This window comes from Companilactobacillus zhongbaensis (genome assembly GCF_003946515.1).
GTDB classification, from domain to species: domain Bacteria; phylum Bacillota; class Bacilli; order Lactobacillales; family Lactobacillaceae; genus Companilactobacillus; species Companilactobacillus zhongbaensis.
Genome location: NZ_RHOM01000009.1, coordinates 1 through 57,671, shown reverse-complemented (window position 1 = coordinate 57,671; position 57,671 = coordinate 1). Strand labels below are relative to the sequence as shown.

Annotated in this window: 54 protein-coding genes (1 of these 54 running past the window's edge); 35 read left to right on the top strand and 19 right to left on the bottom strand. The window is 39.9% G+C overall.

Annotation, left to right across the window (positions count from 1 at the left end; translation table 11 throughout):
* From nhaC to EKM69_RS05830, 4 genes are all read left to right on the top strand, one after another.
* A protein-coding gene (gene nhaC / locus EKM69_RS05845; protein ID WP_125709086.1) for a Na+/H+ antiporter NhaC crosses the window boundary here: on the top strand, nt 1-1,291 show its 3' portion. It extends 86 nt beyond the left edge of the window; 1,291 of the gene's 1,377 nt are visible here — the last part of the coding sequence; its start codon lies off the left edge, out of view; the stop codon is at nt 1,289-1,291.
* A gap of 214 nt (nt 1,292-1,505) precedes the next feature.
* Nucleotides 1,506-2,444 carry an Abi family protein gene (locus EKM69_RS05840; protein WP_225423850.1) on the top strand — a complete coding sequence of 313 codons (939 nt, stop codon included), beginning with the start codon at nt 1,506-1,508 and terminating at the stop codon, nt 2,442-2,444.
* Between the two features lie 900 nt (nt 2,445-3,344).
* Complete coding sequence (locus EKM69_RS05835) at nt 3,345-4,367, top strand: hypothetical protein (RefSeq protein ID WP_125709082.1); 1,023 nt, start codon at nt 3,345-3,347, stop codon at nt 4,365-4,367.
* A 23-nt stretch (nt 4,368-4,390) separates the two neighbouring features.
* Nucleotides 4,391-7,267, top strand: coding sequence for a glycoside hydrolase family 3 protein (locus EKM69_RS05830; RefSeq protein WP_125709080.1), 2,877 nt, complete (start codon nt 4,391-4,393; stop codon nt 7,265-7,267).
* Nucleotides 7,268-8,170: 903 nt separating this feature from the next.
* Here EKM69_RS05830 and EKM69_RS05825 read toward each other — a convergent pair.
* Nucleotides 8,171-8,710 carry a hypothetical protein gene (locus EKM69_RS05825; RefSeq protein WP_125709078.1) on the bottom strand — a complete coding sequence of 180 codons (540 nt, stop codon included), beginning with the start codon at nt 8,708-8,710 and terminating at the stop codon, nt 8,171-8,173.
* Nucleotides 8,711-8,918: 208 nt separating this feature from the next.
* Entirely contained in the window at nt 8,919-9,968 is a 1,050-nt protein-coding gene (locus EKM69_RS05820) for a RodZ family helix-turn-helix domain-containing protein (RefSeq protein WP_125709076.1), read from the bottom strand.
* Between the two features lie 727 nt (nt 9,969-10,695).
* Between EKM69_RS05820 and EKM69_RS05815 the strand changes: the two genes are divergently transcribed.
* From EKM69_RS05815 to EKM69_RS05795, 5 genes are all read left to right on the top strand, one after another.
* Nucleotides 10,696-12,102: a hypothetical protein gene (locus EKM69_RS05815; protein ID WP_125709074.1), complete on the top strand. Its 1,407-nt coding sequence runs from the start codon at nt 10,696-10,698 to the stop codon at nt 12,100-12,102.
* A gap of 46 nt (nt 12,103-12,148) precedes the next feature.
* A complete protein-coding gene (locus EKM69_RS05810) occupies nt 12,149-13,285 on the top strand; it encodes an acyltransferase family protein (protein ID WP_125709072.1) in 1,137 nt (378 codons plus the stop codon).
* A gap of 45 nt (nt 13,286-13,330) precedes the next feature.
* Nucleotides 13,331-13,945 carry a hypothetical protein gene (locus EKM69_RS05805; protein WP_125709069.1) on the top strand — a complete coding sequence of 205 codons (615 nt, stop codon included), beginning with the start codon at nt 13,331-13,333 and terminating at the stop codon, nt 13,943-13,945.
* 129 nt (nt 13,946-14,074) lie between these two features.
* Nucleotides 14,075-14,428: a hypothetical protein gene (locus EKM69_RS05800; protein WP_125709067.1), complete on the top strand. Its 354-nt coding sequence runs from the start codon at nt 14,075-14,077 to the stop codon at nt 14,426-14,428.
* Between the two features lie 359 nt (nt 14,429-14,787).
* On the top strand, nt 14,788-16,053 hold the full coding sequence (locus tag EKM69_RS05795; protein WP_225423849.1) for a hypothetical protein: 1,266 nt from the start codon (nt 14,788-14,790) through the stop codon (nt 16,051-16,053).
* A 332-nt stretch (nt 16,054-16,385) separates the two neighbouring features.
* On the opposite strand, the gene EKM69_RS05790 is transcribed toward EKM69_RS05795, so the two are convergent.
* The 4 genes from EKM69_RS05790 to EKM69_RS05775 all read right to left on the bottom strand — a co-directional run bounded on the left by EKM69_RS05790 (nt 16,386) and on the right by EKM69_RS05775 (nt 21,541).
* Nucleotides 16,386-17,174 (bottom strand): alpha/beta hydrolase, encoded by a 789-nt coding sequence (locus EKM69_RS05790; protein ID WP_164505867.1) that lies wholly within the window; start codon nt 17,172-17,174, stop codon nt 16,386-16,388.
* A gap of 636 nt (nt 17,175-17,810) precedes the next feature.
* Nucleotides 17,811-19,502: a phosphoenolpyruvate carboxykinase (ATP) gene (locus EKM69_RS05785; protein WP_125709061.1), complete on the bottom strand. Its 1,692-nt coding sequence runs from the start codon at nt 19,500-19,502 to the stop codon at nt 17,811-17,813.
* Nucleotides 19,503-20,156: 654 nt separating this feature from the next.
* Complete coding sequence (locus tag EKM69_RS05780; RefSeq protein WP_125709059.1) at nt 20,157-20,816, bottom strand: histidine phosphatase family protein; 660 nt, start codon at nt 20,814-20,816, stop codon at nt 20,157-20,159.
* A gap of 71 nt (nt 20,817-20,887) precedes the next feature.
* Complete coding sequence (locus EKM69_RS05775) at nt 20,888-21,541, bottom strand: histidine phosphatase family protein (RefSeq protein ID WP_125709057.1); 654 nt, start codon at nt 21,539-21,541, stop codon at nt 20,888-20,890.
* A 221-nt stretch (nt 21,542-21,762) separates the two neighbouring features.
* Between EKM69_RS05775 and folB the strand changes: the two genes are divergently transcribed.
* The 10 genes from folB (at nt 21,763) to EKM69_RS05725 (ending at nt 28,979) form a co-directional block, all read left to right on the top strand.
* A complete protein-coding gene (folB, locus tag EKM69_RS05770) occupies nt 21,763-22,128 on the top strand; it encodes a dihydroneopterin aldolase (protein WP_125709055.1) in 366 nt (121 codons plus the stop codon).
* Nucleotides 22,128-22,613, top strand: a complete 486-nt coding sequence (folK, locus tag EKM69_RS05765) for a 2-amino-4-hydroxy-6-hydroxymethyldihydropteridine diphosphokinase (RefSeq protein WP_225423848.1) — start codon at nt 22,128-22,130, stop codon at nt 22,611-22,613. The genes folB and folK overlap by 1 nt, the downstream gene beginning before the upstream one ends.
* A gap of 12 nt (nt 22,614-22,625) precedes the next feature.
* Nucleotides 22,626-23,198: a GTP cyclohydrolase I FolE gene (gene folE / locus EKM69_RS05760; protein WP_125709053.1), complete on the top strand. Its 573-nt coding sequence runs from the start codon at nt 22,626-22,628 to the stop codon at nt 23,196-23,198.
* A gap of 11 nt (nt 23,199-23,209) precedes the next feature.
* Nucleotides 23,210-24,535, top strand: a complete 1,326-nt coding sequence (locus EKM69_RS05755) for a bifunctional folylpolyglutamate synthase/dihydrofolate synthase (RefSeq protein WP_125709051.1) — start codon at nt 23,210-23,212, stop codon at nt 24,533-24,535.
* A gap of 12 nt (nt 24,536-24,547) precedes the next feature.
* The gene (locus EKM69_RS05750; RefSeq protein ID WP_125709049.1) at nt 24,548-25,144 is read left to right on the top strand and encodes a non-canonical purine NTP pyrophosphatase; all 597 of its coding nucleotides are present in this window, start codon (nt 24,548-24,550) and stop codon (nt 25,142-25,144) included.
* A gap of 1 nt (nt 25,145) precedes the next feature.
* A complete protein-coding gene (gene folP / locus EKM69_RS05745) occupies nt 25,146-26,300 on the top strand; it encodes a dihydropteroate synthase (protein WP_125709047.1) in 1,155 nt (384 codons plus the stop codon).
* Between the two features lie 62 nt (nt 26,301-26,362).
* Nucleotides 26,363-26,983 carry an NAD(P)-dependent oxidoreductase gene (locus EKM69_RS05740; protein WP_125709045.1) on the top strand — a complete coding sequence of 207 codons (621 nt, stop codon included), beginning with the start codon at nt 26,363-26,365 and terminating at the stop codon, nt 26,981-26,983.
* A gap of 8 nt (nt 26,984-26,991) precedes the next feature.
* On the top strand, nt 26,992-27,435 hold the full coding sequence (locus tag EKM69_RS05735; protein WP_191988684.1) for a flavodoxin domain-containing protein: 444 nt from the start codon (nt 26,992-26,994) through the stop codon (nt 27,433-27,435).
* A 123-nt stretch (nt 27,436-27,558) separates the two neighbouring features.
* Entirely contained in the window at nt 27,559-28,140 is a 582-nt protein-coding gene (locus EKM69_RS05730) for a sunset domain-containing protein (protein WP_125709043.1), read from the top strand.
* Nucleotides 28,140-28,979, top strand: coding sequence for a DNA/RNA non-specific endonuclease (locus EKM69_RS05725; protein ID WP_125709041.1), 840 nt, complete (start codon nt 28,140-28,142; stop codon nt 28,977-28,979). The genes EKM69_RS05730 and EKM69_RS05725 overlap by 1 nt, the downstream gene beginning before the upstream one ends.
* A gap of 664 nt (nt 28,980-29,643) precedes the next feature.
* On the opposite strand, the gene EKM69_RS05720 is transcribed toward EKM69_RS05725, so the two are convergent.
* Nucleotides 29,644-30,549, bottom strand: coding sequence for a proline iminopeptidase-family hydrolase (locus tag EKM69_RS05720; protein ID WP_125709039.1), 906 nt, complete (start codon nt 30,547-30,549; stop codon nt 29,644-29,646).
* 176 nt (nt 30,550-30,725) lie between these two features.
* Here EKM69_RS05720 and EKM69_RS05715 point away from each other — a divergent pair, with 176 nt between their 5' ends.
* The 5 genes from EKM69_RS05715 (at nt 30,726) to EKM69_RS05700 (ending at nt 35,342) form a co-directional block, all read left to right on the top strand.
* A complete protein-coding gene (locus EKM69_RS05715; protein WP_125709037.1) occupies nt 30,726-33,218 on the top strand; it encodes an NEAT domain-containing protein in 2,493 nt (830 codons plus the stop codon).
* A gap of 111 nt (nt 33,219-33,329) precedes the next feature.
* Nucleotides 33,330-33,476 (top strand): hypothetical protein, encoded by a 147-nt coding sequence (locus EKM69_RS12285; RefSeq protein WP_164505866.1) that lies wholly within the window; start codon nt 33,330-33,332, stop codon nt 33,474-33,476.
* Nucleotides 33,477-33,503: 27 nt separating this feature from the next.
* Complete coding sequence (locus EKM69_RS05710) at nt 33,504-33,959, top strand: hypothetical protein (RefSeq protein ID WP_125709035.1); 456 nt, start codon at nt 33,504-33,506, stop codon at nt 33,957-33,959.
* A gap of 48 nt (nt 33,960-34,007) precedes the next feature.
* Entirely contained in the window at nt 34,008-34,919 is a 912-nt protein-coding gene (locus EKM69_RS05705) for a hypothetical protein (RefSeq protein ID WP_125709033.1), read from the top strand.
* Nucleotides 34,920-35,036: 117 nt separating this feature from the next.
* Nucleotides 35,037-35,342 carry a type II toxin-antitoxin system HicB family antitoxin gene (locus EKM69_RS05700; protein ID WP_125709031.1) on the top strand — a complete coding sequence of 102 codons (306 nt, stop codon included), beginning with the start codon at nt 35,037-35,039 and terminating at the stop codon, nt 35,340-35,342.
* A gap of 74 nt (nt 35,343-35,416) precedes the next feature.
* Here the strand turns inward: EKM69_RS05700 and EKM69_RS05695 are convergent, their stop codons facing one another.
* On the bottom strand, nt 35,417-36,169 hold the full coding sequence (locus tag EKM69_RS05695; RefSeq protein ID WP_125709029.1) for a winged helix-turn-helix transcriptional regulator: 753 nt from the start codon (nt 36,167-36,169) through the stop codon (nt 35,417-35,419).
* A gap of 290 nt (nt 36,170-36,459) precedes the next feature.
* Between EKM69_RS05695 and EKM69_RS05690 the strand changes: the two genes are divergently transcribed.
* From EKM69_RS05690 to phoU, 5 genes are all read left to right on the top strand, one after another.
* On the top strand, nt 36,460-37,359 hold the full coding sequence (locus tag EKM69_RS05690) for a phosphate ABC transporter substrate-binding protein (protein ID WP_125709027.1): 900 nt from the start codon (nt 36,460-36,462) through the stop codon (nt 37,357-37,359).
* 95 nt (nt 37,360-37,454) lie between these two features.
* The gene (gene pstC, locus EKM69_RS05685; protein ID WP_125709025.1) at nt 37,455-38,378 is read left to right on the top strand and encodes a phosphate ABC transporter permease subunit PstC; all 924 of its coding nucleotides are present in this window, start codon (nt 37,455-37,457) and stop codon (nt 38,376-38,378) included.
* Nucleotides 38,375-39,262, top strand: coding sequence for a phosphate ABC transporter permease PstA (gene pstA, locus EKM69_RS05680; RefSeq protein WP_125709023.1), 888 nt, complete (start codon nt 38,375-38,377; stop codon nt 39,260-39,262). The genes pstC and pstA overlap by 4 nt, the downstream gene beginning before the upstream one ends.
* A gap of 4 nt (nt 39,263-39,266) precedes the next feature.
* Nucleotides 39,267-40,061: a phosphate ABC transporter ATP-binding protein PstB gene (gene pstB, locus EKM69_RS05675; RefSeq protein WP_125709021.1), complete on the top strand. Its 795-nt coding sequence runs from the start codon at nt 39,267-39,269 to the stop codon at nt 40,059-40,061.
* A gap of 45 nt (nt 40,062-40,106) precedes the next feature.
* The gene (gene phoU, locus EKM69_RS05670; protein WP_125709019.1) at nt 40,107-40,820 is read left to right on the top strand and encodes a phosphate signaling complex protein PhoU; all 714 of its coding nucleotides are present in this window, start codon (nt 40,107-40,109) and stop codon (nt 40,818-40,820) included.
* Nucleotides 40,821-41,334: 514 nt separating this feature from the next.
* On the opposite strand, the gene EKM69_RS05665 is transcribed toward phoU, so the two are convergent.
* On the bottom strand, nt 41,335-41,763 hold the full coding sequence (locus tag EKM69_RS05665; protein ID WP_125709017.1) for a MarR family winged helix-turn-helix transcriptional regulator: 429 nt from the start codon (nt 41,761-41,763) through the stop codon (nt 41,335-41,337).
* Nucleotides 41,764-41,923: 160 nt separating this feature from the next.
* Between EKM69_RS05665 and EKM69_RS05660 the strand changes: the two genes are divergently transcribed.
* Complete coding sequence (locus EKM69_RS05660) at nt 41,924-42,364, top strand: OsmC family protein (RefSeq protein WP_125709015.1); 441 nt, start codon at nt 41,924-41,926, stop codon at nt 42,362-42,364.
* Between the two features lie 62 nt (nt 42,365-42,426).
* Here the strand turns inward: EKM69_RS05660 and EKM69_RS12280 are convergent, their stop codons facing one another.
* The 10 genes from EKM69_RS12280 to aroC form a co-directional block, all read right to left on the bottom strand.
* Nucleotides 42,427-42,582 (bottom strand): hypothetical protein, encoded by a 156-nt coding sequence (locus EKM69_RS12280; RefSeq protein ID WP_164505865.1) that lies wholly within the window; start codon nt 42,580-42,582, stop codon nt 42,427-42,429.
* An 18-nt stretch (nt 42,583-42,600) separates the two neighbouring features.
* Nucleotides 42,601-43,167, bottom strand: a complete 567-nt coding sequence (locus EKM69_RS05655) for a helix-turn-helix domain-containing protein (protein WP_164505864.1) — start codon at nt 43,165-43,167, stop codon at nt 42,601-42,603.
* A gap of 905 nt (nt 43,168-44,072) precedes the next feature.
* The gene (locus tag EKM69_RS05650) at nt 44,073-44,855 is read right to left on the bottom strand and encodes a shikimate kinase (RefSeq protein ID WP_125709011.1); all 783 of its coding nucleotides are present in this window, start codon (nt 44,853-44,855) and stop codon (nt 44,073-44,075) included.
* Nucleotides 44,848-45,690 carry a prephenate dehydrogenase gene (locus EKM69_RS05645; protein ID WP_125709008.1) on the bottom strand — a complete coding sequence of 281 codons (843 nt, stop codon included), beginning with the start codon at nt 45,688-45,690 and terminating at the stop codon, nt 44,848-44,850. The genes EKM69_RS05650 and EKM69_RS05645 overlap by 8 nt, the downstream gene beginning before the upstream one ends.
* Nucleotides 45,691-45,692: 2 nt before the next feature.
* Nucleotides 45,693-46,976, bottom strand: coding sequence for a 3-phosphoshikimate 1-carboxyvinyltransferase (aroA, locus tag EKM69_RS05640; protein WP_125709006.1), 1,284 nt, complete (start codon nt 46,974-46,976; stop codon nt 45,693-45,695).
* A 13-nt stretch (nt 46,977-46,989) separates the two neighbouring features.
* Nucleotides 46,990-48,060 (bottom strand): 3-dehydroquinate synthase, encoded by a 1,071-nt coding sequence (gene aroB / locus EKM69_RS05635; RefSeq protein WP_125709004.1) that lies wholly within the window; start codon nt 48,058-48,060, stop codon nt 46,990-46,992.
* Nucleotides 48,060-49,052 carry a 3-deoxy-7-phosphoheptulonate synthase gene (gene aroF / locus EKM69_RS05630; RefSeq protein ID WP_125709002.1) on the bottom strand — a complete coding sequence of 331 codons (993 nt, stop codon included), beginning with the start codon at nt 49,050-49,052 and terminating at the stop codon, nt 48,060-48,062. Before aroF ends, aroB begins: the two co-directional genes overlap by 1 nt.
* Nucleotides 49,053-49,081: 29 nt before the next feature.
* Complete coding sequence (gene aroE, locus EKM69_RS05625; protein WP_125709000.1) at nt 49,082-49,885, bottom strand: shikimate dehydrogenase; 804 nt, start codon at nt 49,883-49,885, stop codon at nt 49,082-49,084.
* 1 nt (nt 49,886) lies between these two features.
* Complete coding sequence (tkt, locus tag EKM69_RS05620; protein WP_125708998.1) at nt 49,887-51,857, bottom strand: transketolase; 1,971 nt, start codon at nt 51,855-51,857, stop codon at nt 49,887-49,889.
* Between the two features lie 14 nt (nt 51,858-51,871).
* Nucleotides 51,872-53,050: a chorismate synthase gene (gene aroC, locus EKM69_RS05615; RefSeq protein ID WP_125708997.1), complete on the bottom strand. Its 1,179-nt coding sequence runs from the start codon at nt 53,048-53,050 to the stop codon at nt 51,872-51,874.
* Nucleotides 53,051-53,688: 638 nt separating this feature from the next.
* Between aroC and EKM69_RS05610 the strand changes: the two genes are divergently transcribed.
* The 5 genes from EKM69_RS05610 to EKM69_RS12275 all read left to right on the top strand — a co-directional run bounded on the left by EKM69_RS05610 (nt 53,689) and on the right by EKM69_RS12275 (nt 57,452).
* Complete coding sequence (locus EKM69_RS05610; RefSeq protein WP_125709133.1) at nt 53,689-55,539, top strand: heavy metal translocating P-type ATPase; 1,851 nt, start codon at nt 53,689-53,691, stop codon at nt 55,537-55,539.
* Nucleotides 55,540-55,671: 132 nt separating this feature from the next.
* On the top strand, nt 55,672-55,902 hold the full coding sequence (locus EKM69_RS05605) for a heavy-metal-associated domain-containing protein (RefSeq protein WP_125708995.1): 231 nt from the start codon (nt 55,672-55,674) through the stop codon (nt 55,900-55,902).
* Nucleotides 55,902-56,462, top strand: coding sequence for a ferritin-like domain-containing protein (locus EKM69_RS05600; RefSeq protein ID WP_125708993.1), 561 nt, complete (start codon nt 55,902-55,904; stop codon nt 56,460-56,462). The genes EKM69_RS05605 and EKM69_RS05600 overlap by 1 nt, the downstream gene beginning before the upstream one ends.
* An 85-nt stretch (nt 56,463-56,547) precedes the next feature.
* Nucleotides 56,548-57,231: a Crp/Fnr family transcriptional regulator gene (locus tag EKM69_RS05595; protein ID WP_125708991.1), complete on the top strand. Its 684-nt coding sequence runs from the start codon at nt 56,548-56,550 to the stop codon at nt 57,229-57,231.
* A 62-nt stretch (nt 57,232-57,293) separates the two neighbouring features.
* On the top strand, nt 57,294-57,452 hold the full coding sequence (locus tag EKM69_RS12275; RefSeq protein WP_164505863.1) for a hypothetical protein: 159 nt from the start codon (nt 57,294-57,296) through the stop codon (nt 57,450-57,452).
* Nucleotides 57,453-57,671: the final 219 nt, after the last annotated feature.

Sequence of the window (57,671 nt, the reverse complement as noted above, 5' to 3'; positions counted from 1 at the left end):
TTTGTCGCCACAAACGCCAGTGTTAGTAGTTATCGCTCTTTTGATCTTGTGGGCTAAGATCCGCCACAGCAGTTGGGATGAGATCCACGATGGGATCATGGACGGAGTAAAAAACGGGATCGTGCCGATCTTTATTTTTATCTTGATCGGTGCTCTGATCGGTACTTGGATCGCAGCTGGCGTTATCCCATCAATGATGGTCGCCGGATTCCATATGATTTCGGCTCGTTGGTTCGTTCCATCGGTTTTCTTAGTTTGTGCCTTGATCGGAACTTCCATCGGTTCAGCCTTTACCATCGTTTCAACGATCGGGATTGCCTTGTTCGGAATGGGAACTACGATGGGCGTTGATCCGGCCTTGGTTGCTGGAGCAATTATTTCAGGAGCTATTTTCGGTGATAAATCTTCACCACTTTCTGATTCGACTAATCTAGCTGCTGCTATTGCGGGTTCTGACTTGTTTGCCCATATTAAAAACTTAATGTGGACTACGATCCCAGCTTTCGTGATCTCACTGATCTTGTACTGGATCTTAGGTATCGGTGAATCAGGTGCCAAGTTGACTAATATTCAACCAACTTTGACGACTTTGACTTCACATTTTAGCGTTTCCTGGTGGGCAATTTTACCGATCATCTTGTTATTTGTTTGTGCCATCGCCAAGATCCCAGCTATCGCAACTTTATTACTAAATATTACCGTAGCTATTGTGATGATCTTTGTACAAACTCCTGGTACGACAGTCCAAAAAGTTGCCGGCTACATTGAAAACGGCTTTGTTTCAAAAACTGGTAACGCCAACGTTGATGCTCTGTTGACTCGGGGTGGCATCACGTCGATGATGGGTACAGTTTCCTTGATTTTTCTAACTTTATCTTTAGGTGGCTTGTTGATGAAATACGATATTATCCAAACAGCCATCACACCGTTAGCTAAAAAGTTGAAATCATCTGGCTCGATCGTTACAGCAACTATCTTGTCTGGTATCGGAGTCAATATTTTTGTTGGTGAACAATACTTATCAGTTATTTTACCGGGTAAAGCCTTCAAAGAGACTTACAACAAACGAGGATTGGACAATTTAGCCTTGAGTCGTGTGCTTGAAGATGGTGGTACAGTTATTAACTACTTGATCCCTTGGGGTGTCGCGGGAGCTTTTGCGGCCAACACTTTAGGCGTACCAACCTTGGCCTTTCTACCATTTTGTTTCTTTAGTCTTTTATCACCAGTATTGTCGATCATCAGTGGATTTACTGGGATCGGACTCAAGAAAATGCGTCAACGGGCATAATCTATCAAAAATTTTGTTAATGATGTATAAAAATAGTATTCAAAAAAGCCGAATGAGTTCGGCTTTTTATATTGTCAAAATTGGTTAATTAATTTTTAGAAATTAGCTGTTATTATTAGCTCAAATAGTTCAAAATATGATTGTACGTACGTTATGATATAGTTATACTCAATATTTGATTATATTAAAATTTTTTAGAATGAAGGTGTGCAAGGTGCGTAGTCCCAAACAGCTATCGTATGAGGATCAGCTTAATTTATTTGCTGAGCGCGGGATGACTTTAGATCCGGATATGCGTGATAAAAACCTCAATGCTATTGAAGCAATCGGATATTATACTTTGAAGCAATTTGCTTATCCGTTTGCTTACCGGGATGGCTATAATACCCCGGATTATGACGGACTTTCGTTTGACTTTGTGGTTAAACGTTATTACCAAGATAAGAATTTGCGGATCAACTTGCTACATGCAATCGAAGATATCGAAGTTTCGATGAATAGTTTGATCTCGCATGTGTTAGGTGAAAAATATGGTCCCTTTGGTTATCTAGAATTTACTAATTGGGCCGACAATGATCGGATCTCTAAATATACATTGGAAGAAAAGCAGTTTTATTTTAAAAAGAATTTATTGCGACAAGCATACAATTCCAATATGTTAGATCTTGATTATCGGGAAAATTTGAATGAAGATAATTTCCCAACGGTTTGGTTGATGACTAATTTGTTAACTTTTGAAACGACTTCTAGTTTGATCAGGTTGATGTCAGATGATAATGTTGAATACTTTACTGACTACTTCAACTGTAACCGTGATGAATTAGTTTCTTGGCTTGAGTGTCTTAATTTTGTTCGTAATATTTGTTGCCATAATTCCAATTTGTTAGATATTACTTTGTCTACTAGTGCTTTACCTCCACGCGATTTTAAGGAGTATCTCTGGTTTAAGAATATTAATGGCCGGGTTAGTTATACTAATAAGATTGCTTTGATTATCGTGATTGTGGTTCATATGATGTATGCTATTAATCCTAAGTATCGTTTTGATAATATTAAGAGATCGTTTACTAGTATTACTCGTGATGTTGATGGTTCTATTGAGAAGCTTGGGTTTAAGGATATGGACAGTTTTTATGAGGTTTTTCGTCGGTAGATTTTTTGTTTTTTGTTTTGTTTAGTCGAGGTTGCTCGGCTATTTTTTTGTGCTGGATTTTTGTTGGTGGTGTGATTTTGGGTGGGGGTTCACTGCCGGTCCTGTGGAGGGTTCCGGGAATTGCGCCGTGGAACGCTGCGGACCCACTTTGAGCTATCCAAGGAAGACCGCCTTGGACATCTCAAAGCTGGGTCTTTTCGTAAGCACGGCCCATGCCGTGCAAACGAAAATTTCGCGGCTGACGGCGAATTCCCTCCACCCTCCACAGGACCTAGGGTGGTGCCAATCTAACTTTTTTGGTGGGATACGGTACTTATTCTTATTTGCTTATACTGTTTTGGTTTGTTTTGGATTTCCCTTCCTTTTTTTCTTTTTGATATCCTTGTTTTTTTCTCCCTATCTTGTTTATTTTGCTGCATCTTTTCATCGGTTGCTATTTTGGGTGGGGGGCGACTTCGCTTCGCTGGTCGCTATTTTGGATAAAATATTAAGGACCTCTTATTCCTTTTTTTTTGCAATATCTTGCTTATTTTGTTTACTTAATTTTTAGTTAATCTCGTTTTTGGTTTTAGTAATGTTATTTTCTGGAATTCAGTCATAGAGCCGGTTGTTGGCTCTTTTTTTGTTTGTTTTATCGGTTGAAAGATGTAATTTATGAGTTGTTTATGATTTATATTTTAAAGATTATACCCATATTTTATATGTTGTGATGTATAATTATTTTGACGTGTAAACGATGTCACTAATATATTGACTTTTTATGCTGGCTCATCTTTTTGGGAGGATCAATGGGTTGGTATTTTTGGTTGAGGCTTTTTGGGAGGAGCCGATGTTGGTTTTTTTACATGTTGATTTATCAAAAGGGATCTTTTTTTAATTTTAAAAGGGGATTTTTACGTTATGACATTTAAGAAAATTTTGTTGTCTTCATCTTTAGCTCTTGGTGCTTTGTTGGCCGGATTTGGTTTGGCTGATGGGGCTGTTGAGGCTGATTCTGTTGACTCTGGTTCTAATGCTCGTGTTGAGGCTGTTTCTTCTGCCTCCGCTGAAGATTTGAATTCTGATTCTGTTGAGGTGGCTGGTGTTTCTGGTAATGCTGCTGCTTCTGATAATTCTTCTGCTGATGTTGATGCAGCTTCTTCTGCTGATTCTGGCGAGTATGGGATCGTTTATACTTCTGATAATGATTTAAATAATTCTACAAATAATGTTTCAAATGATTCTACAACTAATGCTTCAAATTCTGTTTCAAATTATACTGTGGATTCTGAAGATGGTGCTGCCGGTCTTAAGGATAAGGTGGTTTCTTCAGTTAAATCTACTGCTAAAAACGCTGCTGCTGACTTTGTTGGTAACGACGTGGTTGCTCCAATCGCTGAAGATGCTTTGGCTAAGGTTAAACCACTTTCAAATGTTTATGCCGGAGCTACTGGTTTTGTAAAACCTACTTCTAATGTTGTAGGTAAGGCTTCTCATGGTTTACAAGACGCCGCTATTGGCGTGGTTGGTGCTTTGCCTGGTGGTAAGATTCCATCATTGTTGATGAAATTAGCTCAACCTTTTGATTTGGTTGATAACACTCTTGGTGGTGTTTATGGCCTTGCTACTGGTCAAAATGATTTGATCCCTAATGCTATTGGAAATAAAGTTTCTTCTGCAATTAAGGGTTCAGATTACACAACTAAGACTACTGCCAAAACTGATTTTTCAGATGGTTATAAAAACACTCGTATCAATGGAACTGTGACAACTTCTGCTCAAGCTCCATTATTCAATGTTATGGAACAACCTGTTAGCCGTTCACTTGGTGCCGGTACTAGCTGGTTTACTGATATTTTGAGACAAAATACTAAATCAGGTGCTCAATATTACCGTGTTTCGACTAACGAATATGTTCGTGCACAAGATGTTCAATTTAGTTAATCAAAAAATAATGAGGTGAGGAAATGAAACATTCTCAGGTGAAACTCATTTCAGTATTGACTAGTTTGATTGCAACATTCATTTTTGGAACGATCGGTTATTCTAGTGATACTGTTAAAGCTGCTGATGTGGAGCAAATGACTACTGAAGTCGAAGCTCCCACAACAACTGATGAAGTTTCCAAGACGACGGATCCTAGTTTGGACGTTGTTTCTGATACAACTGAAGCTGATGTTTCTGACACTTCTGCTGTAGAGCAAATAACGCCTGAGACTAATGTCGTCGCAAATACTCAGGCTGATACTGTTTCCGATGGGCAACCTAATGCTCAAGAAATCGCTAATTCACAATTGTCGACTTCTGCTGCCGAAGACGGTATGGTTTTGCTTCAAAATAAAGATAATTCATTGCCGATCTCGACTGATCAATCGATTGCCCTTTTTGGTGCTGGTGCATACGGTACTGTTAAAGGTGGAACTGGTTCTGGTAATGTTAATCCACGTCAAACAATCAATATTTGGGATGGATTAAAAGATGCTGGTTATACGATCACATCTAATGATTGGTTGAATAATATTGCTGCTGATTACAATCAAAAAGAAGCAGCTTTCAATAAAACTGCCGTTTTATTGAGTACTTTTAATTATTCTGATCCAGCAATTTCTCAAGAAGAATTCGCTGCAGCTCCTGCTGATGTTGGTATTTACGTGGTTTCACGTAATGCTGGTGAAGGCTCGGACCGCAAAAATGCTCAAGGCGATTACTTGTTGTCAGATAATGAAATTGCTAATATCAAAAATATTTCTAACTTATACAACAACAGTGTTTTACTCCTAAATGTCGGTGCTCCGATCGATATGAACTTTTTAAATGAGGTTCCTAACTTGAAGAGTATTTTGCTAGTTTCTCAAGGTGGCCAAAATACAGGCCTTGCTGCAGCTGATTTGATCAGTGGTGCAGTAACTCCTTCTGGTAAATTAGCAGACACTTGGGCCCAAAACTATTCTGACTATCCATCTTCAGCTACCTTTGCTGAGAATGATGGTAATTCAATGACTGAACCTTATTCAGAAGGTATCTATGTAGGTTATCGTTATTTTGATACTTACAATGTGACACCAAAGTATGAATTCGGTTTTGGTGAATCATACACTAACTTCCAAATTCAACCACAACAAGTTTATGTTGATGGCAACAATTTAATTAGTGAAGTTCAAGTTACCAACGTTGGTGACACTTATTCTGGACGTGAAGTAGTTCAAGAATATTACTCTGCACCAGCTGGGACAGTTGATAAAGCTTTCCAAAACTTAGCTGCTTATGCTAAAACTGATAACTTGGCACCAGGCCAAAGTCAAACTTTGACCTTGTCATTCCCACTTTATAATATGGCTAGTTATGACACTAACAGTGCCAGCTATATTATGGATCCAGGTAACTACCTTATCCGGATCGGTAATAGTTCAAGAAATACCCACGTGGCGGCTGTTTTGAACTTACCTAACAAGGTAACGACGGAACAACTTGCTAACGAAATGATGCCTGACGCTGATCCAACACAATTGCACGGCAACGGGAATACTTTTGTTCCTGCAGGCCAAGCGCAAGAAGTAGCTTCAGCACCAGTTATTACCTTAGATCCAGCTAGTTTGAATGGAGCCTTAGGTGATAATGCATCACCATATGATAAAAATACGGTCACAACGATCGTGAACGAAAACAGTAGCCAAATGTTACCTTACAACGGATACAAGCAAAATGTTCAAACAGTAGCACCAGCTGCTCAAAACGCTTCTTTATTCGATGTTTACACAGGCAATATCACGATGGATCAATTCATCGCAAGCCTTTCAACTAAGCAATTGAGTAAGATTGTTAATGGTAACCTCGACTTAAATGCCGAAGGCTTTGAAGCTTTAAAAAATCAGGCCGGTTTAGGTGGCGGAGCTAACGATTCTGTTATCGTTGGTGGTGCTTCAACTATCGTTCCCGGAGCTGCTGGTCAAACAACATCAGCTTTATTAGACCGAGGAGTTCCCGTTTCAGTCAACTCTGATGGTCCTGCTGGTTTAAGATTGACTCCAGTTGGTTCAGTTAACGGTAAGACAGTTTATCAATACGCTACAGCTTGGCCAATCGGAACTTTGATGGCTCAAACTTGGGACCCAATGATGGTCTACAGCGTTGGTAATGCTGTTGGAAAAGAAATGCTCGAACTAGGCATTGATACTTGGTTAGCTCCAGGTATGAACATCCATCGTAATCCATTGAATGGTAGAAACTTCGAATACTATTCTGAAGATCCACTAGTAACCGGAACGATGGCTGCAGCTGAAACAAAAGGTGTCCAATCCAACCCTGGAGTTGGTACGACTATCAAACATTTCGCTGCTAACAATGAAGAAACAAACCGTTTCGTCACAAACTCTGTCATCGGTGAACAAGCCTTAAGAGAAATCTATCTCAAAGGCTTTGAAATCGCCGTAAAAGACGCTCAACCACAATACGTAATGTCATCATACAATCGAGTAAACGGCACTTATTTAGCTGCTAACTACGATCTATTGACGAACATCTTACGTGGCGAGTGGGGCTTCAAAGGTGGAGTCATGACTGATTGGTTCAGTCTCAAGAGTTTAACCGATACAGACGCCGTACTTCACGCTGGTAACGATTTGATCATGCCAGGTGGAACACAAGTACCAATTCAAGTCGGAGCTTCAGTCTTACCAGTAGGTGGCAATAAGCTTGAATTAGGTGACCTACAAAGATCAGCTAAACGTGTATTGACTTCAATCATGAATTCCAATACATTTGCCAAAACTTATAACGTACCTGTTGATTCATACACACCAAACGACGTAGCTTCTACTATGTCGATCAATGGTCAAAATTGGTAAACGGAGGTTTTTGTTATGGGTAATTTTGATATAAAAAGTATTTTTCATACGATAGGCGAGTATGTCTCCAATATGCCGGAGATTTTAAACGCATTATTCGTGGATAATAATTAATTTATTGAGAGAGATCAGATATTATATCTGGTCTTTTTTTGTTTGTGGTTCACTGCCGGTTCTGCGGGAGGGTTCCGGGAATTGCGCCGTGGAACGCTGCGGACCCACTTTGAGCTATCCAAGGAAGAGCGCCTTGGACATCTCAAAGCTGGGTCTTTTCGTAAGCACGGCCCATGCCGTGCAAACGAAAATTTCGCGGCTGACGGCGAATTCCCTCCACCCTCCCGCAGAACCTAAGGTTGTTAATAATACATTTGTTGGTGGGGTGTTACGGTACTTAGTTTTTCTGGATTTAATTGCTGCGGTTTGGGGCGATGTATCTAGTTGTTTTCGGTCCTATGATCTTTACTTGGGTTTCTATCTTTTTGATTTTTGTTAGAGAAGTACACTTATCATTTCGAGCAAAATTATTTTGGTTATTGGTTTTTGGCATTCTGAAGAGCATTGAGATAGACATGTGAAAAATAAGGAAAAGAGTAGTGCCGATTTGAAGATACTTGAGTGGAGCATATAAAAAAGTCAGAGAGTTGTTATGACCTCTATCTAGGTGGAGGGGCGGGGCGCTATATGGGTTCAGCTGTGAGATTTCACTAGGCAATTTATTGCCTAGTGAAAGACTCGTATTTGAAATGCCCAGGCGAACTTCCTGGGTAGTTCAAATCGATGTCCACAGCGTTCCAATCCCATATAGCGCCCCGCCCCGGAACCGGCATTGAACCACCACAAAATCTATCACCACTATCTCCACCAACAAAACAAAAAAGCAGCCATAAAAATGGCTGCTTGGTGTTAACGTATCATTGCTAAATTCGACTGGATGATTTGACGGTTGATAATCCTTAATGCTTGGTAGTTGAAGTTTTGTGGATGTTCAAACCAGTAGATGTATGAATTGATCAGTCCACTAGACAAATACTGCAATACCAGTTGATCGTTGGCTGATGTTTGATTTACTAATAAGGCGGCTTCTAATTCGGTGAATAATTTTCTTTGCAATTTGTCGGTTAGATCGTAGTGCTTTTTGTAGAGGCACAACTGGCAGAAGCCTTTGAAGTTGTTGGCCATTGTTCGGTCGAAGACGTCTAAGATGTTTCCTAAATCGCTATTGGTCAATGATAGGGCTTGTGATACTTCGTTGTACACTTCGCATTTGTATTCTTCAAAGACGTCGTCTAAATCGGAGTAATATACGTAAAAAGTATGGTATTCCAAATCGGCAGCTTCGCAAAGATCTTCAACAGAGATCTCATCTAATTCTTCATCTTCAAGCAGGTCAAACAATGTATCTGCTAGACGTTTTTTATCGAATCTAATTTTTGTTTGATCCATTATTTCACCTGCTTTCTGATTTTTTTAATTGTATACAATATACATTTGGTATAACTTGAAAAGTTACGAATAAGTATATGATAGCATTTTAAGTAAGCGCTAACAATACCGCTGGAACGCATAATAAAAAGAGACCCCGATTTTTTATCAGGGTCTCTTTAAGCGCATGAGATTCGTTAATTTTTAGAATTGAGGAGGATTGGAAAAATTAATTTACTTGTACGTCGTTTGCGTTAACGTATTCGTTAGTTGAAACACGGTAGTAAGTTTGACCCGTGTTGTTATTGATTCTGATGATGTCTGTGAACCAATCAGTATTTGGTGCTAGTGAACGACTTTGTAATTGTTGCACTTGATCGTAAAGAGGTGCGTTATCCAAAGTTGTTACTGTTTTGTTGATTTGGTAGTTAGTGTAGTTTGCGTTGCTTACTACTGGTGTTGTTGTTTCTTCATCCGAGTTGTCTGGATCAGGGATCAAGTCACTCTTTCCAGTAACTAAGCCGTAAGCTCCACCAAGAGCGTTATCAACTAGATCTAATGGTTGAGCAATTTTCATAATTGTTGAAGCAATGCCACCAACTAGTGGAATTTGGCCAACGCCATCGATCACTTTGTTTTGAAGTGAGTGTGCAGCGTTACCTAAGGTATTAGTAGTTGGTTTAACTAAACCAGTTGCTCCAGCGACAACGTTAGCTACGACAGGAATGTCTTCGGCATTCTTGATAGCTGTAGTAACTGAGTCGTTATCATAAGTTGGATTTGATGTTCCAGCAGGGGCTGTAGTTGTGTCACCAGCATTAGTTGAGGCAGCTTGTGTTGCAGGATCAACTGTTGCAGTAGCTTGAGTGTTGGCTGTTTGATCTTCAGTATTAGCTGAAGTAGCTGCAGTTCCGGCTGTAGCAGCGGTACCGGCAGTGGCTGCAGTTCCAGCAGTACCAGCTGTTGCGGCAGTACCTGCAGTAGCGGCAGTATTGCTTTCGTCTTGAGCATCAGTAGTTTGAGCTGGTGTCAAGGTTGCTGCAGGAACAGTTTCGCTTGTACTTGCAGTTGAAGCAGTTTCGCCAACAGGTGCAACTTCAGCGGTTGTTCCTACTTCGGCTGTTTCGCCCACTTCAGCAGTTGGAGCAGTAGTTGCTACAGAAGATGTTGAGTCGGTGTCAACAGTTGCAGCATCAGCTGAACCTTGAACAGCAGCAACTCCTGTCAAAGCCATAGCGATGGCAAAAGTCGATGATAATAAAGCTTTTTTATATGTCATAAAAAATCCCCTTTTCCCTTTAAACTTGATGCGTTTCCCGGAAAAATCTGAGAGCGCTGTCAATTTATATCAATTATACAATAATTTAAGAAAAAATAAATGATATTTTTAAAATATAAAAATTAATAGGTTTATTAATTGAAAATTTATAATGTGAAAAACAAGAATTGGGGTCGATTTGGCGGGAGTGATTGTGAAATTAATTTGTTATCGTCAAAATTGACTAGTTTTGAATACGTTAACTTATTAATTTTCTAATTTATATAAAAAATTTTCAACTAATTATTCATATGTTTTCATGTTGATAACAGTATTAATTACTTTTAATTAAAGAAAAGGTGGATATTATATTTCAAATAAATCAATTGAAACAGCAAAAAATCCATTTATGTATAAATAATAAATATAAATTAACAAAATTAAATTAGAACGAATATAATCGGATTTTCATTTCTGCAATTTTTAGATTATTAAATTTGATAAAAGCACTATGCATTGGCTTATACCACTGATATTGTTAGGTTGTTAAAACAATTATTCATTATAAATTGCACTTATTTTCAGATTTCTTTAGATTGAGAAGATTCTAATATCGATAAGAACTAAAAATGTCCTTGAAGGGAATGAATAATTATTTCTAAATTGCAAAATATCTCAGCTCGATTGATATTACTCTGTTTTTTTATTTTTACTACAATCGTTTCAATGTTTTAGTGTGGTTTTTTTCATGCACAACTACTTGATTCCTGATTCTAAAGTCACCGTTGTTTTATCTGGTGGATTTTCATTGCTGGTATTGTTAGCTATATACGTGGCCTGGAGAGTTCCCACTGATGATACTTTGTTAAATAGGCTTTTTCTGGTTGCCATCATACTTGCTTTTATGGTGGTTGCCTTTAAGTGGATCAGTGTAGTGCCGAATATTCAAGTTAGTGATTTTAAGATGTTTTGGAAGAAATCTCCAGGTGCTCTAATGGGAAATCCTTTGTTTAATTCTCCAAATGATTATTTCGCAAAATATGCTTATCAGAGCGGATTTATGATATACGTCATGACGATAGTTAAACTGTTTGGACATCACATTTTTGTTATGCAGTTATTAAATGTGATTGTTCAAGGATTGATTTTGATTGTCACTTATTGCTTGTCTAACAAACTTTTTAATAATATCAAGCTTTCTCGGATCGCAGTGATCATACTGGCTATTGATTTAGACTGGTTTGCACTCAATAGCCAAGTAAACAATCAATATTTAGCATCATTACTGTTTTTACTGACTTTTTATTTAGTTACGATAAATAAATTGTGGTCATACTGCTTGTCAGGTTTAACTTTGTCTTTAGGATGGATAGTGCGTCCCATTGGCCCAGTAATTTTGATTGCCATTATTTGCTACTCAATTTGGTGGATCTTCAATAACAAACCTAAACCAATCATCATTCGAACTTTTGCTCTGACAGCGATTTGCTTGATGACTATCTTTTCTGCAAATGAACTTATCAAAGCCTCTGGTTTGAATCAATACGGCTTAGCTGATACGGATACTGAATGGAAGTTTATTGCAGGCTTAAATTATGATTCTAATGGGATGTATTCCAAGCAATTAGATGAAATGCTGAATGCATCGTCTTCCAGGGAGACTAATAAGGCCAAAGAGAAACAGGTTTTAACAGAACAAATCGAAAATCTAAACAATAATAACAGTTGGATATCTTTATTTGCCCATAAAATGTCGATACTTTGGTCAAGAAGCTCGGATGTATTCCAATTTACTAGCTTTGATAAAATACATTCTCAAAATTTATTAAGGATAGTAACAATTATAGGATTTCTAGGTAGCTTTACGATAATTATATTTTCCTGGGTAGGATCAATTAGATTGCTAAAGAGCAAGATTGATTCCAGGATTCTACTGTTAACTTTAACGATTTTGGGATTTGCGTTAGTTGAGTTAATTATTGAGGTGCAGGGACGATATCGAATTGAGTTTTTACCAATTTTATCCATATTTGCTGGAGCGGGGGTTGATTACCTGGCCGAAATGGTTGGGGAACGAAAAAAAAGGAGTGAAAGATTGTTCCAAAACAGGACAATTCCTGATTTTAAAATAACTGATGAGAATTTTTTGGATTAGTGGATAGTTTTATTAATGGTTTTAATGGGGTTTTGGGGAGGATAGAGTGAAAAGAATTTTGGAGAGAAATTCCAATATAGAATTGATGAGAATTATTAGTATGTTACTGATAACCTTACATCATTTTAGCCTTTGGGCTCAGGGTCCGAGAGCCGATCAGTTGTTAGCTAAAGGGGATGGGTTCAAAGCATTTGAATCATTGATATTTTTACCCTTAGGAGATATTGGAGTTTATTTATTTGTAATGATAACAGGATTTTATTTAGGAAATAAAAGTATTAAAATTACTGATTCCTACAAAAAATCTATTAAAATTTATCTTCAAATGTATTTCTATGCCATTTTATTTTTGCTTTTAGCAGTACAAAATAGTTGGCAAATGAACAATTTTCCTAACATGATCGATCCACTAATGCCGTTTAATCAAGTTCCTAATGTACCCATGTCAGTCTTACCGTTAACGTTTAATCATTATTGGTTTGTAACTGCATTTATTTTACTCATGCTGTTGCTGCCATATATCAATAAATCCATTGTTGATAGATCTGAATCGGAAATGAGAAACATTATTATTATTCTTTCTATTGCTTGCGGTGTTTTTCCTCTTCTGAATAATCATGTAGCCTCAGAAACTGTTGGTTTAGGAATTGTTATCACATCGTATATGATTGGTTATTATGTAAGGACGTTTATTCAGACCAACACCAAGACAAGAATTCTTAGATCTTGTATAGGATTAATATTATTTCTTAGTAGTGTGGTAATCATTTACGGTATTTCTTTTTATGACATTACTGTCTTGAAGTATAGATACATAAGAATATATACTGGGATTTTTGCTTTACTATCTGCAGCGGGTCTTTTTGTTTTATTCGTAAATCTAAGGCCAATCTACAGTCGTATGATCAACCGATTTGCAATGAATATATTCGCAGTCTATTTAATTACTGAGAATATTTTTGTTAAAAAACAGCTATGGAAACATTTTATATTTCCACAGATGGATGATCTACTGATGGTAAATGTGTATGGATTCATGGCTGTACTGGGTATCATGGTTAGTTGTGTCCTTATTGATAAAATTCGACTTATTTTCATAGTAATGGTGGTCCGAATCAAGTCTGCAATTGTTGAAGTATTTGATAGATTGTATCGACAAACGTTTGGAAAGAAAGTTGATTAGCATGCAGTATGACCCAAAATTGATGAACTACAAAAGGAGAAAATAATGAAAAAATTTCGAGGATTAATTTTGATTACATTGGCATCAGTTTTAGCATTATCTTTGACAGCTTGTGGAGGCAATAAATCTGCTAGCAAATCTTCTGGGGATAATGATTCCAAGAGTGAAGTTTCCTCAAAGAAGAAGACACACAAGAAGCAGAAGAATGAGAAGAAGTCAGAAGCTGACAAAGAAAATTCAGAGGAAGAAACTAGTGATCAACAAAATGCTAGTGGACAAACTTCTGGTCAAAAGACCAATAATAATGCCACGTCATCTAATTCGGCGACTTCTACTGGAACTAATCAAAAGACACAAACATCAAATGGAAATAATAACGTCTCAAGTGCTAATCGAAGTGTCAACACAACTGACGATGCTATTAGCCTATACGCCCATTATTTAGGAATGCAGGGCAATCCTTCAAGTGGGTACACAGCAACTCCAATATCAGGAGGATTTGTTGTGACACCTAAGGAGCCTGCATATGGACACGCTCAAGTGGTTATTAAATATGATGGTAGTGCTTATGGAACAGATGGCAGACTAATTGCTACGGCTGCTCAAATGATGGCACCTAACAATCCAAATACGTCAGAATCAGGATGGCATGGGGCATAAAATAACTTTATTTTTAGTTGATATTAGATTTGTATCCGTGTTTTAAATGATCGAGAAGTTTCTCAATGAGGAATTTCTTGATCACTTTTTTCGTTATGACAAAATAATCTTTCATTATAGGAGAAAGATATGAGAAATCAAAAAGTAGTATTACCGGTTCTATTATTATTAGTTTCATTAGGAACGCTTTTTACTTCTGTTATATTCACATCTCAGGCAACAGCCGTAGTAAGTGAAGGTGCAGAAAAAAATATCGTTATTTCTAGGGATAGTATTGAAGAATCTCTGTCAGTACCGATTTACAAAATTAGTAAGGGTAAGATGGTTCAATCAAAGCAGAAGTTATCTATTTTGGATGCAGACAAATCACGATTAGCCATATATAAGGCTAAAAAAGTACGCATCAACAATAAGGCTTATTGGAAATTAAACAGTAATACTTACATTGATGACCATCGAGTTGAAACTGTACGCTCTAAATAACAATGCATTAAAAATTAAAAATATTTATTTCGTTTGTAGATCGTAATCATTTAGTGGATATGCTCTAAATATGATTGAAATACCAAATGAACTAAAAATGTCCATGAGGGGATTGACCTACTATTTTAAGGCTTCAAAAATTATCATCGCAATTTGTTTTATTTACTTTTTTCATTTTTTCTACGCTCGTTTTCCTTTTGAGCGTTAAGTTCTTTTTACAACATTATTTACTGACGGATTTCAGAGAATCGATTTTCCTTTTTGCTGAATTTATGGTCATTGCTTTCTTTCTGATTTATTTGGTGTGGTTTATTCCCACACACAGTCGGCTTTTGAATAATATTTTTATTAGTGGGATAGTGGCTATTTTTATTATTATCACCTTGAAATGGCTCTATATTGTACCGACTGAGCAGATCAGTGATTTTTGGATTTTCTGGGATAAGGCTCCTAGTGCTTTGGCGGGACAGCCGTTGATGGAAACTCCGCATGATTACTTTGCAAAATTTGCTTACCAAACAGGATTCTTGGTATATATCATGACGATAGTAAAGCTGTTTGGATCAAATATTTTGGCAATGCAGTTGCTGAATGTCTTGTATCAGATAATTATTTTGCTACTGACTTATAGTTTGTCGAATAAATTGTTTGCTAATGTTAGGATCTCTCGGATTGCAGTCATTTTGCTTGCCATCAATATCGATTGGTTTGCGCTTAATAGTCAGGCAGATAATCAGTATTTGGCTTCGATGCTTTATTTGCTGACATTTTATTTGATCTCGAACAACAAGCTCTGGTCGTTTGGTTTAGCCGGCCTGACTTTGGCCATTGGCTGGATAATTCGTCCGATCGGTCCGGTGATCTTGATTGCGATCATCTGTTACTCGCTTTGGTTCATTTTGAAGGAAAGTCCCAAGAAGATCATTGGGAAAAATATTCTTCTAGTAACGATTTGTTTTTCGACGATATTTGCTGCCGGATTTTTGGTCAGAGCATCAGGCTTGAATCCTTATGGATTAGCGAATAATGATACCGAATGGAAGCTGATTTCGGGCTTGAATTATGAATCCAATGGGACTTATTCTGAAGAACTAAACAAGTCATTGAACGGATCTGAATCAAAGGAAATTAATAAAGCTACTGAGAAACGAGTTTTAGCCGAGCAGATCCATCATCTCAACGAGGTCAATGGTTGGGGACGTTTATTCATTCATAAATTAGCCATTCTTTGGGCAAGAAATGCTGAGTCGATTCCATTTACTGGATTTGGTGAGGGGCATTCACCAAAAGCCTATTGGACGGCCGCATTGCTCGGTTATCTAGGAAGTTTCTTGATTGTCGTATTCTCTTGGGTAGGGTCATTCAGTTTATTAAAAAGCAAAAATGATCCCATGATTCTTTTACTAGTCTTGACGATTTTGGGCTTTACGTTGGCAGAACTGATCATCGAAGTTCAAGGACGTTATCGAATCGAGCTGATCCCAATCTTGTCTATTATTGCTGGGATGGGGGTTGAATCGTTTATTCTCGCGATTAACAAATCCGGTATAGGACTAAGAAATAACGTTCAAAAAAGAATTTTTCCGCTTTTTAAAATAAGCGATAAAGATGCTTTTTCAGAATAAAGGCTCTGTTGTGAACAAATAAAAAGACTTCAATATTTTCGAATATTGAGGTCTTTTCTTTTTTTCTAAAATAAGTGCTATTCGATCAACTAAATTGCTACCCAGTTGCAATCGAGCTGAAGTGTCTGATTTTTACAGTGCATCTGTTTTTGTTGAACAATGTTGAACCGTCCCATCCGGTAATGTTTGCAAATAGATTTTTGCAGATGACTGTCTCAGATGGCGCAATGAGATGAACTACGGTTGATCTCATCGTGTGTAAAAATAACATTTATTTTATTAGTAAAAATTTCTGTTATTATTAAATATTTTATTGAAATTTGGCGATGATGCTACAAGTCGAGATGACTTGATAAAATCTGTGCAACTTGTGCGCTTGAAGCTTGGTTAGGATGCACGGCATCGTTACCAGTTAAATATAAGCGACTAAATGATGCAACATTTCCATAAAAAATATGGTCACCGGCCATGGCACTGTCTCTTGATACGACGGTGTCAGTGCTGTTATCACTAATTGCCGATCCAATGACGTTGATGACGTTCATGCTGTGATTCAAACGACTAGCTCCAGCGACTAAGCTTAAAAGCATGTCAGTTGCTGGTTGCGTATTTTCGGCCCGCATGTTGTAAGGTGTTCCGATTGAAATGAAGTTGTGGAAGTTGACAGAATCGTCAGTTTCCATGTATCTCGTTACAACATTACCACCATTAGAGTGAGCAACGATATCGGCACTGTTGAAAGGATCTTTAGCCCGATATGTCTCGATAGCATTTTGGAGACAAGCAGCATTGGTATAAACTGCTTGGTCGTTCCAGAGAATGTCCTGAAATGAAACTGTGACGAAAGGACGTTTGTTGTTGTTAGTGGTTCTGACATTAGTCCGTGTAACTGCACCATTTTCGGCAACGTAAAGTTTGACGATAGGGTGCGAGTTAGTTGGGTCGAGACGTTGGTACATTTTGTCCCAAGTTGTGGAGTCGGAATAAGAACCAACTACAAAGAATACTGGATCAGCCGTGGTTGCAGCTTTGGCCGTTTGCGTGGTGATTTTTTGTGAAAGTGTGATGAGTGAAACTAGTGAGATGATTGTGATTATGATTTTTGTTAAGTTTTTTTTCATATTAGACACCCGATTGGCGGGTATCCTCATCACGCTTAAAAAATATCACTTATTTTATCTTATGGTGGGTCAAAAAGTGTTAATTGTTTTTGCGTTTTTTGCTTTAGGTCGTGGGTTGGAGGTTCACTGCCGGTTCTGCGAACGCTGCGGACCCACTTTGAGCTATCCAAGGAAGACCGCCTTGGACATCTCAAAGCTGGGTCTTTTCGTAAGCACGGCCCATGCCGTGCAAACGAAAATTTCGCGGCTGACGGCGAATTCCCTCCACCCTCCCGCAGAACCTAGGGTAGTGGTAAATCCATGTGGTTGGTGGGGGGACGGTACTTATTCTTTCTTGTGCTGACTGTTTTGGTTGATATTGCTCGATTTAGATTTGGTTCGTTCTTACGATTTTTTTTCTGTTTCTATCTTGTTGATTTTTTTCTCGGATATCATCGGTTGCTACTATAATTTTGTGTAGTTCTTGGCTCTTTCACTGCTCCTTCGTCGCGTGAAAGCTTTTCGCCTCGTGTTCTTATCTCTGTAATCAATATTTGGTTTTTATTTTCTTTTTGCAATCAAAAAAGGGAGGTGCTTGAGAACTTTTTGTTCTCTCACATCTTCCTTTTTCTGTGTTTTATTATTGCTTTTGTATTTCTAGTTGTTCATTAATTGATCGAGTAATTCTTTGGCTGATTCTTTCAAACTGTCTTTTGACTTGTCGTTTCCAAGGTGTGTGTAGATTTCACCTACGTAGATATTGTCTTGATATAGTTTGTTGAATACTTTGTCGATTACTGGACGTGTTTTTGCTTCTTCTTGTACTGGTCCGAATGGGTTGGCGAAGAATGTTGTGCTCATTCCTACTTCGTCAGTTGTTCCTAGGGCTTTTCTCTTTCCGGCGATGAAGGTTGCTTTGGCTGCTTCTTCATCTGGGAATTGGTGCAAGCCGATTTCTGAGTCGTAGTTGTTTGCGTATACCCACATGTCGATTCTGTGGTGTTGTACTACTCGTTTGTAGGTGTTGGCTGGTAGGATTACACGAGCATTCTTTAGTTCTGGGTTTAAGTAGATACCACGGTCCATGTTGTTGAAGGCTACGGCACTGCTTAGGTCATCTAGTCTTACGAAGGCACCTGTTTCTGTTCCTTGTGCGAAGATCGAGCCGTCTTCGTCGAAGGCGAAACTTCCCATGTCGTCAAAAATTGTTTCGATGTCGACGATTTTGTCATCGGCGATTTCTTGTAGGGCTTCGATTGATTCTGATTTTCCGGCACCGGAGTCTCCGAAGAATACTACGGTCTTTACTTTGCCATTTGAGAAGGTGATCTTAACCATTGATCCGTGAATTGGTAATCTGTTTTCGTAGATCATGTGGAGGTTGTGCAATGTTAGACACATCTTCTTCATGTAGCCAAAGTATGTTGTCTTGTCATTGTATGGTACTTCACCGACCCAGATGTCGTGTTCTTCATCGTGGTAGTAGTGACATACGTCGCCTTCTGTTTCTGGTAGTCCGAATAGTAAGATTTCGTCTGGTTTATGACCTTTGACTTCTTCTTCACTGGCTACTTCGAACAAGTTTCCTAGAGCGATACCACTTACGAAGTAATCACGTTGGAAGTAGATGTAAGCTAAACTTTCACCGATCTTAGCTGGGAAACAGTACCATTCATTTCTTTTACCATCGAACTTTTTGATTGGGTTGTTAGGTACGGCATCAAAGACACCTTCACGTTTATTGCTCTTAGTATGCATCATCATTGGAGGACGAAGCATCAATGTGTCTAAGAAACGGATTTTTTCAAGTTTTTCGTAACCTTTTGGTGCTGGCCAGTCGATCGATTGAACGATGGCTGTGGCGTTAGTACCGGCATTGATTTGACGGTATGTGTGGTTGGCGAATCCTTGTAATTTTTCTTCAATGGCACGGTATAAGTCGATAACTACGTCGTTAAAGTGATTATCGATGTCCATGAAGCTGCCTTTGATAACGGCATTATTATGCTTGTTTAGTAAAGATACTCGGAAATAGCTACGGTAGTATGAATATAAGTCTTCAACACTTTGTAATACTTTTTCTTTATCGAAGATTTCATAACCTTTTTCATTGTCAGTTAAAATTGCTTTTAATACGTCTACATATTGTTTTGGAGTTAATTGAACAACATCATTATTTTTATTTCGTTGATCATCTAAATATAGTTTTACTAGATTTAGTAGACCCTCGCTGTTGATTAATTGGAAAACGTCTTGGATATAGCCTTCGCTATAGTTGATCACTGAGACGTTTGTATCTGGGTTGATATAAAACGAGGGAGTGTCAACTGGTTGTAATGATTGAGACATTTATATTTCTCCTTTCAGATTACGTGTATCACTATTCTAAAACATTTTTGATAAAACATACAGTAATAAATTAAACTTTAATTAGAAAAATTAGAATATTGTAATTTTTGTAAGCGGTTAGGTGTTTGGTGGGGGGTTCATTGCCGGTTCTGCGGGGGGTTCCGGAAATTTCGCTGTGGAACGCCATGGACGCCATTTTGAACCAATCGAGCAAAGGGCGCTCGCTTGTTTCAAAACTGGGTCTTTCACTAGGTGGTAAACCACCAAGTGAAATTTCATGGCTGACAGCGAATTTCCTCCACCCCCCGCAGAACCTAAGGTGGTGGTACACTTACTTCCTTGTGGGGTGGGACGGTACTTAGCTTTTTTGATGTTGGACTGTTTTGGTTGATATTGCTCTATTTAGATTTGGTTCGTTCTTACGGTTTTCTCTTCGGTTTCTATCTTGTTGATTTTTTCCTCAGATATCATCGGTTGGTATTTTATCTGCTTTCAATTTTGGATCTTTCACTGCTTTGCGTGAAAGCTTTTCGCCTCATTCTAAATTTCTCATTTCCCACTTTGATTGTTTTAAAAGCCATCCTTTAACTATTTTGTCTGGGGATGGCTTTTTTTGATCTTGTTCTTTTTTGATTTTATTGCTTTATTTTTTTATTACTTTAACAACTTGTTGTATGTTGTTACTTTTCTTTCGCCGTTATCTACTTCTAGAATGGTCAAACTGGAGTTTCTTGGGCCTTCTGTTATGTCGAAGTTGCCGGCGTTGTATTTGTCCATGATCGAACGGATGGTTGTTCCGTGGGATACTAATAGGATTTTGTCGCCGTCTTTGGCTATTTCGTCTAGTTTGTTGAAGCCTTTGTCTAGTCTTTCCCAGTATTCTTCGGCGTTTTCTGCGTCATGGAAGGGGTCGGCTTGTTTTAAGAAGTCTTTGCTGTCGTCCATGCTGTATTTGGAAATTACTTCGCCGTATGTTTCTATACCGTGTGGTTTTCCTACTATGAACCAAGTTTCGGCGGCGTTGTGGCCTTCGAAGTAGCCGTAGAATTCTTCTCTGAATTCTGGTAGTTTTGTTGGTTTGATTTTGTCGTGATTTTTGTTGGCATCAACGATGATTTTGCAAGTATCTATGGCGCGGCGGGCGTCTGATGAGAAGGCTGCTGCAAAGTCTGTGTCTTTTAATGCTTGGGCTGCTTGTTTGGCTACTGTTACTCCATCTGGTGCTAGTGGGGTGTCGGACCAACCTTGCATTTTGTTGTAGCGATTGAACCAGGTTTTTCCGTGGCGCACTAGGTATACTTGATATTTTGTCATGTTGTCCTCCTAATGATTTTGAAATATTTACTTAACGATTTTATTATATCAAATCGATCGATCAGTTCTGCTTATTCTAAGACTTTGTTGTATGTTGTGACGGTATTCTTGCCGTCTTCGCGGTTGAGGATGGTCAAGCTGGAATTTAGTGGTGTTTCGTTTATTTCTAGCTCAGGGACGTGGTACGTTTTGGCTAGCGAATAAATTGTGGTGCTGTGGGAAACTAGGAGGATTTTGTCGCCGTCTTTGGCTACCTTGTCTAATTTCTTGAAGCCGCGGTTGATCCGGCTCCAAAATTCTTCGTAGTTTTCGGCGTAATCCATTGGATCGGCTTCTTTTAAAAAGTCGAAACTGGATTCTAGTCCGTATTTGTCGATGATACCTAAGTAAGTTGGCGTGCCGTGTTGTTGGCCTGCTACGAACCAAGTTTCGGCAGCGTACATGCCTTCAAAATATCCGTAAAATTGTTCACGGAATTCCTTGATGTGGTGACGTTTTAGGTCATTACGGTTTTCATCCATGATGATCTTAGCAGTATCAACGGCTCTTCTAGTATCGGTTGAATATGCCAAGTTAAAATTGACGTCTTTTAAGGCGTGAGCAGCTTTCTTAGCGACTTCGATCCCTTCAGGTAGTAGTGGGGAATCGGACCAGCCTTGCATTTTGTGTAAACTATTGAAAAAAGTACGACCGTGTCGAACGAAATAAATTTGATATTTTGTCATTTTGATCTCCTTATCACATGCATTAATTTTACTACACGACGAGCTAAGATGTACTGTCTAGACAGGTTGAAAAATTAAATCTTGCAAAATTTCTTTTTTTATAACCACGTGGTAAAATTTAATCACCTTTAAAAATGAATAAAAACAGACTCAACTACCCAAGATATTCGGATTTTGAATATTTTTTTATTAATTTTTAGTTATAGAAAGGGGAGCCATTTGTGTTAAAAATTAAATTGAACCAAATGCAATTTCACGCCCATATTGGCGTTTATGATGAAGAACGCGTCGTGGGGCAAGATGTTGTCATCAACGTTGAGCTAGTAGTTGATCAAGTCGATTTTGATCAACTGGCTGAAGATAAATTGGAAAACACGATTAATTACGGACCGATTTACCAAACAATCACCAAGATCGTCGCTCGTGACGATATCAAATTGATCGAGACCTTGGCAACTTTGATCATGCGGGAGATTTACCAACAAAATTCTGATCAATTAGACAATGTCATCGTCAGTGTTAAAAAGCAGAACTTACCGATCAATGGCATTCTCGACAGCGCTGAAGTGGAAGTTTCATATAAATAATGGCAATTACGACAGCTTATGTAGGTGTCGGCAGTAATCTTGGCAAGTCAGAAGACATCGTTGCTCACGCAATCAATGACTTACGTTCCGTCGAGCAAATAGTTGAAGTGAAAAGTTCTGCCTACTATTTGACCGACCCAGTTGGGAACGTCGACCAAGATCAATTCATCAATGCCGTCATCAAGCTCAAAACGACTTTTTCGGCCTCAGAACTATTGGAAGTTTTGCACGGTCTAGAGAAGAAATACAAGCGGGTCCGGACGATCAAATGGGGACCACGGACGTTAGACCTTGATATTGAACTTTTTGGCGATCAAACCATTAATACAAAGGATCTCGTTGTTCCTCATCCGGAAATGTTCAACCGTTTGTTCGTGTTAACGCCATTACTGGAAGTCTTAGATGATGACAATATTTTTAAAGATAAAGTTATAACGGCTGAAAGATCCTTAGCTGGAAGCCAATATATTAAAAAACTAATTTAAGGAAGCATTTAAATGAACTCGGAAAACCAGCAGATTATTGAAGATAGTGTTAGAAATATTTTAAAAGCAGTCGGTGATGACCCTAATCGAGCAGGATTAGTCGAAACACCGAAACGGGTCGCCAAGATGTATAGCGAAATATTTAGTTCTTTGGAAGACCCCGAATTTACCGATTCAAAGATTTTTCAAACCGATTCACTCGTTGATGGCGAGAATGTCATCGTGAAAGATATTCCTTTTTACTCGATGTGTGAACACCACTTGTTGCCATTTTTCGGCACAGTGACAGTCGGGTATGAACCAAAAGACGGCAAGATCATTGGCTTGAGCAAGATCCCACGGCTAGTCGACTTTGTGGCCAAGAAACCTAATGTTCAAGAGAATATCACTAGTCAGATCGGAACGAAATTAAGCGAATTGCTCGACCCTCAAGGGGTGGCGGTGATCGTGACTGCTCGGCACATGTGCGTGGAGATGCGTGGTGTGCAGAAGACTAATAGCAAGACAACGACGACTTTTTACAACGGTGTTTTTAAGGATCAAGCTAAGAAAATGGAATTTTTGCAGGAACTTAAATATAACTAGGAGTGGTCTCAATGCTTGGAGAAGAAAGATATAGTAAAATCGTTGCTTCAATGCCCAAAGTTATCAAATATAACGATTCTGGTTCACGGATCCCACTGCTTCAAAAGGTATTAGATCAATTAGGCAAACCAGATCTTAATTTCAAAACGATCCACATCGCCGGAACGAATGGTAAAGGTTCGACTTCTGAAATGATCTATCAGCTGCTACTCAATGCCGGTTATCGAGTCGGTATTTTTTCTAGTCCGGCCTTTTACGACGACCGCGAACAAGTCAGACAAAATGGAGTGACGATCTCCGAGCATGACTTTGTTGATTGTTACGAGGCTTTGGAGTCGGCTTGGAATCAATTGGATTTGAGCCAAAAAGATTTCTCCGTTTTTGAAACTTGGTATTTAGTATCCGTGATCTATTTCAACGAACGAGCTCTTGACTACGTCATTTATGAATGCGGTATGGGTGGCGAGCTCGATGCTACTAATGCTACGCGAAATGTTGAGTATGCCGTGTTCACGAAGATCGATATGGATCACATGAAATTTCTAGGATCGACCATTGAAGAGATCGCTACGGCCAAGTCGAAGATCATCAAACCGGGCATTAAGGTAGTGAGTTATCCTACTCAAAATAGTCGTGCAGAACAAATTTTACAAAATGAAGCAGACCATCAGCAGGCGAGTTTGACCCAAACGGGTAGCTACAATGTGGCCTTGGATGAGGAACATTTAACTTATTCTGTCGTTAATTTGTATTTTCGAAAAAAGCATTACGACGATGTCTACTTTAATCTCGGCGGACTTTATCAGATCAAGAATTTGCAAAATGTCTTGAATTGGATCGAGCTTTTTAATCAAGACAGTGAAATCAAGATCACAGCTGACAATTTAATATCGATGCTCAAAACGGTCTCTTTGCCAGGACGGATGCAGCAATTGACAAAGAATCCAACTGTGGTGTTAGACGCAGCCCACAATGTCAACGCGATCAAGGGATTGGTCGATTCGATCACGAAGTTACGCGCCAATAAAAAGTTGATCGTAGTAGTCGGCTTTTTGGCAGATAAGCAATATCAAAAATGCGTCGACATCTTGCTAGAATTGCCGGCCACCTTTATCGTGACGAGTCCCAATAATTTTGAGCGAGCATTACCAGCTGTAGACTTGTATCAAGTGTTTAAAGATGATCCCGAAAGTGACGGTAAAGATATTTTTTTGGCGGACTCTATCACGGATGCTCTCGACAAGGCTCGTGAGCTGCAAAAAACAGCTTCAGATTTAGTGATTTTTACTGGCTCATTTTACTTGATCAACCAGATCAAGCCACTTTGGAATGAATAATGAGGTGATACGATGACGGAATGGCTCATTGCTTCAAACAACAAATTTAAAACCTTGGATCTACAAAAAGATCTTGAATTTTTCGGCTTAAACGCGGCTCAGTACACTGATTTTTTTGAACCAGTCAAGTTTCCCGATGAATCGACGGACAGTTATAAAAATAATGCGACGAACAAAGCGACTTTTTTATCGAATAAGATCTTGCGCCCGGTCATCAGTGATGACAGTGGGATCGAGATCCCGGCTTTACCCAATGCTTTGGGCGTGACGACGAAAAGGGAGCTGCATCAAGATAAAGCCAAAAGTGACAATCAAACATTGCTGGATCTGATGGCGGATCTATCGGAAGACCGACGAACGGCCACGATGATCACTTACTTAGCTGCTGTTGATCCGAAAGGTCGTGTCATCACGGCAAAAGGTGAAGTGACTGGGTTGATCAGTCGTGAGGATCACGGGGATCATTCCAGTGGTTTCGATAAGATCTTTTATTTACCAGAATTAGGTAAAACTTTAGCAGAACTTCCCGATGAAGAACGGATTCCGTTGACTCATCGTGGTCGGGCTGCGAAAAATCTAATCCAATTAATCAAAGACGGGGATCGATAACATGCATATTCAAGAAATAACTGCTCGACTACGGATGGACTATACGATTGCGGGTCAAGCTCTACTCAAACTGGCTGACGAACAAAACTTATTGTTGTTGGAGTTTTCGCAGATCGATGGATCTGATCAAACTAAGTTAGTCGATCTGATCCAACAGCTGGATAGTTTTGTGACAGTTGAAGATGATACCGTTCAAGCAATGCTTGACCTTAGAACGCTGCAACAACTAATCAAAGTTTGGGATAAGTTTTTTGCGACCAACAAAGAGCAGTTGATCGATATTTTAAAAGCTCATCAAATGATTTGGAAGACCGGCTCATTTAGTTATGATTTGACTAATACCGCGATGATTTACGGGATCATGAATAATACACCGGATTCTTTTTATGATGGTGGATACTTTCAAGGCGAGAACGCACTGTTAAAACACGTTGAAGAAATGGTCGACAATGGGGTTGATGTGGTCGAAGTCAACGGCCAAACGACTCGTCCTGGATTTACCGAAGTTAGTCCCGAAGTCGAAATGGAACGGACGATTCCTTTGATCCGATCCATTAAAAAAGAATTTCCCAACGTCAATATCGCCATCGACACGTACAAATTGCCTGTGATGAAAGCTGCTTTAGACGAAGGCGTTTCGATCATTAATGATGTTAATGCTTTTACGGATGACCCTGAAAAATTAAAACTAATGGCTGACTCTGACTGTGGCTTGTTGACGATGCACAGCAGTCGTGGCCATGAATATCACAATTTGACTAAAGGGATGTACGATTTTTTTGAAGAAAACTTGCAACAGTTGACTAGTTCCGGGATCGATTTTGAACGGATCGCCATCGACCAAGGCGTTGGCTATTCCAAAGTCGTTCACGGTGCCCAAGATTATTCGATGATCAGAAATCTTGATCAGTTCAACAACTTGAAACGGCCGATGATGGTGGCTATTTCTCGAAAAGGTTTTTTCGGTGATCTTTTAGGTATCTCTAAAGACGACCGTCTACCGATGACTTTGGTGACGGAAGCTGCCATGTATTTAGCTGGTGGTCGGATCTTGCGTGTTCACGATGTTAAAGAAACAAAGCAATTAGTGACTTTGCTCGACCAGATCCAAGATAGTTTTTGGCTCGACGGTTTAGGAAATTCTAGCGATTACTAAACTTCATTTCAGTCAAATTGCTTGATTTTGTGTACACTGGAAGTATAAGTGGAGGTGTACACATGAAAATTGCAGTAATTGGTGCCAATGGTAAAGAGGGTTCAATGATTGTTAAAGAAGCCTTGAGTCGAGGAATTGAGGTAACTTCGATCGTTCGTTCTGCTGAGAAATCACCAACAGATGTGTTTATTGAAAAGGATATTTATGGCTTAACGGCTAATGATGTAAAAGATTTTGACGTGTTAGTTAATGCGGTCGGCTTTTTCGGCGATAAGGTCGTGGAATACGTTCCTTCGACCAAACATTTGATCGAGATCTTGTCAGGTTTGAAGACTCGTTTGTTGACGGTCGGTGGAGCTGGTTCGTTGTATCTTGATAAAGATCACAATCAGCAACTTTATCAACAAGCTGATTTCCCTGAAGCAGTAAAACCCTTGAGTGAGCAAATGGGAAAAGCTTTGGACTTGTTGAGAACTAGCGATATCAACTGGACTTACATTAGTCCTGCAGCTAATTTTGTTTTTGATGGTAAAAAGACTGGCAAATACGTCTTGGCCGGCGAAGAATTGACCTTCGACGATCAAGGAAATAGTGAGATCAGTTATGCCGATTACGCAATTGCCATGGTCGACGAGATCCAAAACAATAAATTTCAAAATAAACGCATCAGCGTTAGATGGTAGGTAAAATAATGAGCAAAATCTTAGTATCTTATACGAGTATGACTGGACACAATGAATCGATCGCCCAACATTTAGAAGAATATTTAAAGGGTAAGGGTCAAGACGTTACTTTGGAACAACTAGTCGATAGTGACGCTTATGACCTACCAGAATACGATGCTATCATTATCGTTTCTTATACTTACCACGATGGTGATCTTCCTGATGAAGCCTTGGACTTTTACGAAGACCTCAAGGATGTTGATCTAGACCGTACAAAATTTGCGGTCGCTGGATCTAGTTCCAAGGGTCACGTTCACTATGGTCGTGCCGTGGATTATTTCACGATGCAATTGAATTCGAGCAATGGTGATCAAGCAGCAGATTCAGTTAAGATCAATCAAGAACCTGATGAAGATGACTTCAAACGTGTTGATCAACTAGCCGATTACGTTATCGACAGTTTAAAATAATGGACCAAGAGCAATATTCTCAATTGGATATTGCTTTTTTACTGGCAAAATCAGTGGGGGATTTTGTATCAGAGATCGGATTTAGGTAAAATTAACTTTGACTTTAAAAATGGGGGATGAAAAATGACCTTGATCGGGATAATGCTAGTGATTGCGATGATAACCATCGTAGTCATTAACTTACAAAATGTCAGACTAAAGCCGCTCTTAGCAACGGGAGCAGTTTTTTTAACGATGGCTTTGGTTTTGACGGGATGTAGTGAAGAAGAGACCGATTCAACTAGTTCGTCGACGGACCAGACTGAACAGATCTCGAAAAAAGAATATGATCAAGCTAAAAAAGAACACAAGCAGTTGGTAGCAACTAACCAGCAGCTTGATGAAGAATTAGCTAAAACGGAACAAGAAAGAAAACAGTTGGAGGAAAAGAATGAATCACAAAATTCAGCTCCAGCTGTGACGGCTAGTCCTGAGCAGTCGAATGATTATCAACAAGAGGATCAACCAACGACGAATAATAATGCCAATAACTCTGGCGATGAGATGATCTCCGGCGGTGATTCGCAATACATTATCGGTAATGTCAATTCGCACGTTTATCATTTGCCGGGACAACGTGGTTACAGTATGAAATCGAAAAATGCGGTTTATTTCTCGTCCGAACAAGAAGCAATCAATGCTGGATATAGGAAGGCTAAACAATAATGAAAAAACAATTTAAAGCGATAATTGTCTTAGTATTTGGCGTTTTGCTTTTTGCCGGAGTTTCGGTCGAATCAAACGTTGATGCGGGACAAAATAATGATCAAACAGAGTTTCAAGATAAGGCTTCAAAGTTACTGAAGAGTAATAAGAAGCTGAAAAAACAGATCAAGACTAAGCAGAAGAAGATCGAACAGAATCGAGCTTATATTAGTAAGCACTCTGATCAAGCACAGTCGGATCAAAATGATTCTTCGAGTTCTGCTTCTGATCTTGCACAATTAGATTACGCAGGAAAACAGCAAATTACCGTGAATAATAATAATCCGCAATTTAGTCAGGCTGATATGAGTACTGCTTCCGGTGCTTGGCAGTCTTATGGTAATTTGGATGGTTTGAACCGAGTTACGGCTGCTAATGCTTTGTTGAATAAGTCGTTGATGCCTTCGGATAAGCGTGAACGGTTGTTTATTAGTCCTACTGGTTGGCATAATAAACGGATCAAGGGTGGCTGGCTTTATAATCGTAGTCATTTGATCGGGTATCAGTTTACTGGACAGAATAATAATATGAAGAACTTGATGACTGGGACGGCTTCTTTGAATAGTCCTGAGATGCAGGCTCATGAGATGGATGTTGCTTATTATTTGAAGGGTGATAGTCGTCGGTTTGTTCGGTATCGGGTTACTCCTGTGTTTCGTGGTAATGAGCTGTTGGCTCGTGGTGTTCAGATGGAGGCACAGTCTGTTGGTGATGATTCGGTGCATTTTAATGTTTATATTTTTAATGTGCAGAGTGGAGTTAGTTTGAATTATGCTGACGGTACTAGTCGTGTAGGATAGTTGTTTTGCTAGAGGTGAGAGAGTTTTTGGCAGACGAGAAGCGTTTTGTTTGTGGTGGCGTTTGTGATTTTAGGTGTGTTGGGTTTGAGGTGATATTTTGTGTTGGTGGTTCACTGCCGACTCCGGGGCCCGGGGATACAGACGCTGGAACGCACCTGACGCGATTTTGAGCTACCCGAGGAGACCACTCGGGCATCTCAAAACTCGGTCTTATTCTAAGCGATAAATCGCTAAGAATAATTTAGGTGCTGAGGTCTGTATCCCCGGGCCCCTCCGTCTAGATAGTGCAACAATCCCCCCCTTTTTTTTGGGGTGGGACCGAGTTTTTTTGAGCAAGTTGGCACTTTTTGCGCGTCCTAGGTTTTGTGGTCTATCTCAATTTCTACCTTTGTTGGTAAGATTAAAACCTTCAATCAAAACCTTCGTTCAAAACCTCTATGTCAAAACATTAAAATTTGAATCTTAAAACCTTAATGCGTTATTTGTTTTTGGGTTTTGCAATATTTTATGAGTTTCTTCTATATTAATTAATATATTTCTTGGCTCGCGTGCTGCTTCGCGCACTCTCGCCTGGTTTAGGAAAACAAAAAACCGGAATACTTGTATTTTTCATCCTTGTATTTTCCGGTTTTTTCTTTTGTCTCGTTATGTTTGTTTTTCTTTTTTAGTCGTTGAAGTTGTTGCTTTCGACGTCTTTGATGAATTTCTCCAGATGTGCGAAGTAGACGTCTGGGTTGTCGATCATGTGGTGGTGTCCTCCATTTGGTGTTGTTTCTAAACGTGCATGGGGGATTTCTTTTTGCATGATTTTGGCTGTGGCGATTGGCATGCTTTCGTGTTCACCAAATGTTAGTAATGTTGGGACTGTGATTTCTTTTAGGTGTTTTCTGAAGTGCCAGTCTTTTAGTTTTCCTGTGATGACGAATTCGTTGTTTCCTTGGAAGGCTCCGTAGACGTCTGTGTTTGATGTGTTTACTAGATGTCTGATGGCTGTTGGTTGTCTTCTGTCGATGTATTCGGCATTTAAGATGTCAACGTAGCTTTGGTATGTGGCGTCTTCTAGGTCGTTTTCGGCTTCTTTTTGTTCCATGTATTTAACTTTGTCTGGGCCTAATGCGTCCATTCTGCATTGGTTGATGCTTTTTACGTAGTCATCGATTTCGTCGACCATACTTGAGATGATGGCACCTTTTAAGTGTTTGCCGTATTTTGCGGCGTACATTTGGACTAGTGCGCCACCCCATGATTGACCGATTAGGTAGAAGTTGTCTAAGCCTAGTTTTTGGCGGACTTCTTCTACTTCTTCTAGGAAGTAGTCATATGTTAAGTATTTCTTAGCAATTTCAGGGTCGCTGTAGTCTGGGGTGTCTGAGTACCATGATCCTAGTTGGTCGTACATTGTGACTTCAACGCCTAGGTCGGCTAGTTTGTCACCGAAGTTTTCCCAGTATTCGTGGTTACCACCGGGGCCACCGTGTAGGCAGAGTAATTTGATATCGCCTTGTCCTGCTGTGTGGGTCCAAAGGTGATAGCCGTTGTCTAAAGTTAGGATATGAGTACCTTGTTTCATAAAAAATTTGCCTCCAAAAAAGTAATAGTTACAGTATATAACTTAGTCAGTTGGTGTCAAAAATTAAATGCTTGATATCGGTCAAATAATACGTTTATCACAAGTAATAAAATGATAAGTATAAGCCATGAATATATGATATTATAAACGTATACATTTTATAGGGGGGCATTACAATGAAGAAAAGCATTGTTAGATTGTTAGCCGTGGGTATGTTGCTCGGGGGAGCAATTGTACCAGCAACAGTAACTAACGATGGATCGCTATCGCCAGTTACAACTACTCAAACAGCCAAGGCTGCCACCACAGATAAGGAACAAACGATTGATTTTGATGTTCTGAAAACAGGCACTAATAATGCATCGATCTCAAGCCAGTACTTTACAAAAACTGCTAAGATAGCACCTAATAGTGATGGGACTTACAAAGTTACCATTCAAGTAAGTATTCCAACGGTTGCTTCAGTTGATATTTTGACCATGGGTGGTCAAAAAGTTACTGATTCAGACAAATATAAAACTGGCTCCGGTACTTACCAAGACATCAGTTTTAATATTAACAATGTTTCGGATTTAAAAAATCCGTTGAGCAGTAGTATGAAAATTCAAGTCATGGGATTAGGCTTGATGAATCAAACGGCTGATTTCAAGTTTGATATGAATACTTTAAAAGACGTTAAGTCAGATAACAGTACAGAAGACAAGACTCCTACTGAAACTGACAAGGAAACAGAACCTGAAACGGATACAAATAAAGATGATCAAACAGTCGATACTGACGACTACGATGATGAATTAGTTCCAACGCAAATTGGTGAGACCGGTAATGAATTGATCCCCCAACAAATCGGTGAAAACAGTGACAACTCTGAAGAGGGTACTAAGGTTACTGTTGGAGATCCAATAAAGATTGCTACGACACATTACGATGATTTGAAGAATGCACAGACTATTGATTTTTCAGTATTGAAAGAAGGTACGACAGAACCTTCAGTATCAACTCAATACTTTAATCAAACTGCAAAAGTCACTCCTAATGATGATGGTACATATAAGGTGACGATTCAAGTAACTATACCTTCAATTGCTCAAGTAGATATCTTTACCATGGGTGACAAAAATGTCAATGAATCAGAGAAATATACTACTGATTCTGGTACATACAAAGATATTAGTTTCAATGTTAACGACCCATCGGAATTAGGAAACTTATTAACAAGTAGTATGAGAATTCAAATTCCTTCTTTGAGTATGGATATGAGTCCAAAAGCTGACTTCAAATTTGATTTAAGCACATTATCAGAAGCAAATACTGAAGAACCAAGTACTACAAATCCTAGTACAGAAGAACCAAGTACAACGGAGAATAATGGTGGTTCAACAGATAATAACAATTCAACCGAAGTCAACGATGCTACTGGTGACGACAAAGATGCAAAAGAACCTGCAAAGACTTCAGAAAAAGAAACTCAATCTAACAAGGCTTCAGACAAAAAAGCAAAACTTCAAACAATAACATTTGATGTTTACAAGACAGGTACTAATAACAAGTCTATTTCAAGTCAATACTTTACAAAGACTGCTAAGATCACTCCAAACAGTGATGGTACTTACAAAGTAACGATCCAAGTTGAAATTCCTACAATTGCTTCAGTAGATATTTTGACTATGAATGGTAAAAAAGTTACTGATTCTGATGAGTACAAGAAAGATTCAAGAAATTATCAAGATATTAGCTTCAACATTGATGACGTTACCGACTTGAAGAACCCTCTTGAAAGTACGATGAAGATCCAAGTTATGGGATTAGGTTTGATGAACCAAACTGCCGACTTTAAGTTTAATATTAAATCATTGAAGACAGTTGAATCAGGTGATGACAAAGATTCAGATACTAAACCATCAACTGATGGCAAAGATACTGATAAAGAAGACGACGAATTGATTCCTGATCAAATCGGTGAAGATTCAGATACAAACTCTTCATCAAGTTCTGAAGAAGGTTCCAGCGTTGCTGTTGGCGATCAAGTTAATACCGACTCAACAAGCACTAATGATCAAGACGAAATTCCTTATCAAGTATTAAAGGAAGATCCTTCGCAAGGAGAATCAGTTTCAACTCAATTTTTCACAGGTAAAGCTAAAGTTACTAAAAACGATGATGGTACTTACAAAGTTATGATGACTTTGACTTACCCAACAACATTTGGTGAAAAGCCTGTAACGATCGATTCGATCAATGGTGGTTCGATCAACGCTGCCGATACGAAGACTTATTCGAAAGACAACAAGAACTTCATGGACTTCAGTTTTAACGTTCAAAGTAAGAGTGCTTTGGACCAATTGATCCCATGTACTATGACGATCGACGTTTCTCAATTAGGCTTCAACTCGACTGAAAGTGTAAACTTCAAGTTTAATGCGACATCATCCGGTGTTGCCGGAGCCACAACAACAGGTACTAGTGGTACCAACGGAACAGGTGTATATGGATCAACTTCAGGTTGGCCATCATCAGTAACTTCCGCAAATCCAAGTATGACAAATAGCACATTGCCACAAACAGGTGACACAACGAGAACAGCTGTCTTAACAGCCATCGGTGTTTCAGTTGCCGCAATCAGTGCCGTATTATTCAGAAACTTTTACAAAGCTGAATTCGACAAATAAGATTTTTAAAAAAGCAAACCGTCCGTAGGTTTGCTTTTTATTATGCCTAAATTAAGTTCCAGTAATGTGCAGAATCCGTTAAGATGTAATTAACGAGAAAAGAGGTAAATCATGGCAAAAACAGTTGATGAAGCAAAAATTTTTTCCCAGTTCAAAGACGATCCCAGTTACGCACATTTAAAAAAGTATCCAGAAAAAATGATCAAACAAATTGTCGACTTCACTTTCGAAGTGTTGCCTGATGATCTGCAGCAATGAGATGAAACTCAGCTGGATTATTTATATTTGACCGTATTACAAACGGACTTGTATTTGGAATGGCACAATCCGCATGTACCTGAAAGTATAGGGATCAATTTTTCTGATCAGCTAGTAGCTGATATTGCCATTTATTTCATGAAATTCTTAGCAAAAAATCAGCAAATGAAGCTCGATTCCAAGAAATTTCAAACATATGTCAAGAAGCTACATAAACAGTGCCAGTTCCTCGATTTTGAAAAAACTAAATTTAAAGCTAAAGATGTATTTGAAAATAATTATTTACCAAGCTGGCAGCGAACGGAATCAGTCCATGTCATTTTAGATACAACTAAGTGGATGATAGCTTTTCAACAAGACGAAGATGTTTGGTCGAAACGCCCCAAAGATGTCGATCGCGACTTTTTAAAAATTTGCGTCCAAGCTTTATCAACCGCAGCCTACGACCGCTTCCGGCAAACGCCTGATAACTGGAAACCTTAGGTCATCAAAAAAATCCTAACGACAACATTCATCCGAGAAACAAAACTCATGCGCCAAGATTACGAACTAGTCGTCCCAGTCTTATCAAGTTTTTTTGAATTCGTGGCTCAACAGGGCTGGTTACCAAAAAAGACGGTCAAATTATATCAAAAAGCTTTTGCTGATAGTAATGCCGAAATGAATGATTTGTCAGAAGAGCCGAAAAATTATCCCTTTGAAAAGCGAATTTTATTTTATACATATGATGGACTCGAACCAGAAGATGGCGAAAGCTTTGACGATTATGTCTATAGTTTGCAAGAGAATCATAGCCTCGACATTACTGATGCAGACGACATGAATTATATGGAACAAAAATCGCTGGACGAAGATTTTGTCATGAAAGGTTTCAGTGATGAGGAAAAACTGAATCCGAAAAGTACCAAAGCACCCAGCGACTACATCGGTGTGATCAACTTTGATCAGTTGGAGATGCCAATAGATAAGCATCAAGATATTTTATTTAATCGGGAAACTTTACGAACAGTCGCTGAATTAGTCGATCCCGACCGCGAACAAAAGTATTTAGACTACCCACATCGCAGCACCCACGGCAGATTTCGTTGGTCAGTAACAAAGGCTGAAGAGGTGCACATGCAAGGTGTGGAAATCGGCGTAACGTGGTGGTTATTGCGGGACAAGATCAGAGTTCCTGCAGATGTCGACTTTCCTGAATTAGTCAGCGATGTTTCATTCTTTTTTGATGAATTTTACAACGACAGTCTGTTGTTCGTTCGCCGGTGGAGCGTGCGTGATTTGAGGTCATACGCCCGCATCAACGAAAGTCGTGATGACTACAATTACATCGTCAAAATTTTCCGCGGTATTTTCAGCGTATTAAGAGCGACTGGCGAACTTTCGTATGATGAAGTGCTTGATTATAAGGCAGTTTTCAAACCAAAGCGTAAAAAACGAAGTTAAAAACAATTTTCGTTTTATACAAAAATAATTTGTTTAATCTAATATTCACTCTTCATGAATATGTTGTATAAATAATGTAATTCAAAATATCTTGATTATTTATGTGGAGTGATAACTATGATGGAAAAAATAACGTACCCAGCAATTTTAAATAAAAATGAATACGAAGAAAAAACCGTTTATAATGTAGTCTTCCCAGACTTATCGTTAGCCAACACATACGGTGAATCAATCAAAGATGCTAGAGAAAATGCCGAGATCCTCTTAAAGCTATTGTTAGATGATGAAGAAGTTTTACCTAGATCATCAACGATGGTAGATATCCAAGACCATTATCCAGATAGCATCGTTTCTTTGATCACGGTAACTAGAGAACGAGAAAATAAAGCACAAGAAATTTCAAAATTCGGTCAACTTCAATAAAAAATAGCAATTGAAAAAGGACCCGGAGCATGTGATGCTTTGGGTCCTTTTTTTGAAATTATTTTTCAGAGTAATTAAACACTTTCCGCAACTAAAGGATAAGAATTATCCAAAATATATCCAAACCCACGGACAGTCTTGATCCAAGTAGGGTCTTGCGGATTAGTTTCTAGCTTGTCACGCAAATGGCTAATGTGAATATCTATGATCCGAGATGATCCGATAGTATCGTATCCCCAGACGCCTTCGAGCAATTGCTCACGACTCAAGACTTGGCCACGGTGCTTCATCAAGTACCACAATAAGCTGAATTCTTTGGGGGTCAATCCTAGATCAATGCCATCATTAGTGACACGGTACTGTTTAAAGTCGATCTCCAAATTGTCACATTTAACTGAAGAATGCTCTTTACGATTGCGAGGCGATTGGGTGTTGCTGATCTCCTCGGCAATTTTATTTGAACGATTGTAAACCCAAATCAATTGCTTCAATCGAGCGACTAATTCGTTGTAATCTACCGGTTGGATCATGTAAGCGTCGATGTTTAAGTTGTAACAGTTGATCCGTTCGTCTTGGTTCTCCTGTTGTGAAAAGACTACGATCGGTCCGTCGATGTGTTTGCGGATCAGTTTCATTTCGCTTACATATTGTTTCAATGGTGCGGCTGATAAATCCCAAATCAGGCCAGAGACCGCTTCGTCCTGGACTAAATCTAATGTTTTGTTCGGATCCGTCATATTGCTGATGAACCAGCCTTGATCATTACAATGGCGATTGATCTCAATGAATAATGATAGGTTGTTGCTTAATAAAACTAAGGGTTTCATTTATTCATTTGACCTCCACATAGATTTTAAAAAATGTTTTCAATATCTACAGAAAGTATACCAAGCAAATTATGACGATGTCCCCTGTAAACACACGGTTTTACATTGTTATTTGATATATGAAAATACAAATATTTGAATATCAGAATTTATAAAAATGCGCGAAACTGTAACATAAAATTTACAACTAATTTACATTCAATATACAAAAAATTTACTTTTATCAAGTACAGTATAGGCAGACTTAAAGATTAGCTATGCTAATTAAATTTATTAAGGGGTCCTATTTTATGAAAAAGAGAAACTTCTTCTCAACTCTAGTTATGTTGGGTGCAGTGGGTGCTGTTTTAACTGGTTGTGGTTCAAACAATGCCTCATCTACGAATGGAGAATCAAACGCAAGTGACCATGCTGGTAAGATCACAGCCGTTGGTTCAACAGCTCTTCAACCATTAGTTGAAAAGGCTGCTGGCCAATTCCAAAATGAAAACAAGAAGATCAGTGTTACTGTTCAAGGTGGTGGATCTGGTACAGGTCTTAGCCAAGTTCAAGACGGCGCTGTTGCTATTGGTAACTCTGATGTATTCGCTGAATCAAAATCAGGTATCGATGCAAGTAAACTAGAAGACCATCAAGTTGCTGTTGTTGGTATGGCTCCAGTTGTTAACAAAGACGCTGGTGTTGAAAACGTAACAATGGAACAACTTAAAGGCATCTTCACAGGTAAGATCACTAACTGGAAAGAAGTTGGTGGTAAAGACGAAAAGATCACTGTTGTTAACCGTGCCGAAGGTTCAGGTACACGTGCAACATTTGAAGACGCCGTTCTTAAGGGCGACAAGGCCGTTAAGTCTCAAGAACAAGACTCAAATGGTACTGTTCAAAAGATCGTTTCATCAACTCCAGGTGCTATTAGTTACTTAGCATTCTCATATTTAAATGATTCTGTAAAACCACTATCTATCGATAAGGTAAAACCTACTGACGAAAATGTTGCTTCAAACAAGTGGAAGATTTGGTCATATGAACACATGTACACAAAGGGCAAAGCTAAGACAGCTGCTGCTGATTTCTTGAAGTACATGAATTCTAAAGACGTTCAAGATGGTTTAGTTAAGAAAATGGGTTACATCAGTATTCACGATATGAAAGTTCAAAAAGACGCTAAAGGTAACGTTACTGAAAAGTAGTCGTTGTCTATAGTTGAAAACTTTGACCAAATTAGGGGGGAGATTTTGTCAAACTAATTGGTCGGAGTTTTTTTTATTTAATTTGGAGGATTCAAATGAAAGAGATTCAAAATAAGTTGCTACAAAAGTCAAAAGCAACTCGTGAAGATCACTTTGGTAAAGCTATATGTTATTTATGTATTGGATTTATCATTGCTTTAGTCGCATGTATTTTGTACTTTATCACTTCTCGTGGTATAGCAACTTTTACGAAAGATCATGTTAACTTATGGGGATTCTTAACGGGAGTAAATTGGAATCCAGGAGCACTTGACGCTAATGGAAATCCTGAAGTCGGAGCCTTGCCAATGATCGTTACATCATTTAGTGTTACGATCCTGGCCGCTATCGTCGCAACGCCATTTGCTTTAGGTATGGCTATCTTTATGTCGGAAATTGCTGGCAAGAAAGGTACTAAATTTTTACAACCAGTAATTGAACTACTAGTTGGTATTCCTTCAGTAGTTTATGGATTTATCGGACTTTCAGTGATCGTACCATTGATCAGAAAGACCTTTGGTGGGACAGGTTTCGGTATTTTAGCCGGAACGATCGTCTTATTCGTCATGATCCTACCAACGATCACTTCTCTATCAGTCGATAGTTTGAAGGCTGTTCCGATCAGTTATCGCCAAGCTTCACTAGCTTTAGGTGCTAACCGTTGGCAAACGATCTACAAAGTTATTTTAAGAACTGCTGCACCAGGTATTTTAACGGCCATCATTTTTGGTATGGCTAGAGCGTTTGGGGAAGCGCTAGCTGTTCAAATGGTTATCGGAAATGCACTGTTGATGCCAAAAGGACTAGTATCACCAGCTTCAACTTTGACTAGTAAATTGACGACCGATGTTGGAAACACAGTTATGGGAACATTGCCAAATAACGCTCTTTGGTCATTGGCTTTAATCTTGTTATTCATGTCTCTATTTTTCAACTTAATTGTTAGATTTATTGGTAAGAAAGGCAGTATTAAAAAATGAATCCAAAACGTACAAATAATATCGCAACGGGAGTCATCTATGGCTTAGTTGGCATCGTTGTTTTAATCCTGTTATTTCTTATTGGTTACATCTTATTCAATGGTGTGCCACATATTTCTTGGCAATTGTTGAGTTCACCTGCACAAGCCTTTAGTGCCGGTGGTGGTATTCGTGATCAACTGTTCAACTCGCTCTACTTATTAGTACTAACCTTGATTATTTCGTTCCCAATTGCCTTGGGGTCTGGTATTTATTTAGCCGAATACGCAGCTGACAATTGGTTCACGCATTTGATCAGAACCACTATCGAAGTGCTTAGTTCACTACCTTCAGTGGTTGTTGGTTTGTTTGGTTACTTATTCTTAGTAATCCAATTGAATTTGAGTTTCTCAATTTTGTCTGGTGCCATCGCTTTGACATTTTTCAACTTGCCTTTATTGACAAGGAGTATCGAAGAATCACTCAATAGTGTTTCTGATTTACAAAAACAAGCAGGGATGTCGTTAGGACTTTCAGACTGGCGTACGATCACACGGATCATTTTGCCAGTAGCGTTACCTGGTATTTTGACAGGTGTGATTTTGAGCGCTGGACGTGTCTTCGGTGAAGCTGCCGCCTTGATCTATACTGCTGGTCAAAGTGCACCATCCGTTGATTACGGCAACTGGAATATTTTTGATCCAGCTAGTTTTTTAAACCCAATGCGTCCTGCTGAAACACTAGCCGTTCATATTTGGAAGGTCAATACCGAAAGCGTTACGCCTGATGCTCACTTGATTTCGAGTGCTTCATCAGCAGTATTGATCATTGTGATCTTAGTATTCAATTTAGGAGCACGTTTCATCGGAAATTGGCTCTACAAGAAGATGACGGCAACGAGGTAAAACTATGAAAACATACAATCTTGAGGAAAAATCAATCGTAACTATCGAAGATGAGATCGAGATCTCATCTGATAACTTACAAGTTTTTTATGGCGACAGTCATGCCATATTTGATGCAACACTTAAATTTCCAAAGAATCAGATCACTTCGTTGATCGGAGCTTCTGGTTCAGGAAAATCAACGTATTTGCGATCATTGAATCGTATGAACGATAAAATTGCCCGAGTTGAAGGTAAGATCATGTACCAAGGAACTGACATCAACTCAATAAAGGTAAATGTTTACGAGGTTAGAAAGCAAATCGGAATGGTATTTCAAATGCCCAATCCATTTGCGAAGTCGATCAGAGAAAACATCTTGTTCGGTTTGAAGAGTAACGGTATCAAGGACAAAGAGGTCTTGGATGAGCGACTTGAAACTAGTTTGAAAGAAGCAGCTTTATGGGATGAAGTTAAGGATGAACTCGACAAGAGTGCTCTTTCTTTATCCGGTGGGCAAGCTCAACGTCTTTGTATCGCACGTTCCATCGCTATGCATCCAAATATTTTATTGTTGGATGAACCGGCTAGTGCTTTAGACCCAATTTCTACCTCAAAGATCGAAGATACATTGACTGAATTAAAGAAAAAATACACTATCATAATTGTTACTCATAACATGTCACAGGCAACACGTATTAGTAACTACACCGCCTTTTTCCACTTGGGACACGTGGTGGAATATGATAAAACAAGCAAAATTTTTATGAATCCAACAATGCCAGCCACGGCAGATTATATTGCTGGTGCCTTTGGTTAATCCAATCAAGTGATTGGGTAGTTGGTTTATTCCGGAGGAAAACTAATGCGAAAGTTATTTTCAAATGAATTGAATAGATTGCATGATCAATTCATGCAAATGGGGATTAATACGAGCGAGCAAATTTATCAGGCTACCAAAGCATTCACCACGCATGATAATACTTTGGCAAAGGAAGTAATCGAAGATGATCAAAACACAAATAGTGAAGAAGTTTGCCTTGAAAAAGAGGCTTTTGATTTCATTGCATTACAACAACCTGTGGCAACAGATCTACGAATTATCATGGTTATTCTGAAAGCTAGCTCTGACTTGGAACGGATCGGGGACCACGCAGTCAGCATTGCGCAAGAAACGATCCGTGGGGAGACTGATCATCGGCTACCAACCGTTGAACAGAAAATCGCAGATATGACATCACAAATCAGAACAATGCTCGAGCAAGCCTTGGATTCATACGTCAGAAATGATGCAGAACTAGCAAGATCAATTGCCAGAGAAGATTTGCATGTCGATAAAAAATACATTATGACGAGAGCCTTAGTAACTGATGCCATTCAAGATGGCGAGATCACTGCTAAAATGGGCTCAAGCTATTTGATGGTCGACCGTCTTTTAGAACGAATCGGCGATCATATTGTCAATCTTGCTGAGTGGACGGTTTATGTCGCCACTGGTGAGATGGTCGAGCTTAATCAAGGGAAACGTAATGGGGATATGTTGGCCCAGATGATGGAGCGGAAGCGACGTGATGTGTAGTTTTATTAATAGTAAGAGAAAAAGCAGCCTATCGGTTTATGATAGGCTGCTTTTGCGATTGGGTTTGGGCTTTTGATTTTGGTTTTTTATCTTTGCTTGTGTTTTATTTTTGTTGCGGTCGTTGATTGGATGGTGGTTCACTGCCGGTTCTGCGGGAGGGTTCCGGGAATTGCGACTGTGGCTTCCTTAGTTGTTCGGTGGCGTAGCCACCACCAAGAACCAGTTGCGCAAGTGCGTTAGCACTTACGTTCCGTTATTTCACACCTGACAGCGAATTTCCTCCATCCCCCGCAGAACCTAGGGTAGTACAATCAATAATTTTTTGTGGGGTTACGGTACTTAGTTTTATAGGGGTAGACTGTTTTGGTTTATATTGAAGTACCCATTTTTTGTTGAGTCCTAGGATTTGTTTTTCGGGGCTTATCTTGTTGATTTTTGTTTGGGTAAAATGAATGAAACCTAAACCAAGATCAAAACCAAAGGCAAATTCAAGGTCTTGAGGTGAAGTTCTTTTTTAGTCCTTTTTTGTATTTTCGACCATTTGATTTAGTACTTTGACGACGGTTTCGAGGTCTTGGTCACTTATTCCTTTTACTGTGTGGTCTTTGAAGTTTTCTGCGACTGGTAGTAGGGCTAGGCATTTTTCGTTGCCTTTTTTGGTTAGTTGCAGTTGTTTGTTTCTTTTGTCGTTTTCGTCTTGGATCCTGTTTATTAGGCCTTCCGATTCTAAGCGTTGCGTTAGGCGAACTATGCTTGGTTCTTTGATGGACATTTTTTCTGCTAGCTCTTTTTGAGTTATTTTGGGTGTTTCGTGGAGGAAGTATAAGGCTATCCACTGGCTGCGGGTTATTCCGTACGGTCGTAGGTCTTTCTCTAAAGCTTCTGAGAAAATTTTGCCGCTTTGATTTGTAATGAAAGCTAAACAGTTGTCGATTTTAAACACCAGCGGATCCTCCTTGTTATTTTTATCAAGTATAACAAAATATATTTATTAATAGTACAGATTATAAATAATTACTTAGCTAAGTATTGTTTTTATATTTTTTGCATGATAAAATTTGTCTGTAAGTTAAAAACATCACAAACTCAAGGGGGAATTTCAAATGTTACAAACAGTTACAGCAACTGCCAAAAAATTACCTGAAGGCATGCAGGTTGAAACGGCATCAAGAAATTTCAAGATTTTGATCGATGAACCAAAACACATGGGTGGAACAGACGCTGGAATGAATCCAATCGAGGTTTTGCTTTGTGCATTAGGCGCTTGCCAATCGATCTGTGCAGCCTCATTCGCAAAGAAATTTGGATTCGAATTTGAAGAGTTTCACATCGAATTAGCAGGGGACTTCGATCCAGCTGGATTCATGGGGGATCCTAATATTCGTAATGGTTTCCAAGAAATTCGTTTTGAAACGCACTTCAAGACAAATGAATCACAAGAAAAAGCAGAGAAATTCGCTGACTTCATCGAGGACACATGTCCAATCGCCGACAACTTAACAAATGGGGTTAAGTTAGTAAGAACCGGTGTAGTAAGAGATTAATAAAAAAGTCATCCAGGGGTGGATGGCTTTTTTTTGTGGAATCTTCCAAATTTCGTTAAAGATCAATCATCTTTCTTACGATTATTAGTAGTTTGCTCTTGCTTAATATCAAAATGGATAATTTGCTCAGCAGTTTCCTTATTGACGAAATTGCCTAACATTTTTGCAATTTGACTATATTGACGTAGTAAATAGTCTTTATCTTCTAATCCGGCCATTATGAAAACCTCATTTCATCAAATTAGGTTCAAAACAAAGTGGAAAATGAGCCAAACTAAGACCAAGCCGATCCCTAAACCAATGATGCCACCTAAAATAGTCAGCCAAATGATTTTAGCTTTGGAGCGATGAACAGGTGGAGTCAATTTATTTTGCGAAAATGACACTATTTGAGAAAAAGTCTTTAAATTAGCGGAGTCAGCAGTCTTCCATAGAAAATATAACAACACCAATCCCAAGACACAAAAAGCACCAACCAACCAAGAACCTAAAGAAATTGACCACTTCAAAGTAATCAAACTAAGATAAGACAAAACCAAAACGCTAATAAAACTAAACCCATACAAACGAATCTTCTGACGAGCAATCTTATTTTTCATCAGCGGAATATCCTCCTTAATCAATTCATCCAGAGAGACATCAAACAAATCAGACAAAGCCACCAATCGATCAATATCAGGATAAGTCTTATCATTCTCCCAGTTAGAAATAGTTTGCCGACTAACCAAAAGCAACTCAGCCAACTTCTCCTGACTACAACCCCGACTAGCACGCAAATCCGAAATCTTAGACCCAATAAACATAAGCATCTCCCCATCTCTAATTAAGAACCAACCGCAAACAAAAGTCTGTCAAAAGCCTTTTACATCAGAAAAACGTAACGCTACATTCACTTAAATAGTACCAGATAAAAACAAAGAAAAGGGAATGAAGAAGAACATCGGTCAAACTAACATGAAAGTAAATCTACAAAATAATTACGTAAAATAAACAAGTTATTAGAAAAAAAGGAAAAAACAGAAAGAGGCGAGAGTGCGAGGAACGAGCAAGCGAGCAAGAAAACGAGGGGAGAGCAAAAGCAATATGAATCAAACGGAGAAAAATAGAAAAAGAAGAATCAAAATAATCAGAGAAAAAAGATAAATCAGAACAAGGCGAGAGTGCGAGAGAATCGAGCACGCAAGCCAGAAGCGAAAGCAAGAGAACAAACAGGAAAAAAATCCACTTATCCAACAAGAAAGAAAACAAAAGATTGCAAACCAAAGGTACGCCAGGAAGCAAAATGAGCGGAGCTTCAGTCCCGCGAACCGAGAAGCAGCAAGGAGCTCAAACAAAACAAATCTTGCGCATAAAACTAGGAAGCACCTATTTCCCCACTAAACAAAGGGGGGATTGTACTAACCTAGGCGGAGGGGCCTGGGGATACAGCCCTCAGCCGCCAAATTATTCTTAGCGATTTATCGCTTAGAATAAGACTCGTATTTGAGATCGTCGAAGTGCACTTCTTCGAGGAGCTCAAATCGAGTCGGCAGCGTTCCAGTGGCTGTATCCCCGGGCCCCGGAGCCGGCAGTGAACCACCACACCAAACTACTACCACCAACCCCAACCACCAAAAATCACCAACACCACCACAAGCAAAACGCTTCTCGTCTGCCAAAAACTCTCTCACCTCAAGAAAAAAAGACGCTCACAAAAATGAGCGTCCATCTAACCAATCATCCTATTCTCATGATCAATCGCAGAAGAAGTCAACAAACTAACCATCGCGTCAACAAAATCATCCGAGATATTCCCATCGGCACGAAACTCCGACTTCAGCTCTGCGCGAATCTGATCCATCCGATCCTGCTGTACAACCGAAATACCATTGCGCTTCTTAAAATCAGCCACTTCCTTAACAACATCGATCCGTTCCGAAACCAATCGCAAAATCTGGCGATCCAAACTATCGATCTGACTACGCAATCCAATCAAAGAATCATCCGGAGACTCCAACAAACTCATCAGTTCATTGACAATTTTTCTCGGAGCCTTACCGTTAGTCATCACCACCGCATCAGCCACCTGATTATAGAGTGGTTGGCGCAATTCCCAACGGTCCAATAGTTCTTTCATCGAAAGCTTACGTAACAATGGCCGATCAGTATCAGCCGACAATCGTTGTAAGACTGTCGCAAAATCAGCTTGCAAGAAAATCACCTTTGCATCGCTGTTTTGGATGATCTGGCGGTTGTCTGCTGATTCGATGATGCCACCGCCAGTGCTAATAACGCCGGGGCTTAGTAATCTGTTGGCGAGGATACTAGTTTCCATTTTCCGAAAGCCTGCTTCACCGTGTTCAGCCATAAAATCGTTGATCGAAGTTTTTGTTTCTTTGACGAATTCGTCGTCTAAATCTAAAAATTTTTGCGAAGTGGCCTGGGCTAACTGTTGTCCGACAGTTGTTTTACCTGCGCCCATGAAGCCAATTAGCATTACAGTGTCAGCCATTTATAGGCTCACCTACCTTTTTTCTAATTTCTTGAGCCTTTGATATTTTCTTGTTTAATTTCTCATTATCATCTTGTGCTAGGTCATTACGATAGTCTGATAGTGTATCGATCATGTTATCGAGACCTTCGATGATTTGTTGTCTGTTGGACATAATGATGTCAGTCCACAAACTTGGATTGGATTTGGCAATCCGTGTTGTATCGCTAAAACCACCAGCGACACGGTTTTGCCAGTTTAATTTGTTGTCAGGTAACATTTTGTCGACAGAGTCAGTTAGGGCATAGGCCACAAGGTGTGGTAATGCACTGATGGCTGCTGTTAAGTGGTCGTGTTCGTTTGCTGACAATTGTTGGAAATCGGAACCTAAGGGACTCAACAATTTGGTTACTTTTTCAGCTAGGTCGTTGTCACCGATCAAGAAGAAAGGAGTGTTTTTGAACATATCTTTGTCACGACCGACGATACCTTTTCTTTCAGTACCGATCATAGGGTGACCACCGATAAAGTTCTTTAAACCAGCGGCTGCTTGGAGAATTTCGCCTTTGGTTGAACCGATATCCATAATAATAGTGTTATCTTTTAAGTCCATTTCTTTGAGAGCGTTTAATTGCTTAATAATTACTGAAACAGGAGTACATAAAATAATTAAATCAGCTTGTTTAGCTGTTTCTTCGTCCCAATGTCCGATCTCATTGACGACATTGGCCGACAAAGCAATCTGCGTTGTAGATGGATTGTCATCTATACCAATTACGTAATAGCCGCTACTTTCTAATTTTTCTGCTAGGGAACTTCCCATTGATCCAAGTCCGTCTACGATTACTTTTGTCATGATTACACGATTCCTTCCAGGTTATTGAAAAATGTTGGATACGAGATTTGCACACTCTCGTCATCATCTAACACAATAGTACCATTGGTTACTAAAGCTGCAACACTTAACATCATCGCAATTCGATGATCTGAATGTCCAGAAACGTGTGTATCGTTAGCAAAAAGCTGCTTTGGTCCGTTAATTATGAAGCCGTCATCTGTGGCGATTACTTGAGCATTTAATTTGTTCAATTCTTCGGTCACAGTTTGGATCCGATCGGTTTCTTTAACTTTTAATTCAGCTGCGTCTTTGATGATCGTTTGACCTTCCGCCTGCGTGGCAGCGAGGACGACCATCGGTAGCTCATCGATCAATGAAGGAATAATGTCGCCTTTAACGACCGTTCCGTGGAGCTGACTAGTTTTGACAGTGATATCGGCGATTGGTTCACCGATGGTGTCTTTTTGATCAATGGTAATGTCAGCGCCCATGTTTTTTAAGACTGTTAACAAACCAGTTCGAGTTGGATTGATCCCAACGTTTTTGATCGTTAACTGACTGTTCGGTGTGATCAATCCAGCAACGATCCAGTAAGCGGCTGACGAAATGTCGCCAGGGACTTCGATCTCAGTCGGCTGTAGTTTTTGACCGGCAGGGATGTGGATGGTATCGCCTTGGATCGAAACGTCGACGCCGAATTTTGGCAACATTTGTTCGGTGTGATTTCTCGTTTTGAATGGATCGGTCACGAAAGTATCCGAGCCAGCTGCTAAGCCTGCTAATAGCAGGGCACTTTTGACTTGCGCCGAACCTACTTTGAGGGTTTGGTTGATTGTTGGTGCCAGTTTTGAAGCATTGATCTTGATCGGCAAGTGACCGTCGGTCGTTGATAATTGGCCACCGATTTCTGAGAGCGGGTCAGTTACTCGTTTCATTGGGCGAGTCGATAAGCTGTCGTCACCTATAATAGTAGCCTTGATGCCAGCCCCCGTGATCAATCCAGTCAAAAGACGTGTTGATGTCCCAGAATTTCCCATGTCTAAAGCTGTTGTGGGATTTTTTAAACCGTTGATGCCAGTTCCGATGACTTCGGTCGTTTCATCGTCAAGTTCAGTGATCTGAGCTCCTAAAGCTTTTAATACGCTGATCGTGCTTGAAACATCAGCAGAATCTAGACGTCTTAATACTTTGGTCGTTCCGTTGGCCATGGCACCGAACATCAAAGCTCGGTGGGAAATACTTTTATCGCCGGGAACGACGATTTCTCCATGTAGTCCATTTTCTGTTGTTGGTAGTTGTTTCATACTGTTCTCCTTGCTATTTCACAGTGACGGCAGAGACAAAATCAGGCATTTCTGTCAATTTAGTAGGGACGATCACTGGTTGTCCAATTTTTTTTAAGGCGACGAGATTCAAAGTCCCGTGGTCATTTTTTTTATCATTTTTCAAATGGTCAAAAAAGGCAGGTGTGCCGATCAAATTTGATTCAGTTGGTAAGCCGACAGCAAGGAGCCGCTTTTTAATGGCTTGAGTGATGTCATTGGAAGTGACGTTAGTTTTTTCGAAGCATTGGCAAATGGAAACCATGCCGATCGCTACAGCTTCACCGTGCATCAATTTTCCGTCAGCTAACAACTCGATGGCGTGACCTAACGTATGACCAAAATTCAAGATCCGACGAAGATTGCTTTCCTTTTCGTCTTTCATGACGACGTTAGCTTTAAAGTTGACCGATCTTTCGATCAATTCGCTAGCGTTTGCCAAAATGTCATCTACGGAGTTGATATTACCTGTTAAGTCGAAGAAGTCGCCACCTTCTAAGGCGCTGCATTTGACGACTTCACCGTAACCTTCGACTAAATTGCGTTCCGACAAGCTATTTAAAAAAATCGGATCGATCAAAACTAAGTCTGGTTGATAAAATGAGCCGATGATGTTTTTAACTTTGCCGAGATTGACGGCCGTTTTGCCACCGACTGAAGAATCGACCATGGCGGTCATCGAAGTGGCGATCTGGATGAAGGCAATTCCTCGCATGTAAAGGCTGGCAACGGTTCCTGAGAGATCACCGACAACTCCACCACCAAGGGCAATGACGCCGTCGCCACGAGTGAAGCCACTATCGGCCATGGTCTGGATGATCTCACCGACAAATTTTAAGCTCTTGGATTTTTCACCGACGGGGACGGTAGCCGTGATGACATCGTAGTCGGCTTTTTGCAATTCGCTGACAGTGGTGTGCAAGTATAGGTCGCCAACTTGTTCATCGGTAATGACGATGACTTTTCTTTTTGACCAAACTTGTTGGATTTCAGTGCCGATCTTGCGACCGAGTCCCATTTCAATTTTTACGTCGTAAGTTTTATTAGGTAGAGTTACGGTTATCATTATTGTTCTTCTTTCACTAAGTTATGAATGTCAGTTGCGACTTTTGCTAGATGGTCGAATTGAGCTGGAGTTAGAGCTTGCTTGCCATCAACGAAGGCTTCCTTAGGGTGGTTGTGGATCTCGACCATCAAGCCGTCAGCTCCGGCAGCAGCTGCTGCGAGTCCGATTGGTTCAACGAATTTAGTAACACCAGCAGCGTGTGAAGGGTCACCGATCACTGGGTAGTGAGTTAAGTCTTTCAAAACAGGAATAGCTGAAACATCGAAAGTATTACGTGTGTACTTGTTGTCGAAGGTTCTAATACCACGTTCCATCAAGATGATTTGGTGGTTACCGCCGGCAGCGATGTATTCTGAAGCATTCAACAAGTCGTCGATGGTTGCTGACATACCACGTTTTAAGACGACTGGTTTGTTAGTTTTACCAACAGCTTTTAGTAAGGCGAAGTTTTGCATGTTACGAGTTCCGATTTGGAACATGTCGGTGTATTTGTCGATCATTTCGAGATCTCTAGTGTCCATGATCTCTGTGACCATATCCATGCCTAGTTTGTCGGCAGCTTCACGATGCCATTTGAGACCTTCTTCACCGAGACCTTGGAAACTGTATGGGTTAGTCCGAGGCTTGAATGAACCACCACGTAGGAGTGTTGCTCCTGATTCTTGAACGTCTTTACCCATCAATTGGATGTGTTCTTCTGATTCGATTGAGTCAGGGCCAGCGATGAGGGAGAAACTACCGTCACCGATCGTGCTGTGTTCAGTTTTAATGACAGTATTTTCGGGATGGAATAAACGGCTAGCTTGAATGGCTGCGGGATGGTCTGTAAAAACTTCTTTGACGTCTTTGATTTCGAAAGGTACGTCTCCTAGGGCCTTTTGGTCGACGAATCCGATGCGATTATTGTGTTGGAATACGTGTTCCAATTTCTTTTCGTTAGCTTGTTCCATTACTTTGTTAGCTGCTTCAGTGTTTGTTAATTCGATAATCATGTTATTATTCCTCTTTTGTATTAGTTTTCTTATTGATGAACCTTTTGTGACATTAATTGTTCTGGTGCATTTTGGCCGAACCAAAACTGGAAGCTGAGCACGCCTTGTGCGATCAACATGTTCAAGCCGTTTTCGGCGGTCAATCCGGCGCTGGTTGCGTTGTCCATGAATTTTGTCGGACGGTCGCGATAAATGATATCAACGACATGAGCCGATTTCTTTGCCTGTAAAAAATCGGTCTCGCTCAAGACACTTTCACTGTCACGCATTCCGGCGTTAGTAGCGTTGATGATCAAGTCAGCATCCGGTAGATCTTTTAAGATCTCTGATTGTTTGATCAAGTCGATGTTAAAAAGCTCTTTCATCTGTTTTTGATGAAGTGGAAAACGTTTGGAGTTACGATTGAAGACTTTTAATTCAACGTTTTCGGGCTTGCTAGAAATGATGGCTCTAGCAGCTCCACCAGTTCCGATGATGATGACTTTTTTAGGATCATTTTTGATCGTGTGCCAAAAACCTGGTCCGTCAGTCGAAGTGCCGATCCATTTGTCAGCGACTTTTTTCACGGTGTTGACTGATTGGAGCTTTTTGGCTAAGGGATCAACTTCGTCCAAGTAGTTAATGATCGCCTGTTTGTAAGGCATGGTGACGTTGAATCCTTGGATGTTTTTTAATTTTAATTTCTGGATCTCGTCGTTCATTTTTGTTGGGGCAAATTCGAAGGCTTGATATTCGGCATCGATGTTTAATTTTTCCATCGCTGCGTTTTGCATGATGGGTGATTTCGAATGCATGGCTGGGTAGCCGATCAAACCGTATAAAGCTTTAGGCATGTTATCCCACCTTTTCCATTTTGAATAGAAGGTTTTTGACTGATGAAACGACATTGTCGACTGTGAAATCAAAGTCACTGATGACTTCGTCGGGCTTGGCTGATTCACCGAAGGTATCGGTCCCGATGATCTTACCGTCGAGGCCAACGACGTTAGCCCAACCGAGTGGACTGGCCATTTCGATGGCAATACGGCGACGTTGGTTGTTAGGTAGGACACTTTCACGGTAGAGGATGTCTTGTTGCAAGAACTTGGCTTGGTCAGGCATGGAGACTACTCGTGTGAAGATGTTTTCTTTTTCGAGTTGTGTTTGAGCTGCTTTGGCCAATTCTAGTTCGGTACCGGTTGCTAATAAGATAGCAGATAACTTGCCTTTTTCGAAGTTTGCGACGTAACCACCGCGTTTTTCAAGCAAGTTAGCTGAGTTGTCAGCTGGAAGTTCAGAAATGTCCTGACGGCTCAAGAACATGACTGTGGGACGATTCGTTGATTCGATGGCCATCTTCCAAGCAGAAACGATCTCGTTAGGGCTTCCGGGACGAACGACGTTTAAATTAGGGATGCTTTGTAATCCGGCTAATTGTTCGATCGGTTGATGCGTTGGTCCATCTTGACCCACGGCAATTGAATCGTGAGTGAAGACGTAGATGACTGGTAGTTTTTGTAAAGCACTTAATCTGATACCGACTTTTAAGTAGTCGGAGAAGACGGCGAAAGTTGAACCGAAGACTTTGAGACCACCGTGTAAGGCGATCCCGTTCATGATCGTGCTCATTCCAAATTCGTGAACACCGAAGGCGATGTTTTTACCAGTAGGGTTGTCAGCTGAGAATGTGCCGCCATCTTCGATCTCTGTTTTGGTTGAAGAAGCTAGGTCGGCTGCACCACCGATCAAGTTAGGAACTTGTTGAGCGATGTCGTTCATAGCTGTATGACCAACTTTTCTGCCGGCGTTTTTGTCGCCAGGTTTGAAACTAGTTAATTTGGTTGCATCAATTGAAACGGGAACTTCGAAGTCGTGGAGTAGTTCGGCTTTTTGCGGTGAAGCTTGGAGTGCTTGTTCCCAATTGGCATGAGCTCTTTGACCACGGTCGCGAACTTTTTCGTGGAAAGATTCTTCGATGTCTGCTGGCACTGTGAAGGGAGCTTCGTGCCAGTCGAGGTTGTTTCTTAATACTTCTAAGGCGTTGTCATCGAGTGGGGCACCGTGAACTTTGTTAGTACCTTGATCAGGAGAACCTTCACCGATGATGGTTCTAATTTCGATAAATGCGGGTTTGTCAGATGCTTTAGCTTGTTGAATGGCTTGGTCGATTGCTTCAACGTCATCACCATTTTCTACTAAGAAAGTATCGAAGCCGTAAGCTTGGAAACGGTCGCGTTGGTTAGTCTTGAAGGAACGACTAGTTGGTCCATCTAAGGAAATGTCGTTTGAATCGTAGAGTATGATCAACTTGTCTAAGTTGTTGATTCCGGCGAATTCGGCAGCTTCGTGAGAAATTCCTTCCATTAAGTCACCGTCACCGACGATGGCGAAAGTGTTGTGATCCATCAACTTGCCAAATTTTGCTTCGAGACGTTTTTGGGCGACTGCCATTCCGACTGCCATTCCGACACCTTGTCCTAAGGGACCGGTCGTTGCGTCAACACCAGGAGTTGCTCCAAATTCGGGATGTCCGGGAGTTTTGGAACCACGTTGTCTGAATCTCTTTAAGTCGTCGATCGACACGTCAAACCCTGATAGATGAAGATGACTGTACAAAAGAGCTGAGCCATGTCCTGCTGATAATACTAAGCGGTCACGATTGATCCAAGTTGGGTCTGCTGGATCAACGCGAAGATGTCTAGTGGCTAAAGTGTAAAGCATAGGTGCCACGCTGAGTACGATTCCGGGATGTCCCGAATTTGCATTAGAAATTGCTTCAACTGCTAACATTTTAAGTGCATGTATATTTCTCATATCTTCATCCATAATAATTATCTCCTTTAGAATTGTTTGATTTCTTCTCGGTATGCTTTCAATTGTTCTTTTAATCGATCTATGTTGTCGCTGTCGAATTTGTCGAGAACTGCCTTGGCTAATTCGATTGCTACCATGCTTTCGGCAATGACAGCAGCTGCGGTAACGGCGGTAGTGTCGGAACGTTCGATACTAGCTTTGTGCTCTTGATGCGTATCGATGTCGACGGAATGCATTGGGCGATACAAGGTAGGAATTGGTTTGACGACTCCGCGAACGGCTATCATTTCACCAGTTGTCATGCCGCCTTCAAATCCACCTAAGTTATCAGATCCACGATAAAATCCTTTGTCCGCGGACCAAAAGATCTCATCCATTACTTGACTACCGAATTTCTCAGCATTGTCGAAACCACCACCGAAGTCGACGCCTTTAAAGGCGTTGATCCCGACGATTGCTCGCGCGATCTTAGCATCGAGTTTTGTATCGGCGGAAACGTAAGAGCCAAGTCCAGCAGGAACGCCTGTTGCAAAAACTTGAACCGTGCCACCGACGGTGTTGCCTTCTTTTTTAGCTTGGTCGATGACGTCTTGCATTTGCTTGTCGGAAGCTTCATCTAAGGTTCTAGTAGGAAAACTCTCGGTTACTTGTCTTAAATCGTCTAAAGTATTAAAGCTTTCTAATTTTGAGAGGTCTGATTTGGCAGGCCCGATGTTTAAGACGAAGCCGTGAACGTCGATGCCTAACTCACTTAGTAGTTGTTTTGAAACGGCACCAACGGCGACTCTCATAACGGTTTCTCTCGCGGATGATCTTTCAAGGACGTTTCTGAGATCTTTAAAGTGGCGATATTTCATGCCACCGACTAGATCGGCGTGTCCAGGTCTAGGACGCATGACCTTTCTCACTGAATTTTCTGGAGTTTCGACATCATTAGGTGCCATGATGCTAGCCCAGTGATTATGATCATCGTTGTGAACGTTTAAGGTTAGTGGTGAGCCTAAGGTAGTTTGATGTCTGACACCGGATAAAAATTTAACAGTGTCAGTTTCGATGACTTGTCTTCGTCCTCGACCATAGCCGTGTTGGCGGCGAGCCAATTGTTTATTGACATCTTCTTCTGAGATGTGAAGTCCTGAAGGGATGCCTTCAATAATGGCGATTTCTTCTGGTCCGTGGCTTTCTCCTGCTGTCATGTATTTCATGTAATAATTCCTCCCAATGCTTGTTGTTGCTGTCATTTCGGTTAATTTGAATAAAAAAAGCGGTCGATCAAGTGAATTGAAACACTTGGTCGACCGCTAAATAAACAGTCCTGAAAAAATTGTCCTACTCAACCAAGTGTAATTGTTAAATATAATCACTCGATCAAGTAAACACGTTAAAAATCTACTTTATCGAATGTGCCGTGACCGACACACCCGAAGGTCGCGATCACTCATTGATAAAGTAGTAATACCATGAAGATGATATATTATTTAACGTATTGTTGCTGTTAGACAATTTCATTTCTTAATCCTGCTTTCATTAATTTAATTAACTTCTAATCTTCATCTACAATAGCACAGGATTTTTAAGGTTGCAACTGCTAACGAACAATTTTCATGAAAATCACGAGCGAAATGACAGGGTCAAAAATAATCTAGCCCTTTAATTATACGGGTTTTCGCCACTTTTAGGGATGTTAGATAATTATAAAAAAAATAAATTGATTAATTTCCCCAAACTTGACTAGTATCAATTTTTTAATCAGCTTTACCCCCTACAATATGATTTGTAAGTTGATGAGGCGGACGAAAATAATTACTCATCAAAAAATAATAGGGGGTATCAAAGCCTTATGATGAAACTTAATGTTTGGATTCAAAAGCATCAAAACAAAATAACCGGATTGTTAGCGATCTTGATCGTTGCCAGTTTATTGTTTACATATTTATTTAAAGTCGAATTAGTTGCAACTATCTTAATGATAATTGCCAGTGTTATCGGTGCTATCCCAGTTGCCTTGCACGCTTGGAGCGCCTTAGCAAATAAAGTTATTAGTATTGAACTATTAGTGACTATCGCCGTCATCGGTGCCTTTATCATCGGTGAATACGAAGAATCAGCCGTTGTTACATTCTTGTTCTTGTTCGGTAATTATTTGGAACAAAGAACTTTGCAAAAAACACGTTCTTCAGTTAAGGATTTAACCCAAATGGCACCAACACAAGCTGAATTAGTTGATGACGATGGTAATGTTACTACCGTTGATGTTGACGATTTGGACGAAGGTGACCATGTCATGGTTAAACCTGGTGGTCAGATCCCAGTTGATGGAAAAATCGTGGAAGGTACTGGTTATTTCAACGAAGCTTCCATTACAGGTGAATCAGCACCAGTTCAAAAAGAAGACGGTGATGCCGTCTATGCTGGATCATTGATCGATAATGGTACAGTTACCATTGAAACTTCATCAGTTGGTGAAGATACTACTTTTGGTAAGATCATCGAATTAGTTGAAGAGGCTCAAGATAGCCAATCTCCAGCTGCTAGATTTATTGATAAGTTCGCCACATATTACACACCAGCAGTTTTGATCATTGTTGCTTTAGTTTGGGCCTTTACTCAAAACTTCGAATTAGCCATCACTGTCCTCGTTCTAGGTTGCCCTGGTGCCTTAGTTATCGGTGCTCCAGTTTCTAACGTTGCTGGTATCGGTAATGGGGCTAAGAACGGTATTTTGATGAAAGGTGGAAATGCTGTTAACAGTTTTTCACACATCGACACATTAGTATTAGATAAGACAGGTACTTTAACTACTGGTAAAATGACCGTTTCAAAAATGGATACTTTTGGAACTGACGCTACTGCCGACATGGCAACATTAGCTGCGGTTGAAAAAGGTTCTGATCACCCATTAGGCCATGCCATCGTTAAATATATTAGTAATGAAGGAATCAAAGATTATCCTGAGATCCCTGAGTTTGACACAGTTAAGGGTCAAGGAATGATCGGTAGCGATTCTGAAAAAGAAATTTTAGTTGGTAATGAAAGATTAATGCAAGCTAACGGCGTTGAGATCACTTCTGAAAATAGAAAATCGATCGATGACCGTTTAGATAATGGTGATTCAATCGTCATCATGGCTGTAAACAAAGAAATCAGAGTGATCACAGGTGTTAATGATGAATTACGTCCTGATGCCTTTGATGGACTGACAGCTCTTAAAAAAGCCGGTATCCAACGTGTTGTAATGCTCACAGGTGATAATAGATTGGCTGCTCAACGTGTAGCTGAAAAGTTACCAGTTGATGAGGTCCACGCTGAACTACTACCCGAGCAAAAATTAGATTTCGTTAAAGATTTCCAAGCTAAAGGTCACAAAGTAGCCTTCGTTGGTGATGGTATCAACGATTCGCCTTCACTAGCTACTGCTGATATCGGTATCGGAATGGGAACAGGTACTGACGTTGCCATCGATACAGCTGACATCGTTTTAGTTAAATCAAGTTTTGCTTCCTTAGCCCACGCCTACATTTTGGCTAAGAAGACCGTTGCTAATACGAAGGAAAATATTTTTATCGCCGTCGCAACGGTTGCTTTACTACTATTAGGTTTATTAGTAGGTATCATCCACATGGCTTCCGGAATGTTCGTTCACGAAGCAAGTATTTTAGTAGTTATCTTCAATGCGATGAGACTGCTGAGATAATTTTTTAAAAGAATTTGGATTTCTTGACATTGGTCAAGTTAATCCTCCCCAATAGGTACTATGATAAAGAATGTAAGGTTGAGGAACAGAGATGTTTACTTGATCAAAGAAGTAAGTAGGAGGTTTTATATTATGGCAAAAGCTATTTTACAATTAGGCGAGTTAACATGCCCTTCATGTATGACAAAGATTCAAAAGGCAGTCGCAAATCAAGACGGAGTTTCTAACGTAAAAGTATTATTCAATGCTGGTAAGGTTAGAGCCGATTTTGATGAATCAAAAGTTAGCGGCGAAGATTTATCAAATGTAATTACTGAATTAGGATACGAAGTTAAGAAATTAAAAGTTAAGGAGACTGCATAATGACAGAACAAGCTACACTTGATGCAAAATTAGCAGCAGAACAAAAACAAGCCGACGTTGATCACCACAAACCAACTGCCGGAGCAATGGTAAACCATGTTTTATCAAACCACATGGTGTTGAACGTTAAACTTCACCAAATCAGCTGGTTCATTAAGGGACCAAACGCTGAAAACTACAAGAACGTTCTAAAAAATACTATTAAAGAAAACAACGAATGGTTCGACAAGATTGCTGAACAATTGTTAGACGAAGCAGAATTGCCTTCATCAACAATGGCTGAATACACTGAATACACAATGCTTGAAGAACATGGCGAAAACAAATATTTGGATGCTGAAGAGATGCTCAACACAGTTGTCGAAGATCTTACAACTGACAACATGTTCGTCACTCGTGCAATCAAGTTAGCCGAAAAAGAGGATCGTCCATTTTTCCAACAAGTACTAGTTGAAATGCTAGGTTGGAACAACCATCAAATTCGGATTTATCAAGCATTGCTTGGCAAAACAGCTGCTGAGGGTCTTGGTGACGACGAAGACGATGAGGACTTCGAATAAATCAAATATTTGATTGAATTAGACTAAGTGTTAATCTGACAATAGAGAGTATTTCAGTTTGAGTAAGTAAAGGGGGATGTCGTTTATGACCGAACGCAACCATGGACATTCAGGTGACAGTTGTTTATCACTCGTAACGATTTTCCAAGCGTTACCTGAAAAAGATTTATCACATTTAGAAGATATTGTTTCGGAACATCATTTCAAGAGCGGTGAATATATATTCCACGCTGGTGATGATGCGGATTCATTGAAGATCGTTTCTCATGGGCAGGCTAAGGTTTTCCAAATCGCTGCTAATGGTAAGGAACAGATGATCCGGATTTTGCAGACTGGTGATTTCGATGGCGAAGCTGCTTTGTTCGAGAATTGGGAACGGAATAGTTTTGCCCAGGCTTTGATGGACACTGATGTTTGTGAGATTTCTCGTGATGATTTTCAGCGATTGATGGGGGATTCTCCTAAGTTGGCTGTTAATATGGTGAATGCTTTTGGTCAACGGATCACTCAGTTGGAAGCTCAAAATACTGAGGTTACTACTTCTAGTGTTGAGAGTCGCTTGGCTAATTATTTGTTGGAGACGTCGGCTGGTTTGAAAGAAGAACGGTTTACGCTTCCTTTGAAGAAGAAAGATATTGCTACTTATCTGGGGACTACTCCTGAGACTATTAGTCGTAAGCTTACTAAGATGGCTGAGGCGCAGTTGCTTGAGAATAAGGGCTTGAAGGTTAAGATTATTGATCCAGATGGGCTTTCTATGCTGGTTTGATGATTGGATAGTCGGTACACGTTTTATGTGTGCCGGCTTTTTTTCTTGAGGTGAGAGAGTTTTTGGCAGACGAGAAGCGTTTTGCTTGTGGTGGCGTTGGTGATTTTTGGTGGTTTGGATTGTTTGCTGGTGGGGATAGTGGTGGTAGTTTGGTGTGGTGGTTCACTGTCGGCTCCGGGGCCCGGGGATACAGCCACTGGAACGCTGCCGACTCGATTTGAGCTCCTCGAAGAAGTGCACTTCGACGATCTCAAATACGAGTCTTATTCTAAGCGATAAATCGCTAAGAATAATTTGGGTGCGCTCGGCATGGGCGTTAACTAGGTGGTGAAAGTCCACTGTGAGCCGTAGTAGTCGGAATCACGAGCTGAGGACAAGGGTGTCCATCGCGAGGTGGAATCTGAAGGAAGTCTAAGGCAAAGTACTGAGCTGATGTACAA

What these genes read in the sequence shown, in the direction of transcription:
- EKM69_RS05835 (WP_125709082.1), top strand. Translation starts at nt 3,345, where the DNA reads ATGACATTTAAGAAAATTTTGTTGTCTTCATCTTTAGCTCTTGGTGCT.
- EKM69_RS05830 (WP_125709080.1), top strand. Translation starts at nt 4,391, where the DNA reads ATGAAACATTCTCAGGTGAAACTCATTTCAGTATTGACTAGTTTGATT.
- EKM69_RS05825 (WP_125709078.1), bottom strand. Translation starts at nt 8,710, where the DNA reads ATGGATCAAACAAAAATTAGATTCGATAAAAAACGTCTAGCAGATACA.
- EKM69_RS05820 (WP_125709076.1), bottom strand. Translation starts at nt 9,968, where the DNA reads ATGACATATAAAAAAGCTTTATTATCATCGACTTTTGCCATCGCTATG.
- EKM69_RS05815 (WP_125709074.1), top strand. Translation starts at nt 10,696, where the DNA reads ATGCACAACTACTTGATTCCTGATTCTAAAGTCACCGTTGTTTTATCT.
- EKM69_RS05805 (WP_125709069.1), top strand. Translation starts at nt 13,331, where the DNA reads ATGAAAAAATTTCGAGGATTAATTTTGATTACATTGGCATCAGTTTTA.
- EKM69_RS05800 (WP_125709067.1), top strand. Translation starts at nt 14,075, where the DNA reads ATGAGAAATCAAAAAGTAGTATTACCGGTTCTATTATTATTAGTTTCA.
- EKM69_RS05790 (WP_164505867.1), bottom strand. Translation starts at nt 17,174, where the DNA reads ATGAAAAAAAACTTAACAAAAATCATAATCACAATCATCTCACTAGTT.
- EKM69_RS05785 (WP_125709061.1), bottom strand. Translation starts at nt 19,502, where the DNA reads ATGTCTCAATCATTACAACCAGTTGACACTCCCTCGTTTTATATCAAC.
- EKM69_RS05780 (WP_125709059.1), bottom strand. Translation starts at nt 20,816, where the DNA reads ATGACAAAATATCAAGTATACCTAGTGCGCCACGGAAAAACCTGGTTC.
- EKM69_RS05775 (WP_125709057.1), bottom strand. Translation starts at nt 21,541, where the DNA reads ATGACAAAATATCAAATTTATTTCGTTCGACACGGTCGTACTTTTTTC.
- folK (WP_225423848.1), top strand. Translation starts at nt 22,128, where the DNA reads ATGGCAATTACGACAGCTTATGTAGGTGTCGGCAGTAATCTTGGCAAG.
- folE (WP_125709053.1), top strand. Translation starts at nt 22,626, where the DNA reads ATGAACTCGGAAAACCAGCAGATTATTGAAGATAGTGTTAGAAATATT.
- EKM69_RS05755 (WP_125709051.1), top strand. Translation starts at nt 23,210, where the DNA reads ATGCTTGGAGAAGAAAGATATAGTAAAATCGTTGCTTCAATGCCCAAA.
- EKM69_RS05750 (WP_125709049.1), top strand. Translation starts at nt 24,548, where the DNA reads ATGACGGAATGGCTCATTGCTTCAAACAACAAATTTAAAACCTTGGAT.
- folP (WP_125709047.1), top strand. Translation starts at nt 25,146, where the DNA reads ATGCATATTCAAGAAATAACTGCTCGACTACGGATGGACTATACGATT.
- EKM69_RS05740 (WP_125709045.1), top strand. Translation starts at nt 26,363, where the DNA reads ATGAAAATTGCAGTAATTGGTGCCAATGGTAAAGAGGGTTCAATGATT.
- EKM69_RS05735 (WP_191988684.1), top strand. Translation starts at nt 26,992, where the DNA reads ATGAGCAAAATCTTAGTATCTTATACGAGTATGACTGGACACAATGAA.
- EKM69_RS05730 (WP_125709043.1), top strand. Translation starts at nt 27,559, where the DNA reads ATGACCTTGATCGGGATAATGCTAGTGATTGCGATGATAACCATCGTA.
- EKM69_RS05725 (WP_125709041.1), top strand. Translation starts at nt 28,140, where the DNA reads ATGAAAAAACAATTTAAAGCGATAATTGTCTTAGTATTTGGCGTTTTG.
- EKM69_RS05720 (WP_125709039.1), bottom strand. Translation starts at nt 30,549, where the DNA reads ATGAAACAAGGTACTCATATCCTAACTTTAGACAACGGCTATCACCTT.
- EKM69_RS05715 (WP_125709037.1), top strand. Translation starts at nt 30,726, where the DNA reads ATGAAGAAAAGCATTGTTAGATTGTTAGCCGTGGGTATGTTGCTCGGG.
- EKM69_RS12285 (WP_164505866.1), top strand. Translation starts at nt 33,330, where the DNA reads ATGGCAAAAACAGTTGATGAAGCAAAAATTTTTTCCCAGTTCAAAGAC.
- EKM69_RS05705 (WP_125709033.1), top strand. Translation starts at nt 34,008, where the DNA reads ATGCGCCAAGATTACGAACTAGTCGTCCCAGTCTTATCAAGTTTTTTT.
- EKM69_RS05700 (WP_125709031.1), top strand. Translation starts at nt 35,037, where the DNA reads ATGATGGAAAAAATAACGTACCCAGCAATTTTAAATAAAAATGAATAC.
- EKM69_RS05695 (WP_125709029.1), bottom strand. Translation starts at nt 36,169, where the DNA reads ATGAAACCCTTAGTTTTATTAAGCAACAACCTATCATTATTCATTGAG.
- EKM69_RS05690 (WP_125709027.1), top strand. Translation starts at nt 36,460, where the DNA reads ATGAAAAAGAGAAACTTCTTCTCAACTCTAGTTATGTTGGGTGCAGTG.
- pstC (WP_125709025.1), top strand. Translation starts at nt 37,455, where the DNA reads ATGAAAGAGATTCAAAATAAGTTGCTACAAAAGTCAAAAGCAACTCGT.
- pstA (WP_125709023.1), top strand. Translation starts at nt 38,375, where the DNA reads ATGAATCCAAAACGTACAAATAATATCGCAACGGGAGTCATCTATGGC.
- pstB (WP_125709021.1), top strand. Translation starts at nt 39,267, where the DNA reads ATGAAAACATACAATCTTGAGGAAAAATCAATCGTAACTATCGAAGAT.
- phoU (WP_125709019.1), top strand. Translation starts at nt 40,107, where the DNA reads ATGCGAAAGTTATTTTCAAATGAATTGAATAGATTGCATGATCAATTC.
- EKM69_RS05660 (WP_125709015.1), top strand. Translation starts at nt 41,924, where the DNA reads ATGTTACAAACAGTTACAGCAACTGCCAAAAAATTACCTGAAGGCATG.
- EKM69_RS12280 (WP_164505865.1), bottom strand. Translation starts at nt 42,582, where the DNA reads ATGGCCGGATTAGAAGATAAAGACTATTTACTACGTCAATATAGTCAA.
- EKM69_RS05655 (WP_164505864.1), bottom strand. Translation starts at nt 43,167, where the DNA reads ATGTTTATTGGGTCTAAGATTTCGGATTTGCGTGCTAGTCGGGGTTGT.
- EKM69_RS05650 (WP_125709011.1), bottom strand. Translation starts at nt 44,855, where the DNA reads ATGGCTGACACTGTAATGCTAATTGGCTTCATGGGCGCAGGTAAAACA.
- EKM69_RS05645 (WP_125709008.1), bottom strand. Translation starts at nt 45,690, where the DNA reads ATGACAAAAGTAATCGTAGACGGACTTGGATCAATGGGAAGTTCCCTA.
- aroA (WP_125709006.1), bottom strand. Translation starts at nt 46,976, where the DNA reads ATGAAACAACTACCAACAACAGAAAATGGACTACATGGAGAAATCGTC.
- aroB (WP_125709004.1), bottom strand. Translation starts at nt 48,060, where the DNA reads ATGATAACCGTAACTCTACCTAATAAAACTTACGACGTAAAAATTGAA.
- aroF (WP_125709002.1), bottom strand. Translation starts at nt 49,052, where the DNA reads ATGATTATCGAATTAACAAACACTGAAGCAGCTAACAAAGTAATGGAA.
- aroE (WP_125709000.1), bottom strand. Translation starts at nt 49,885, where the DNA reads ATGCCTAAAGCTTTATACGGTTTGATCGGCTACCCAGCCATGCATTCG.
- tkt (WP_125708998.1), bottom strand. Translation starts at nt 51,857, where the DNA reads ATGGATGAAGATATGAGAAATATACATGCACTTAAAATGTTAGCAGTT.
- aroC (WP_125708997.1), bottom strand. Translation starts at nt 53,050, where the DNA reads ATGAAATACATGACAGCAGGAGAAAGCCACGGACCAGAAGAAATCGCC.
- EKM69_RS05610 (WP_125709133.1), top strand. Translation starts at nt 53,689, where the DNA reads ATGAAACTTAATGTTTGGATTCAAAAGCATCAAAACAAAATAACCGGA.
- EKM69_RS05605 (WP_125708995.1), top strand. Translation starts at nt 55,672, where the DNA reads ATGGCAAAAGCTATTTTACAATTAGGCGAGTTAACATGCCCTTCATGT.
- EKM69_RS05600 (WP_125708993.1), top strand. Translation starts at nt 55,902, where the DNA reads ATGACAGAACAAGCTACACTTGATGCAAAATTAGCAGCAGAACAAAAA.
- EKM69_RS05595 (WP_125708991.1), top strand. Translation starts at nt 56,548, where the DNA reads ATGACCGAACGCAACCATGGACATTCAGGTGACAGTTGTTTATCACTC.